This window comes from Gilliamella sp. B2838 (assembly GCF_026536185.1).
In the GTDB taxonomy this organism is placed as follows: domain Bacteria; phylum Pseudomonadota; class Gammaproteobacteria; order Enterobacterales; family Orbaceae; genus Gilliamella.
On the sequence record NZ_JAFNOO010000003.1, the window covers coordinates 173,015 to 230,685 of the forward strand.

Here is a 57,671-nt window from a genome sequence, read left to right on the forward strand (position 1 = left end):
CTGGTAAAAGTCAAATTGCCCCTATGTCTCAGTTAGATCAGGTTGGGAGTATGGTCATTGGTGCGCTTGTTGGTGGTGCTTTACTTAGTCCAACTGTCTCTGCTTTACAAGCTTCTGGACTTGTCGCCATTTGGGCTGGGTTATTAGTTTTAATTCGATTTATTAAATCAAAAAATTCACATTTAAGAGATGCGATTGATGGTACGCCTATTCGGTTAGTTAAAAATGGGAAGTTATTAACCGATAATTTTATCAAAGCCAATTTACCCGTTAGAGATTTTGAAACCTTAATCAATATACAGGGAATTTGTACTTTTACTGAATTAAAACATGTCTGGTACGAATTGAATGGATCATTAACTATTATCAAAAAAGGTGAAAAAGATATCGCCGTACTTGTGATTGAGGAAGGAAAAATAAGCCAAGAAAACTTGAAAGAATTAAATAAAAACGAAGATTGGGTTAAAGAGGAAATTAAGAAACAGGGTTATGAAAAATCAGAAGACATTTTCTGTGCTGAATGGTTTAATAATAAATTAATTATTTATCCTTACGATAAAGTAAATAAATAAGCATAATTTATTGATTTTATTTTATAAATAGGTGGATAAATAACTATCCACCTTAATAAATTCTAACGTAATTGGCTATCTTTACTACCACGTCGATTATATAAATTTGCCGTCTTAGCTAAAGTTTTATCTATATTTTGCTGGCAAACTAAGCAATATTGAACCCCCAGTAAAGCTAATTGCCGTGCTTCGGGTATAGGATCGCCACATTCAATACAAAAATGAGCACTTTCTAAACCTTGATTTAATTGACGCCTTGCGTTTTCTATTGCATCTGCAATAGTACCTTCAATTTGTTGATTAACTGCATCATCCGATGCCCAGCCACTTGCCATGATGGAATTCCCCCCTTACAACTCAATATGGTGATAATTTAATCATTTTCAAGTAAAAAAAAGTGATTAATAATAGAGATGTTTGTAGTAATGGTGGTATTATGTAACTGGCAACGCTTTTAATTAATATCGTTTAATTGGAGGTTTATATGCAACAATATGAACAAGCAACTTTTGCAGGTGGTTGTTTTTGGTGTATGGTAAAACCTTTTGATAAATATGAAGGTGTAATTGATGTGGTGTCAGGATACACGGGGGGGCATGTAGCTAATCCTACTTATCAACAAGTTTGTCAAGGTGATACAGGTCATACCGAAGCGGTTTTAATCACTTTTGATCCGAAAAAAATTAGCTATAAAACGTTGTTGAATATTTTTTGGCAACAAATTGATCCAACTGATGCAGGCGGTCAATTTGCTGACAGAGGCGATTCTTATCGTCCCGTTATTTTTTATCATAATGAATTTCAGCATAAACTCGCGCTAGAATCTAAACAGGCATTGGAAGAAAGTCACCGATTTTCTAGTCCTATTCAAGTGAAGATAGAACCTGCTGTCGTATTTTATCCAGCAGAAGAGTATCATCAAAACTACTATAAAAAACAATCACAACATTATGACCGTTATTATCAACTCTCTGGACGTTCTCACTTTATATCCAAACATTGGTTAGATAAAAACAGTCCAAAGGTGAATAAATAATGCAAAATTATCCTCAATATAGTGCTTGTCAAAAATGGAACCATTGGCTATCTGCGATATTGGTTTGTATGGTGGTATCACTGTTACTATTTAAAATCACTTTGTCGCAATTTTTAGGCGGAATGTTTTCTATTTATTTACTGCATAAATCTTTTGGCTTAGTGGTATTTTTATTGACGATTTGGCGCATTTATATCAACATCAAACAGGGCGTACCTAATGTTTTGCCCTATGATAAAAAATTACAACGAATTTTGTCAAAATCAATACAAGGATTTATCTATATTTTATTGCTTTTAATTCCATTGTCGGGGTATTTGATGAGTAGTCATGATCTTAATGTTTTTGGGGTCATCTCAATTCCTGCTATCGATATGCCAAACGCGGGGTATATGTTTTTTCATCGTGCTCATCTGTTAGGTTGCTATTTGTTAGCAATATTTTTGGTTTTACATATTGCAGGAGCCTTGTATCATTATTTCGGGATGAGAGATAAAGTATTACAATCGATGCTGTAAAGCCAATTTTTACCATTAATTGATGTTTAACTCTTTAAAATAGTTAGGTGCATTATGAATAAGTTAATGAAAGAAAAAGCAGTGTCAGCATTGAGTCCGATGCAATATTATGTTACTCAACAAAATGGTACTGAGCCGCCTTTTGAAAATGAATTCAATGCAAATCACCAAGATGGTTTATATGTCGATATAGTCTCGGGAGAGCCATTATTTACCTCCTTAGATAAATTTGATTCTGGTTGTGGTTGGCCAAGTTTTAGTAAACCGATTGATAACAAAAGCATTATTGAAAAACTAGATCAAAGTCATGGCATGCATCGTACTGAAGTGCGTTCACTAAAAGCCGATTCCCATCTTGGTCATGTTTTTGAGGATGGTCCTAAAGCATTAGGAGGATTACGCTATTGTATCAATTCTGCCGCTTTACGCTTTATACCGAAAGAACAACTTCAAGCAGCAGGTTATGGTCAATACTTACCGCTTTTTGAGTAATTTGAATAATTTTAATCCTATCATCGTATCGACGATTGGTAGGATTTTCAGCTTTTTTGTAATCAATTTTATTAGGTAGGTTTGTCAATACATTCGCTATCGAAAACCATTAAAGCAATTTAGATTATCAGTTAAATGCTTTTTTTTAAAATAACATCTCAAATACTAACAATGAAGATCAACATGATGGGTGTCTTAATAAAGATAAATTAGCATAAAAGTGATTATTACGATATCTCGTTGTCTATTTAACTTTACTAGCATCATTCTATTTTGATGACTAGATTTTAAATCTCACTAAATTTTCGGTTAATACTCATGTTTAATCCATAGCGAAAGCATTTCTGTTGCAATTGTTCTGTTTTTTAAACGTGCTCACTGGTTTCGACTATACTTTAATGACATATGTGAATAGGAAAGCTTAATTCTGAAATAGAATTATCCTGTTAACTTTTGGATTAAATATTGACTGATATCAAGATAAATATTTTTAGCGCAATGCTGATGAGTTTTTGGCTTAATAATTTTTTGTTTTTAGTAATTAGGTAGAAGCAAAGTTATGATATTTAATCTTTCTTTATGACAAACTACATTGAGATGATTAAAATAGAGATAAAAAGCTTAATTATTTTGCCTACGTGTTTACTGAATGATGCGCAAAAATAATTTTTAAAATACTTGTTATCTCTATCATTAAGGATGAACAATATAAAAATTGCTAGCTAATTCTTACGTTTAAATAAAACATAGCTGATAATTAAAAAAACTAAACTGGTTAACATTGATCCTATCACAGGATAGATACCCATAACGATACTTGCTTGTGCAAAAAGATTATCGGCAATATAGAAGATAAATCCAAAACTTATCCCAATGATGACACGTACTCCCATCGATACGCTACGTAAAGGCCCAAAAATAAACGAAAGTGCTAATAACATCATTACTGCAACAGAAATCGGTTTAATAAGTTTTTTCCAGAAAAGTAGATCATAATATTTTGTGTCTTGACCTGAACTTTTTAAATATTGGGCGTATTGGTAAAGTCCAGAAGCAGATAGTGAATCAGGATCGAAAGCGACAATATTAAGTTTGTCTGGAGTGATGTTTGTTTTCCATGGCATCGATACCATATCATTATCGATTATTTTGTTTGGTTGGGTTAGATCATTTCTTTCAATTTGTAATAAAGTCCATTTGTTATCTTTAAATACAGCACTTTCGGCATGAGTAATTGATAATAACTTATTATTATCTACTGAATAAATATCAATATTAGCAATAGAGTTATCATTATTAACGTGGCCGATAAATACATAATCGTTGCCATCTTTTGCCCATAAACCACCTTGTTGCGCCATTAATGAATTTCCATATAATTTTTCAGATCGCATATTCCGAGCAGTTTGTTCACTCACGGGAGCAACCCATTCACCAATCGCCATTGTTAAAATGACTAATGGTAATGCTGTTTTCATCACGGCTAATGCTATTTTAAAACGACTAAATCCAGACGTTTCCATGACAATTAGCTCACTACGAGACGCTAATATACCTAAACCTATTAATGCACCTAGTAATGCAGCCATAGGGAAAAAAATCTCTAAATCTTTTGGTACCATCAATAAAGAATAGATACCCACAGCAAAAGCATCATAGTCAACTTTTATTTTTCTTAATTGGTCGATAAAACGAATAATGCCCGATAAGCTAATTAATAAAAATAGGCAAATACCAATTGTGCTTAAAATAGTTTTACCAATATAGCGATCTAAAATCGAAAACATCCTTTTTCTCCTTTATGATGCAATATATTTTAAACGAAGTTTACGCATAAATAAGTTATCCCAACAGTTTAAAAACAAAGCTATTATAAAATAAATTAAATTAATGATATAAAACCATAAGGCGGGATCTAATCGACCTTTACCGGCATTTGCTTTAATAGAGCTTGCTAATAGAAAATAAATCAAATACAGCAATAGGGCGGGTAAAATTTGTGCCAAGCGACCTTGCCTAGGGTTAGAAACACTTAGCGGTATAACTAAAAATGCCATAAGTGGGACAGAAATAATAAGTGTTAGTCGCCAATAAAATTCAGCTTCTGCTTTCAGCGTTTTAGTTTGGATTAAATTTGTTAAACTCAATTGTTGGACATCGGTTTTTTCATCATCAATAGAATCCAGCTCTTTGGGCTTTATAATGCCTAAATAATTATGAAAATTTGATATCCGAAAATCTTTTAACTGCGCCGTACCTTCATAACGATTGGCATCTTCTAATGTAATAATTTGGTTACCCTCATCATCATGACCGGTTTTACCTTTATTAGCAATAATAATTGAAGGTCGTTGGTTGTTCTTAGGATTGATTTGTGCAATAAATACTTTATCTAAGGCATTATTATTGACGCTGTTGATATAAATGACTGAATTACCATCTGGTGTTTGTTGGAATTGACCCGCTAAAAGCCCCGCTAAACTAGGATTAATTTTAGCATTTTCAATTAATTGATCTTGTTTAAGACTCGACCAAGGCCCAAACCAAAGGCAGTTTATTGAGGTTAATGCACAAGTCAATATACATAGAAAAAATACAACTTGATAGGTTAAATTCTTTTTTACACCACAAGCTTGCATAGCAACCATTTCACTATCAGAATACAACCGGCCAAAGGTCACTAAAATGCCAAGAAAAAGACTCAAAGGTAAAATTAAATCGGCCATATTAGAAATACCTAAAACAAGTAAAGGCATAATCAAATCACGTGGAATATTGCCTTCAATAGCACTGGATAATATTCTAATTAATTTTTGTGAAAAGAAAATTAATAACAAAATAAACAGTATTGCCCCTTGTGTTTTTAATGTTTCTTTAACTAAATATCGACGAATTATCACATTTAACCTATCTAAACGTTTCTATAAATTTGCCTATTATAATCTGATTTGTTTTGTTTAGTTATCTTTTTGTTGCTATCCCCAAATGAACCGATAAAATATTAGTAATCACAACGAATATAATAAAAGAGAATCTTTATGGAAATTTTAATTAAAAATAGCCTTACTATCACAGATCAAAAATCAGAATGTTTAGTTATTGCCGTTAACGACGACAAAACTAAGTCTGCAATATTGAAAGAAGTTGATGATGCTACTAATGGTTTTATTCAGCAATTAATTAAATCAGAAGATATTAGTGGTGAACTGGGTAAAACGGCATTTTTATATTCTGGTTCAAATAATTTAAAACAAAAATTATTATTTGTTGGGTGTGGTAAATTAAAAGAGTTCGATTTAGCCCGAGCTAAAACTACAATTAAAGCCGTTATTACAACATTAATTGAAAAGAAAGTTAAAAATATTAGTTGGGACTTATTAACGATTTGCTCAACCATTAATCACGATATCGTTAAGCAATTACCCCAAATTATTAACGATATAACTTATAATTTTGATCAATTCAAATCAAAAAAATCCCCATTACCAAGTTTAAATAAAATAACATTAGTATCCAGTGATAAAAAACAGCTTAAATCTATTACAAATTATTTAGTGCAAGGTCAAATTATTGCAGAAGCGGTTAATGCAACTAAAACGATTGCCAATATGCCATCTAATGTATGCAATGCCCAATATTTAGCTGAACAAGGTAAAAAATTGGGTAAAAAGCACACATCTTTAAACGTGTCGTGCCTAGGCGAAAAAGAGTTAGCTAAATTAAATATGAATGCTTATTTAGCGGTAGGTCGCGGTTCAGAGAACGAATCAATTATGACCGTTATTGAATACAACGGTGCCAAAGACAAAAATGCTCAACCTTATGTTTTAGTTGGTAAAGGATTAACATTTGATTCAGGTGGCATTTCAATTAAACCCGCTGCCGGTATGGACGAAATGAAGTACGACATGTGTGGTGCAGCAACTGTTTATGGGGTGATGCAAGCCGTAGCTGAGCTAGCACTACCTATTAATGTAGTTGGTGTCATGGCGGGTTGTGAAAATATGCCAGATGGTAATGCTTACCGCCCTGGGGACATTTTAACCACTATGTCAGGTATCACGGTTGAAGTGATTAATACCGATGCAGAAGGTCGTTTGGTGTTATGTGATGTACTAACCTATGTTGAAAAATATCAACCTAAAGCTGTTATCGATATTGCAACATTAACTGGGGCTTGTATTATTGCTTTAGGCCATCATTATACTGGTGTGATGGGTAATAATGAACAATTAGTTGCTCAATTAGTTACTGCATCAAATAACGTTGATGATAAAGCTTGGGCGTTGCCAATTGATAATAATTTCCAAGATCAAATTAAATCAACGTGTGCTGATATTGTGAATGCTGCTGGTCGCGATGGTGGGACGATTACTGCTGCATGTTTTTTGTCTCGATTCACTGAAAAATATCAATGGGCGCATTTAGATATAGCAGGAACCGCTTGGAAATCTGGCGCGAGTAAAGGTGCGACTGGTCGACCGGTGGCGATGTTAGTTGAATATTTAATGGCTCAGTAAATTCATTTTATTATGAAAAAAGTCATTTTCTATCTTTTACAAAACCAGACACAAGCAGATCAATCAGGTATTTTATATCATGAAAAACTTGCTTGTGAAAAAATTGTTGAAGCATATCAAAACAATCAACGTATACTTGTAACTTGTCATGATCAGATGCAAGCAGAGAGAATTGATGAGTATCTTTGGCAATTAGATACAGATAATTTTGTACCTCATAATTTAGCAGGTGAAGGCATGAAAGGCGGATCACCTGTTGAAATTTGTTGGCCGCAAAAGCGCAGTAATGGTAATCGACAAATCTTAATTAACTTGCAAGAGCAATTTCCTGATTTTTCTGCTGTTTACCATAATATTATAGATTTTGTTCCGGTTGATGAGCGATTAAAATCGCTCGCCCGAGAAAGATACAAATCTTATAAAGATGCGGGGTTTAATTTGAAAACTATCCCTGTGTTATGTGAATAAAAAATACTGAGTTAACTCGTTAAACTATATAAAAAATTGGGTAATTAACATCACTAATTCGCGTTTTGTATTGATGAAAATTTAATACTTTTTTACTATCATCTATTTGTTATTCTGTCATTTTATATAAGAAAATGACAGATGTTTATTATCTTTTTATTTTGTTTACTCTCCGTTATTTTGGTGAAGATTGATAATGATTGAAGTTAACAAATCTTAACAAATATCTCAGATTTCTTGTTGCTCAGCCATCTGCAGTTATTTATACTTTAGCAGATTATTAATCTTAATTAAAAATTAATAAAAAAAAAGTAAATAAAATAGAAAAGGATATGCTAATATGTTAAAATATTAGGGATTAGAAGCCAGCCAGCCAGCCAGCCAGCCAGCCAGCCAGCCAGCCAGCCAGCCAGCCAGCCAGCCAGCCAATAATTCATCAATACTTGGCAACTTTTTAAAAAATAAAAATCTATTATTATTTTTAAGTCTATTTACTTTTATCAATCACACTTCGGCTTTGTCAGCACAATCGGTTAATGCAATTAAAGGTAATGCGCCTTACATATCATTCAACGGCTTAACCAAAGATACTCATATTACCCCTCTTTTAAGAATAATATTGCCCGATGGCACAAAAGTCGCGCCTGATAATGATGTTTCAACCTCATCAAATCCTATTCAGCTTGTTACAGGTAAAGCAAAGTTTTCTGATATTAAAACGTTTGTTTCACCTCCTAATGAAAACTCAAGTTATCCACAACAGTCATTAACACAGATTATTACTGCATCGAATTACTGGGGGGACAGAGATGGTGATGGTCAACCAGCGGTTACTGGGAATATAGCGTTAAATTGGTATGATTATGAGGGAAATAACATAACTGATTTTGTAAAAAGTAATTTCAATAGTGAATTAGAAGGCTGTAATGCACCTTACCAATTGACGCTATCTACACCCGTAGTTGGGTTTATATCAACACAATATGGCATACCAAATACTAGTATGTTTCAAGGTGGAAGTAAAAGTTATTATCTTTATCCGAACGTTGATTCACTTGCAAAATTTTGCTATGCAAAACCCAATTTAGCGAGCGAAGAAGATGTTGGAGATAATTGGAAGTATGGAAAAGGATTTTATTCTTATGATCCTAACAATCCACAAAATAACTTTCCAACAACGGGATCAAATAATTTATTTTTTGATTTGAAAGTTGCTGGATTATCTGCTGATGAACTAATAAATATCAATGGGAGTAGCGTTGGACAAGTGTCTGGTAGTGGTGTGAGTTTAAGTTTGAGTAATTATGGCGGTTTATTGCGTGTAACCCTAAAAGGTCCATCTTTATCGAGTAATGGTGGCGTATTTACACCTTCCACATTTAGATTATATGCGAATAGAGATAAATCTATCGTTTTTTATACCTTTACGATATCGCGCTGGTATATTGGTATTCCTGGTGCCTCAGGGGGTTATTTGAATTCAGAAAATAGATGTAACTCATTAAATGGAGGTTACCGATTACCAGGGGTTTTGGATTTGACCAATTCGAATCGAGTAACCGATGGAAGTGGTAATAATATTAATTGGAATAATGGCGTACCGGGTGTGAAAGAAGTAGATCGACGATTAATTAGTTACCGAAATAGTAGTGGACAGTGGATGGGTGGATTATTTTCTGAATGGGGAAGTGTAACGAATGATTATTATGTTGGTAGTGATTGGGATAATTATCATGATCCCTATTTTGGAGGTGCTTATTATTGGACATCGGATTTAAGAAGTGATCAAAATCATTATGTTGTGGATGCAAGAAATGGCGTTATAGGTAATCGAGGTGATGAAGAGCCTAATTATTTAACAGGATGCGTCACGCCGTAATTATTTTTTATTTAAATTGTATAATTAGCTTAAAATAAATGCTCTATTTATAAAGTTATAATGGCAAACCTAATATCGTTTTACGATATTAGGTTTGCCAATTTTTTTTAGCTTAAAAAATAACCTAAATTAGTGGTTTTATTTGACAAAATATCAAAGAATAACTAGCAACTCAATGCCATATCATTCAATTAGATAGTGATTGAAATTTTATTAGAGTCGATTATATCAATCGCATTGAATATTAAGGCGATTCAGTTATAATGCAGATCATTTTAAAATTGATGTATTTATATGATTATTGGTTTTATTGGAGCAGGTAAAGTTGGGTGCACACTAGCGAAATATTTTAGTTTATCTGGTTTGCAAGTTGCAGGCTTTTATAGCCGAACTTATGAACATGCCAAACAAGCAAGTGATTTTACTCAATCTTATGCCTATTCATCTTTAGCTGATTTAGTGAATGATTGCGATTGTTTATTGGTGACAGTAGCTGATGGTCAAATTGCTTCTGTTTGGCATGATTTATGTCAATTACCTATTACCAATAAATGGATTGGCCATTGTAGTGGCTTATTGACATCACACATATTTCAGCAAAATAAAGTTGTGCATCCATTTGCTTTTTCATTACACCCTTTATACGCTATTTATGATAAGTTCGATTGCTATAATGCTATGTCGGACGTCTCTTTTACACTCGAAGCAAATAAAGCTATTATCGACCAATTACAACGTTTTTTAGCGCTATTACCTAATCGCTTGGCAATTCTTTCAGCAAATAAAAAGCCACTATATCATGCTGCTTGTGTCATGCTAAGTAATCAAGTGCTAGCTCTGGTACAAATAGGTGTAGATTTACTTAATCAATGTGGATTAGATAAAGAGTTTAGTGAACAAGCTTGGCATCCTCTATTTCTTGGTAATGCTAACAACATTTGTAAAGCGGGTGTCATTGATGCATTAACTGGACCTGTAGAGCGTAACGATATTGAAACCATTAAGCAACATATGATGGCAATGCCAAATGAGCTCAAACCAATTTATCAACAATTATCGACTATTTTGCTTAATATTAGTCGACAAAAACATCCCAATAAGGACTATCGACAATTAGAATTGGAGTTGTTACCTTGAAAAATACTATCCTTACTTTACAAAAATATAAACAAAATAAACAAAAAATTACGATGTTGACAGCTTATGACTATACTACCGCAAAACTAATGGATGAAAGTGGTGTTGATTGTCTGTTAGTTGGAGACTCCTTAGGCATGGTTATGCTTGGATATGATAGCACTGTATCGGTCACCATGGAGGATATGATTCATCATTCAAAAGCTGTTGCTAGAGCGGCTAAAACGGCTTTAGTTGTAACCGATTTACCGTTTATGTCTTACCATGCTTCTGTTTATGATGCAGTGTATAATGCTGGTCGATTGATTCAAGAAGGCAATGCTCAAGCCGTTAAACTTGAAGGTGGGCAGGCTTTTTGCGAACATATCAAAATGATAGCGCAAGCTTCTATACCGGTTATTGCTCATATTGGCTTAATGCCACAATCAGTATTAGCATTGGGTGGTTACAAAGTACAAGGTAAAAATTACCAAGCAGCGAAAGCGATTATTTTAGATGCTTTAGCTGTTGAACAGGCAGGTGCTGCGGCAATTTTACTCGAATGTGTACCTGCCGATTTAGCTAAATTCATAACTGAACTTGTTAGCGTTCCTACTATTGGGATTGGTGCAGGTCATGGTTGTGATGGGCAAGTTTTAGTCTATCAAGATATGTTATCTATGTATGATGGTGTATCGTCCAAATTTGTTAAATCTTTTGCCCCAATGGGGGACCAAATGAAACAGGCATTTGCGGATTATTGCCAAGAAGTTAAACAGCAACAATTCCCTGCACCTATTCATGAGTTTGCTATTGATGATGAGATCATGACTAAACTCAAATCTGAATTTTCAAACTAGCTTGGAAGAATAATAAACATGAAAGTTATAACCACTATCGATGAAGTCCGCGATCAGGTTAAAGCTTGGCGTAACAATGGCGAAAGTATTGGTTTAGTGCCGACCATGGGATATCTGCATGAAGGTCATCAAAGCTTAATGGCTAGCGCTAAAAAAGATAATCAAAGAGTGATTGTTACAATATTCGTTAATCCAATGCAGTTTGGTCCTAAAGAGGACCTAGCTAGCTATCCGCGTGATTTAGAAAGAGATAAAAAAGCCTGTCAGCAAATGGGCGTTGATTTGATTTTTTGTCCGTCCGCCGATGAAATGTATGACGCGAATTTCAATAGCTATGTCAATGTTAATGGTTTAACTGATGCGCTTTGTGGAAAAAAGCGACCGGGACATTTTAAAGGTGTTTGTACGGTTGTCACCAAACTATTTAATATTACTCAACCTGATCGCGCCTATTTTGGACAAAAAGATGCGCAACAATTAGCCGTCATTCAACGAATGGTTCAAGATTTCAATATTCCCATCGAAATTATTGGTTGTCCGATTGTGCGTGAAAGTGATGGATTGGCTAAGAGTTCGCGCAATAGCTATTTGTCTGATAATGAGCGCAAAGCAGCCGTTTGTCTTTATCAATCGATAGAACTTGCTAATACTATGATCGCTCAAGGGGAAAGATCAGTAGCGACCATTCTTAGCGCGATGCAATTACTTATTGAACAACAGTCACTTGCTAAAATTGATTATATTGAATTTGTCGATCTTAGTTCATTAAAACCCGTATCGCAGTTAACACAAGATACACTATGCGCTTTAGCGGTTTATATTGGTAAAACTCGATTGATCGATAATTTTATTTATCATCATTAACAATCAATTTATTAATATAAAAGATCGCTTATCGACCGGCGATCTTTTTTTTAACATATTCTACCCGTCTCGGAAAATCGATTTAATCAACGACTTTATTCGTATAGCAATTTATTGTTATGTCTTTTTACTGTAGAATAATAGCCATTTTTATGCCTTGAATTAGGATTGATGCCTTTATTATGAAAAATACGACTTATAATCCACAAGAAATCGAACAACCTATCTATCAACATTGGGAAGAAAGTGGTTACTTTAAGCCTAATGGTGACAAATCTCAGCCTAGCTATTGCATTGCTATTCCACCACCAAACGTAACTGGTAGTTTGCATATGGGACATGCATTTCAACAGACCATTATGGATGCACTAATTCGCTATCACCGTATGCAAGGTAATAACACGCTTTGGCAATCAGGTACTGACCATGCAGGTATTGCTACCCAAATGGTGGTAGAACGTAAAATTGCCGCTGAAGAAAATAAAACTCGCCATGATTATGGTCGAGATGCCTTTATCGAAAAAATTTGGCAATGGAAAGCCGAATCAGGTGGTAGCATTACTAAACAGATGCGACGTTTAGGGGATTCGGTTGATTGGGATCGTGAACGTTTTACGATGGATGAAGGCCTTTCTAATGCTGTTAAAGAGGTTTTTGTAAGACTTTATCAAGAAGATTTGATTTATCGCGGTAAACGCTTAGTAAATTGGGACCCAAAATTACGCACGGCAATTTCAGATCTTGAAGTTGAAAATCGTGAAGTTAAAGGTTCAATGTGGCATTTGCGCTACCCATTAGCGGATGGTGCAAAAACGGCAGATGGTAAAGATTATCTTGTTGTCGCAACCACTCGTCCTGAAACACTATTTGGTGATACTGGGGTGGCGGTTAATCCTGAAGATCCTCGTTATAAAGATCTTATTGGTAAATTTGTTATATTACCTTTTGTCAATCGTCGTATTCCTATTGTTGGGGATGAACATGCGGATATGACAAAAGGTACGGGTTGTGTAAAAATTACGCCTGCTCATGACTTTAATGACTATGAAGTAGGGCGTCGTCATCAACTACCGATGATTAATATCTTTACCTTTGATGGTGAGATTCGTACGCAAGCAGAAGTATTTGATACTAATGGTGAGTCAAGCACCGCTTACTCAACTGATATTCCGACACAATTCCAAAATTTAGAACGCTTTGCCGCACGTAAATTAGTTGTTGCAGAGTGTGAAGTTCAAGGTATTTTAGAAAAAATTGAACCACATGATCTGACCATTCCTTACGGCGATCGTGGTGGCGTGGTCATTGAACCAATGTTAACCGATCAGTGGTATGTTCGCGCTAAAGTCTTAGCTGAACCAGCAATAGCTGCTGTAAAAAATGGCGATATTCAATTTGTACCTAAACAGTACGAAAACATGTATTTTTCATGGATGAATGACATCCAAGATTGGTGTATTTCGCGCCAATTATGGTGGGGACACCGAATTCCGGCTTGGTATGATAATCAAGGTAATGTCTATGTTGGTCGTGACGAAGCTGAAGTTCGCCGTGAAAACGGTCTATCTGCTGATATCGAGTTATCACAAGATGATGATGTACTTGATACTTGGTTCTCATCAGCGCTGTGGACATTCTCAACCTTAGGTTGGCCAGAAAAGACCGATGATTTAGCGACTTTCCATCCAACTAATGTTCTTGTAACTGGTTTTGATATTATCTTCTTCTGGGTCGCAAGAATGATTATGATGACGATGCATTTCATCAAAGATGAACATGGCAAACCTCAAGTACCTTTTAAAACAGTTTATGTAACTGGCTTGATTCGTGATGAAGAAGGGCAGAAAATGTCAAAATCTAAAGGGAATGTTATTGATCCTTTAGATATGATTGATGGAATATCACTTGCCGATTTATTAGAAAAACGTACTGGTAACATGATGCAACCACAGCTTGCTGAAAAAATTGCCAAACGTACTGAAAAACAGTTCCCTAATGGCATTGAAGCCCACGGTACCGATGCATTACGTTTTACTTTAGCGGCACTGGCGTCCACTGGTCGTGATATTAATTGGGATCTAAAACGTTTAGAAGGTTATCGTAATTTCTGTAATAAACTATGGAATGCTAGCCGTTATGTATTAATGAACACTCAAGATCACGATTGTGGATTTAAAGGTGGTGATTTAGAGTATTCATTAGCGGATAAATGGATCTTAGCGGAGTTTAATCAAACGGTGAAAACATACCGCGAAGCATTTGATACTTATCGTTTCGATTTAGCGGCTAATATCTTATATGAATTTACTTGGAATCAGTTCTGTGACTGGTATTTGGAGTTAACCAAATCAGTATTAGCTAATGGCGAGCAAGATCAACAACGAGCAGCTCGTCATACGTTAGTAACAGTCCTTGAAGCACTCTTGCGTTTGGCTCATCCAATCATTCCATTCATAACTGAAGCTATTTGGCAAAGTGTAAAACCATTAATGGCCATCAAAGCAGATACTATTATGTTACAACCAATGCCTGCCTTTGATAGCAAATTAGCTGATAATGAAGCAGTTGCTGATATCAATTGGATTAAAGATGCCGTTATCGCTGTTCGTAATATTCGTGCTGAAATGAATATTGCACCAAGCAAACCGTTACAATTATTGATCAGAAAAGCATCGCCGACTGTGCATCGCATTATTAGTGACAATGTCACATTTATTGAGTCTTTAGCAAGATTATCCGAAATTGTCTTGTTAGATGAAGGTGAGGCAGGGCCATTATCGGTAACCAAATTGGTTGATGGTGCAGAGTTACTTATTCCAATGGCTGGTTTGATCAATAAAGATGATGAGCTAGCTCGTCTTGAAAAAGAAATAGCTCGCATTGAAGGCGAAATTGCACGTATTGATAACAAGCTTTCCAATGCCAGCTTTGTTGATAAAGCACCAGCAGCTGTAGTGGCTAAAGAGAAAGAAAAACAACAAGGCTATGTGGCTGACAAAGCTAAATTACAAGAGCAGTATGAAGCAATAAAAAGTCTTTAGTTTGAAAAAAAACTCTCGTTGTTACGAGAGTTTTTTTAGACCTGATAATATTAGAATTTATAACCAACACCAATCATGGCAACCCATGGATCAAGTTTATACTTGGCCGTTACTTTGGTATCACCTAAATGAGTTTTAGCTTTAGTTTCAATATCGATATAACGTAATTGAGCATTGATAAGCCAATTTTCAGTAATGTTATAATCAGCACCAACTTGCGCAGCTAATCCCCAAGAGCTATCCAAATCTAAACCATGAAAACCTGCATTTTTAGCATCGCCACTCAGTTTTTCATCAAAGAAGAAAGTATAGTTAACGCCTAATCCCACATAAGGTTGGAACTCATAGCTACTATCAAGTGGGTAAAATACAGCACTTAATGTTGGTGGTAAATGCTTAATTTTACCAAGATGAGCACCCGCTAAACCAGTAGAGTTGCCCCCTCCAAGTTTTACACGATGACTAAATGGGGTTGCGGCGAGTAGTTCAATACCAAGATTATCAGTCACCATATACTGAAAGTTTAAACCAAGCTGTGTGTCCTTATCTGCCTTAGCCTTTAAATCACTTTTGGCTCCGCCTACTTTAACATGATCACTTGAATCTTTTGGGTGAACGTAAACAGGACCACCACGGACGATGATTTCATTTGCATGATGTGCATAAGCCATAGAACTTGCTAAACCCATTGACATGAGCATTGCAATAGAAGATATTTTCATTTTTGCCTCCTCGTTTTACTTCTAATCCATAATTTATAAATATGCAAAAAATGGAATTTTATTTAATGTTTTTCAGATTTTATGTCTAAAATTATTTTATTAGTATAACTCTTTTAATATTAAAAAAATATCATAATAAATTTGATAATTCTGCAATTTAGTTCACATTTTAAAAAAATGCCAATCATAATTTGCATTGTTTATTAAGTTTATATACAATAGCTCCAATTCTTTCGTGGGTTGTTAGCTCAGTCGGTAGAGCAGTTGACTCTTAATCAATTGGTCGCGGGTTCGATCCCCTCACAACCCACCATTAACAATTTGATTTTTAACGGTTTTAAGCGGTTTTTGATTCTCTACCGAAAAAGTCAATTGCGCTTTGTGACGTAAATGTGACATTGTTTGCAAACTCTAACACGCAGTCAACGTTTAAGTGGGCGTATTTATTTACCATTTCTAATGTTTCCCATCCGCCAAGATTTTTTAACGTATAGAGTGGGTGTACCCGCTTGAACATGCTAGCTGGCCCAAGTATTCCTCAAACCATGAAAATGAAAATCTTCAATACTTTATAATTCACATGCATCACTAAAGTCACGATGATCAATATCATAAACACGTTTTAGAGTTGATCTTGTAAAAACAAAATCGCAATTGTTTTTAAATCTCAATTTTCGTATTAATTCAATCGCATCGTGATTTAACAACAAAGCTCTCGCTTTACCCGATTTGGCATTGTCATTTGTTATAGTAGCTACACGATTAACTAGATCAACGTTATTCCATGTTAGCGTAAATATCTCATTCATTCGTGCACCTGTGGATAATGCAAAAAAACAAACATCTTTCATCCATTGCAAACGCAGGTTCTGAATTAGAAGAGCTGCCTTTTCTTTTGTTATCCATCTTACTCTAACTTTAGGCTCTTTAACTCTTGGAACAAACGGCACAGAATCGATCCAATCTAACTTATATGCTAAAGAGAACATCCGCATAATATCAGCTCGATATTTGTTTATTGTTGCGTTAGAAACTTTTTTACACGTTTTTTCAACTATAACTGGCAATGATTTTAGTATTTCCCTCTCCAGTTATAGATGATAGTTCACGACCTGCAAATTTTGATAAAAAGTATTCAGCTTGCACTTGTTTCACACTAAAACTTTCTTGTTCTTTACCTTCCTTCAAAAATAAAATAACCGCTTCTTCAATTAGTCGTTGCGGTTTTTTATTTAATTTTACAGTATCCCATAATTCAGCCTTCAACTGTTCATGGTATTCTAACGCTTGCCTTTTGTCTGTCGTGCCAGTAGATCGCCTAATTCTTCCTCCATCTGGTGTGACGATGTCAATGTGCCAGACTTCACCACGCTTTTTGATTGACATTTTTTTACCTCCTTAATTTCAGAGGTTAGCCGATTTGCATTATGATTTGCTTTGAACTTTTCTTCAAACTCTTTTTTATCAGCTAACCATTTCCCAACTTTCTTCTTTTCGGATTTAGATTGATATGAAAACCCGTATTCCAGCTTTCTCTCAAAGAGGTATGTATATAATAGTTTTGATATTTTAGACGCTTCTTTTAGTGTAATAATCTCTATAATAATTACCTACTCAATTATTTTTAGATGATATTGCGTCTTATTTAGCTTCATAATTATTATCCTTAGATAATAGTTTTAAATTAATTTTTTGGTATATAATTAGGTTTGATTACCTAAAATTAGATAAATAAAATGAGAGATATCGATTTACTTAAGCAAGAAAATAATTTAAAAACATTTACTTTCATCCTACTCTCTATTGTTACATTAGGGGTGTATGATTTGCTTTGGATATATAACACTAATAAATCAATAAATAGATTTACAGGAATGAAGGTAGTTAGTAATTTTTTCGTTGTGGTTTTATTATCTTTCACCGCCTGGTCCTGGTTATTTGCTTGTTACACTGATATCCCATATTTTCCTTTTCTGAACACAATCTTTTCGCTCATTTCTTTTATTATGACGATTGTTTGGTCAAATGCAGCAAAGAACGCATTAATTTATCATTGTATGGGAAAGTATAATTTAAAATTAAAAACCAATAATTTTTATATTGTTATATTTAATGTTCTTTATATTAATTACATAATAAACTCCTTAGATAATAGTAATCGCACACTAAATAATCAGCGTTAGAATTGAATTAAAATTAATAGAATAGGGTGGATATCAAACGAGTTATTAACAGAAGTTGGGGATAAAACCATTAAGCGGTTTTTGGTTTGTAAATTGGTTTATTACGCTTATGCCACTCAACGTGTCATTTCATGCATAACCATCTGACCACTAGAGGGTTGGTATTGTCGTTGTGATGTGCATGGAGAGTGCATATACAATTACAATTTTCGCAATGATTGGGGCGCATTAATTTCTTGTCTCTTATGTCATTATCGATCAAAATATGAGCCTGTCTTTTTTCAGGATATTTTTTATAAATTTTTGGTGACTACACTTTTTTTGCAGCTTTGCCTTGCTCTGTTTTTTGATAATCTTTTTTGCTTGTAATCGGTGAGGTAGGTTTGCTCTTTCTTTTTCATATTTAGCGTACTTATCTCTATTTTTAGAGTAGTTTTGTTTCGCATCTACTTTGCAACAATCTTTTTATTTAAAGCATTCTTTTTCCATTTTAACTTCTAGAATGGGATTTCTTTGACTTCAAAGTTCGTTGATGGTTCATTTTGCGAAGCAAAGCGATTAATTGGTTGCTGTAATTGTGGTTGTCTAGAATCATCACTGCGAGAGCCTAAAATTTGTAAAGTACTACAGATATTAACAACGACTTTAGTGGCATAACGATTTGTTCCCGATTGATCTTGCCATTTACGAATTAGTCATAATCACCTCGAAAAAAGCCCTCGTTAGGAGGGCAAATAGGATGTAGCGATGTACACGTCTTTCCGAGTTGTCAGTATTCATAAAATCACTTGTAAATAAGTTTGTGAATAATGTATTTGGTTGTATAGTGTTAGTTTATTTACACAAGAGAAATTTATATGAATATATTTAAGAGATTAGCTAAGGGAGAATTAAGCTTAGCTATAACTTTTTGGGGATTTCTTATTCTAGGTTGCGTATTACCATCAACGATTATTTCAGAAGTAATTAGCCAATATGGGATACAGTCATTAAGAGCAACAATAATTACTTTAGCCTCTGTTATTGTGATTAAATTTATAATTTCAGTTATGGTTACATCAGGTATTTTTTTCATTTTACGAAATAAAAAAATTACTTTTTGGGCTGTTATAGCATTTATTATTTCAATTTTAAATTTTATTGATTCAATTTTTGGGCTTTTGACAATTATTTATATAGTTAGTTATATATTTCTGTAACTCTAAAAAGCTAATACTGTATCAAACTATATAACTCTCATTGAAAGGTATTTAGTTTGATTGTTTACCGCTACAGTCTGGACGCGTTTTACTTATAAAAAATTAAGTGAGGCAGAATGTGAAAAAATGGTAGATGGTCAACTTATTGAATTTAAGAGAAAGCCTCAATTAAGAAGCTTTTTTGTTTTCAAGATAAAACTTAACAGCATCAATAATAAGTTGAGACTGTGGAATATTTAAGTCTGTACTCACTTGTTCAATTAATGCTATATCGTCAACATGGAGTTTGAAGCCTTTAACTTTAACTCATCGCTTCATATCGCTTTTTGCTTGAATTTCCGTTATTGATTTAGCCATAAATTACCTTGATTAATTAATTACCAATTGTTATATTTAAGGTCATTGGCGGGGCTTTCCCCCAACATTGATACTACTCAAAAAGCCGGAAAACTTAAAGGTAGTAGAAGAAAAATGATTAAATATTTCATTTTCTTCTCCTTAAGCCCTTATAGAAAGCTGAGGGGGGCTTTATCAAGTTCGTTGCTTGATGTTTGTTGTTATAGGTTAACCTATATTAAAGATCAACAATAATTATCTAAAAATATTAAATTTTTATTTAATTTATTACTGAAATTTTCGCATAATGAAAAAAGTAATCGTATTCTTTTTAATTATTTTTTGGTCAATAATTGCCGATGCCCGGATAAGAGGATATGTACCACATTATCACGGCTCATCAAAAAAAGGGCATCTTAATCCGACAGCTGAGAGGGTGTTTGATTTTGTTTTTTGGTTATTAGCTGCGTTTTTTGTTTTTTTTATTTTTATTAATATTATTGTTACTATAGATGAGTATAAAAAATTGAAAGCGGAACAAGAAAAAAAGAATAAAAAAGAAGTTCCTTTACTTGAAAATGAAAAATCTGCAAATAATGAAAATAAAAAAATTGAAGCATATAAACTAAAAAAATTCAGAAAGAAACGCAAAAATAAGAATTAATTTAAACCGACTGTAAATAGTCGGTTTTTTTATGCCTTTTTGCAATCAGCATTAACACACATCGCAACACTATATTTTCGCTGATTGTATTTTTTATTATCAACATTGAGTATTCACTCATCACCGAATCGGTAGCAATGCTAGACACACACGCGAGCGTTTACTCATAAGCTAGTACGTTACCTCTCATTTAATAAGAAGATCAAGCATATGCCAATAAAAGATCCAAACAACGTCAATTGGATCGTTGTTGTTTATTTATTTATAGTTACTTTACTTGGATCATTAGCTAGTTATTGTTATTAAGTGCTTAATGGCAACAAGTTCAAGGTTTGGATATTATTTGCGCAAATATTCATATCGATATTCGCAGGCACTCTTGTGGTGTTGGCTGCAAGTTATTTCGACTGGGATTTTGAATTAGCTGGAGCGATTGCTGGTTTTGTCGGTTGGTCTGGTGCTGCGCTCATAAAAGTACTTGAAGAGCAATTACTCAAGAAAGCTAAAGGACATTGTGATGACAAAACTCACTGAACACTTCACATTAGAAGAATTTACAAAATCAACAGTTGCAAGCAAATTAAAAATAGACAATAGCGTTCCTACAGAGCTAATGCTTAATATTAAATTAACACCTGCAAAGTTGGAATTAGTCAGGCAAGCTTTAGGAAAGCCCATTATTATCACTTCTTGTTATCGTTGACCTCGCTAAATGTGCGTGTTGGTGGAGTCGTAACCAGTGCCCACACGCAAGGATTAGCCGTCGATTTCAATTCATCATTTAGAACGCCTAAGCAAATCTGTCAACGTTTAATCGATGCGAATGTCCAGTTCGATAAATTAATTCAAGAGCACAATCAATGGGTACATATAGGATTTAGTCCTAACAATAGCCGTCAAATAGTACTAACAGCGGTTAAAAATGGCGGTAAAACGGTTTATTTGAGCGGGTTAAAGTAATATGTTTAACACTACTTGGGATTATGTGCTTTAAATTATTATTATTATGATTATATGTGCATGTGAGGAGAGCTGATGGATAAATTAAAGCTCATTTATAAGTTATTGCCAATACCGTTGGTTATTATTACCGTCTTTGCTATCTACTCCGCTTTCACCTGTTGGCAAGATAAAAAAACAGCTCAAAAAGAATCGCAAACATTATCTGATAAAATATCCCAATTAGAGCAAACTATCGACAAAAACAATCAAATCATAGCACAACGAGAGAAAGAGAAAACTCAAAGTGTTGTATCAATCAAACAACTTCATGAGCAGTTAAAAGATGTGCTTAAAAATAATCGATGTGCTAATGAGGATATGCCTAGCAATATTTCTGACTGGATGCGGAATGGTAAAAACTAAATACGTTTATAAATGCAATATCCCTGTATCGCTGACACAGCCAAACAATGAGCTTCATATTGATAAAAAAATTACGTGGATCAATGTCCTGTTTTGTATACTGAATTGTTAAATGAACTAAGGAAATGCAATATAGATAAAAGAGCAATAAGGGAGATAAGCAATGCAAATAAATAAATCTGAAATCCAAAATAACATCATATTGTTTCTTTTAAGAAAGAATAATTTACAGGTTAACATTTCTGATATTTCGGATATACTCGGGATTAGTTATTTTGCCGTAAAGAATGAAATAATTTATTCTGAAAACTTTCCTAGACCAATTATAGATGGAAACCTTCCTTTAGCAAAAAAGTGGCTTCTATATGACATTTTGGTATGGGTATTAAATGAAAAATAAGAGACCGAAATGTTTATATATGCTTTCAATTTAAAAACTAATATTACTAAACTAAAAACTAAAGTGTTAGAGATTGATGAAAAAAACATTATAGTATGTGAAGCACTTGATGAATTATATGGATTAGTTGAAAGATTAAATCAATTAAACACTGATGACCTGAGAAAACAAGAAGTTTTACTCGCACAAGGGTTTGCAAATAGGTTTATCACAAAACAAAATAAAAATAAGTTAAGTAGCGAAGAACTTATTAATAATAGTTTATTAAAAAATATTTTGATGGCGACTTATATCATTAAAGTTGCGTATCAAAATATGATAGAACCAGGATATAGAACGGAAGCCGAATTAGCAATTCTCTCAGAAAATATTAGTAACTTAAAAGAGCAAAAAATAGAATATGAAGATCTGTTAGAAAAAGCAGGGAAGTTATCCAAATTAGAAAGTAGTATTGATGATGCTGAGCAAACTTTACAGGGAATAACAGAAATAAGAACTGAGGTGTTGAATTACAAAGATATAATTTCTTCTAAAGCAGAAAACGCAGAGCTAACACTGGAAAAAATAACTAAAAACCATGAATTATCATCAAGGTATGTTGTTGAAATCGATGAGAATAATAAGCAAATCACTTACCAAATCAAACAACTTGAAGAAAATGAAAAATCTTACCAATCAGCTTTTACTGATTTAGAACAATTTATCGTGGACACTAAAAAAGAATTTAATAAACAAAAAGATGAAATACAAGAAATTATTGATGACGCTAATAGGGCTAGCATGGCAGGTTCCTTTCTAAAGCGAAAAAATGAAATAACAAATTCAATACGTCTTTTCGATATCTGCACTGTTGTATTTTTGTTATCGATTGTAGTTATTCTTTGGATTATATTTTTTAATAGTTATAATCAGGATGTATTCTCACTAACCCTATTTTTTTCAAAAATACCAATAACTTTACCATTATTTTGGTTGGCTTGGTTAGCAAGCAGGAAAAGTGCATATTTAACTAGAATAAGAGAAGATTATGCTTATAAATACTCTTCAGCAATGGCTTTTGAAGGTTATAAGAAACAAGTGCAAGAAATATCCCCTGAATTACAAGAAAGATTACTCGAAATTGCTGTGAAAAATTTAGGTGATAATCCGATAAGATTATATAAAGATAAAATAAAACATACCCCAATTGATTTGGATGCATTCTTTGATTTAATAAAATCTTTACCGGCAGAAAAAATAGAAGAATTATCGAAATTAATATCTAGCGTGAAAAAATAATTTTAAAAATGTATAGATTTGGTAGCAAAAAAATTATAGGAAACATAAAAGAAGCTACAATTGTTACAGATACCATTTATGGTATTAAAAAAACATCTTCAATTAAATTAAAAATATTAAAGGAGAAAAAATGAAAAAAGAAGTGTTAAAAAAATATTTTATGGATAATTTCGATTTTTTTAAATCTGTATTTTTAGGGTTCGTTTGCTTCTCAACGACTTTTTGGGCGTTGAAAGAGCTAATAAGTAAGAATATTTTAGTGTATATTTTTGGTTGTGGTATTTTATTCTTTTTTTCTATATTGTTTAATTTTAAAAAAGAACATATTTTTGTAGAACTAAACATTTCCAAGTTTATTTCTATAATTCTTCTAGCCATTGCTTGTATCTGCGTAACAGTTTCAAATTAGTGACAACTAAATATTAACTTTTAAACATAAACTATAAAAATTTACATGGTTTTAAACTTAAAAACTGCATATTTAATCAGTTGCACTTAAATAATGACCCTAACTTTAAGTTATAGTGAGTATTTTCCATGAGTAGTTTGAAATCCACTAATATTTTATTCCATAAAAGATAAATATTCAGAATGTGATACCAATCACTGCTCCTTTTGTAATAATCCTGACGTCAAATATCACATACATAGTGATTCAGTTTCCCATACAATAATTGTAGAAATCATTAGAGCATTGATTTTGATGACGTAGAGGGGCTAGAAAGAATATTTTAAGATGGAGCAATTAGTCTTCTATTTTAATTTGTAACAATGCTAACGCATTTAAACCGATTAACTGCTTTTTTTATATTTAAAGATTATTAAAAAATCTTCAATTAGTGCAAAATGCACTTTTACCTTACCTACAGTCAACGCATTCACATGGCAATTAATCAACAACAAGAGATTACTAAGGAATGAGTGTTCTATGGTGCCAGATGGTTGTCATGGTTACCTCTCTTAACTGGACTGCGTGGTTAAAACTCATTTCCAATGGAGAAAATCATGGATATTATTAAATTCGATACAAGGTAATCAGGTAATGACTATATCGTTAAAGGTTGCTAAGTATTTTGGCAAACGACATTCAGATCTTCTTAGAACAATAAGAAGATTAGTGTGTTCATGTGAATTTACAGAGCACAATTTGTGTTTTTTAGTTAAATCAATATATTAAAAAACAATAAACTTCAACAATTTTATAAAGTGACTAAAGACGTGTTCATATTTTGGGAATAAAAGAGTTTATATTATTGATATCATATCAAAATGGCGATAGCTGGTATCGCGTTTATTCGGATGGGTTTATTGAACACTCTAGCACCATCAAAGTGACAACTGATCAAACTAATACAATTTGCGGCATACAGGTCAACTTGATTAAACCAATGAGGACTAGAAATTATGGGGTTACATTAGATAACGTTTATTGGTGTGAACGGGGGGACAAATCGACTTCGCTTATGCTGAATTATTTGGAAGCTCATTTTGGCTCGCATCATTTTGTTCTTACACATGTCAATCATAGGTAAGATGGACTTTAATAACTTATTAACATGACATATACGAACGAAGAATACGCAGAAATAGCTATGAAAGCTAATAAAGAAGGCAAGGTATTAAAAAAGGTGAAAGGAAAACTAAAGCTAATCGAAGATAAATCTATTGTTTTAACTGATAAACAAATTGTCTCGCAAAATCAAGTTATGAAAAATTCACTAATAAATGAAGACAATGAAAAAATAGTGGTACTTCAGGATATTATTGATTTAGATATGCAAGAATCTAATCAAGAGAAACAACAAAAACAATGGAGAAAATATAGAATTTTATTAACTCGTGTTGATACATCAGATGTTAATGCGCTATTTCCAGATAAACCATAGCGTAAAATTTATCTTCATAAGATTTTTATTTTGTGTAATGATGAGTCATTATTAATCGTAATAAAGAAAAATAATGAGTAAATTATTACCGTCAATGAATAAAAATGACAATATCTTAAGCCCTAACATATTGCTTTTAAACGTATACAAAGACGAAATAACAGATGAAACCCCGTCGTTTATTATTCTTCTCGAAAAAAAAGAAGTTAAAACATTAGATAATTTTACATTAGATACATTAACAATTTCTTATCGTGTATTGAATATGAACGGTAGTGGATGGTTTGGAGCTAGTTACAACAAACGAACAGATCGGGTTTCTATTACTTCTGAATCCACGTATGCGGGAGCTATATTCTTAGATCCAGATAAAATACGAGGATATAGAATAGGAACATATATTATGAACCAGATAATATCATGGGCTAAACACAACTATTCTAGTGCAAAACTTGAAACTATATTTCTTTATCAAGTTCAAGCAACACCAGAAAACAAAGAACGTAGAAATCGTTTTTATGAGCAATTTGGAATTAAATTCAATTATAATAATGATAAAAAAGAAGAAGGCAAATCTTGCAATAATATTTTCATAAATCAACTTAACACAGTAGAAACATGGAAGAAAAATATTAGAGAAGAAATGATAATTGATTTTCTTGCTGATTCCATCAAAACAATTAATTTTAAAAAAAACGAAATTAGTCAATTGGTTAATGGCAACAAAATTTTGTTAAACGAGATTGATTCTTATATAAAAGAAAGCATATTCCAGTTTTTTCTACGCAAGATTAAATCTAATTTAAAAACAATAATTGAAATAGTAATAGTTTTGTTTGTTATCCTTATAATCTTAAAAAACTTTATCTAATTTATTCTATCAATCTGTAACTTCACATACTTAACCGCGTCTTGTTACGATTCAAAAATCCCAACTCTGTATAATCTTTTGTTCTGATAAAAACACCACCAGTCATTGTAAATGTCGAGAGATGGGAAAATCAGCTAGGAATCATTGTCGCAATCGTAAATTGAATCGGTGTCTGGATCAGTTAGTATGTAAATTGTTTTTGTGTAGTTTATTGTGATCATGTTAGGAAAGGTTAGTTAGTTTTATTCATCATAAACTAATATTTTTTAGAAGTGGGAATTGAGGTAAAAAGCTGGGAAGTGGATCGAAATGTTTATTTTTATATACATGCCTAATAATTTGATTAAAATATACTCACTAATACCTTTTAAAGAAGAATTTTGTGTCTATTTTTAAAAATTACTTTTCCAAGAAAACTAATGAACTACATGAAAAAAATGGTTTTTATTATGAAAAGGATTACGATAAGGTTATATTTTCCGAACCTAGGGAAATAACAGCTTCATTTTCTGAGAAAAAAAATTATATCGCATTGACGATTTCTATTTTTTCCAAAATGATATTCGCGTTAGCTATTTTGAGGATATACTAATTGATGAAGAAAGGACTATTATAACTTTAAATCACTTTGCAGTTGATACTGATTATTTATTTAAACTAAACAAGCGGGACGGAGGTGTTCTTTCTTTAAATGAATTTGCTAAAGAAATAAAAAAACAACTTCCATCTGTAAATCAAATACGGTTTAATTTGTTCAAAAATGGTACATCTAACAAAATTTGCAATTTTTGTTTATCAAAGAAAAGATGTGACCTATTCCGTAGAATTGGTGCAATTGATATTGAACTGAAAAACGAAGGTCGATGGGGTGATGGTTCCTTTCATTACTTTGCTGTGGCTACATGGCCGAAAAGTAGGTGGTAATAATTTTTTAAATTAACAACAAATATATTTCATAGTAAATTTTTATATTTTTCATCTTAATTGATGCCGTTTGAAGTGAAAAGTTGGTAAATTATTAATCGGCTTTATCATTGTTAGCATAATTTTTTCATTATTAAGTTTTTTGTGTTTGCTTAGTAGCTGAACCTTTTTTGAGATAATGCTGTAAGATGATAGTATTGAATGCTAATTGAAGTACAGGTATTTAATTGAACTATTTGTTCTATGTATGAGATTAAATAGACTACCGAAATCTTTTAGTTAGATGTCTGTAATTTAAAAAAATAATGAGCAATTGTCGTGCTGATATAACATATTAATTGGTTTAGCGTAATTTATAAAAAGTACTGAATCAACTGTATAAATCAATGAAAATTGATAATTACATTAAGCTACTCATCACTCGAAAAGTAATATACTAAAATGTAATCCGCTTTCTTTTAACTTTTTACTTTATTATTGAGGAGTGATATATTACATCAAGGTGTTGGGTGGATGATAAACATTGTATGTTTAATCGGTATTTTTTAAATAGCTCTTTTCTGATCCCCTTATACCACAGCATTTATTCTATTTTTTCCTGAATTGTGTGATTATTGAGTTTTTATTGATCATTTTTACACTAAGATTTGTGGTGAGTCTTCATTTTTTATTTCAACCAACTTATGAGTCATAATATGAATTCATATCTATTACTTTTTATTGCGATTATTTGTGAAGTGATTGCAACTTCTTCGTTAAAACTTTCTAACGGCTTTACGCATTTGTTGTATTCAATAATTACCATTATTGGTTATAGTGCGTCGTTTTATGTTCTTTCATTGGCCTTAAAAACTATTCCTGTCGGTATTGCTTATGCAATTTGGTCTGGAATTGGGATTGTGTTTATTAGTTTAATTGCCTGGATATTTATGAAACAAACATTAGATCTTGCCGCTTTAATTGGTATGGGATTTATTATGTTTGGTGTGGTCATTATTAATCTTTTTTCAAAAGTTGCAGCGCATTGATGGAAAAAAGTTGCTGGTTGACCACTGAGTCACCAGCAAAAATTCATTGATTAAATAGGGATAAAACGATGAAATAAGATTCGATGACAAGTTTTATTCTGGTTTAATGAGATCTTTGATAAACATCACGTGATATTCTATTTTGTTACCTTTGCTAAAAACACTGATTTTTCATTCTGAAAATAGTTATTTCAATGATTTTATACTTAACCGTCTTGTATCTAAATGGCTATTTAGTTGCAAGTTGTCATGATTCATAGCGTTAAGTGCCTTTTTAGATAAATTATCTTTGCCAATTCTTTTTCTTCTTTAAACGTTCTCGGGTTAAGCTAGCAAAGGCATAATGATTTTACCTAATTTCATTTTTTAGGCTGCATGTTTTGGGCGATGAACTGCTTTAATCGTCTGATTTCGTTAATTAACTTAGGTATATCTTGTCTTGCATGGGCGATAAAGTCTTGATCGTTATTTGTTGCACCAATTAGTTCAATATCCTCACCACGCTCGTGTTCATTCCCCGTCATAATAAAATTGCTACCACTGCTATGATCACGACCTTCCACGTACGATTGCCATGGACCAGGTGCTGCACTATCACATCGGTTTTGAATTAGGTTTAATTCATCGTCCGATAGGCGGTTAGATTGATTGATTATCTGTTTGGTAAAATCATTATAAATTTGAACAAATTCAGTTTTATTACTCGTTTTACAGCGATTCATTAACCGATTGGTTAAATCTGGAAAATCTAAAATAGCCAATAGCTGCACCATTTTGCGGTAGATAATTTGATCATGATCATCAATATAATCATTTAATAGATTGATTATTTGCTGATTAATATAGGGATTGCTTTTCAGCTTTATTAAAATGTCTTGTGCAAGAATACAGTTATCATTCTTATTATCTAATGCGATAGCAATAATGCTTGGTAGTAAATGGCTTAGCTGCTCATCCTTTAATTTACCCTCACCGATTAATCTTAATGCGACAACTTGTTGCGATGATAAATTCAGGGCGATTTGAAGCTGCATTAAAAAATCTGGACATTGCCAAAAATTATTATTTGCGGTTAACAGATCTTGTTCTGCCTGATTTAATGCAAACCACTCTTTAGCGTTAATAAAATATGTTTGTTGTAATTCTCTTATTTTTTGGGTTAAAGCAAAGCAATTATCTAAAGGTTGATTTGTTGCCGCCCAATAATGAATTAGCTGCCAATGTTGTTGATAATGGCTATAGAGTACCTTCAATAATTGATAAATTATAGGATTGTTTTGGTTAGGATTTTCAGATAATAAATCATTGCATATGTTAAGACACAAATTCATGAGTATCTGTTTTTGTACCGTTGAGTAATTATTATTAAGATAAGCGTATAAATATTTAGCTAACCACTCAGATGTCCGATATTTAATAGGGACTTCATATTTCCAGTCTTGACTAAAGGTATCAATAAAGGGTAAATCTAAGTCTTGGCATAATTTAGAGAATTCACTCATTTTTTATTCTTTTATAGAATGATTGTTATTTCATTATAATCAATTGTTTTACAATTGAAATACCATATATCCTGTTCATTTTATTGATAGATAATTGAGCACCTTTAGCTCAAATAAAGCTAATTTGTAATTTATTTTATTAATTTAAGATTGACCGGATTAGCCAATTCGATAATCAGTTGAAAATTGGCGCTTGATTCAACCATAATTGATTGGTTGGTTAATGGTAATACTTTGATAAAAGGATTCGATTTTTCAAAATATATCACCCAAATTAAATCCTGATTAGCCGATAGATAGGCAATAAAACCTTCTGAACCATAACTTCCTTCTCCTATAATGCATTGATCACCATTAGCAAGGAAGATTTTATCGAAAATATCAATATTGGTTAAATTATCGGCGTCGTTATTTAAAATAACATTAAGGTCAAATTGTTCACCTATCTGAATTGATAATTGCGGAAAAAATACCGCATTGAGCGCAATAGATTGACCACTGGCAAAATAAATACCGTCTTTAATTGGCAATTGTTGCTTGTGCCATAATTCCACTATTTTAGTCATAAAATCATCCTTTTCTATCTATCTAGCAGCTTGGCTTAGAGCGAGTTCAAAGACAAAATTGATAAGCTCTCGCCCATTTGTAGCGATTTTTAAGCAAGCCTATTTTTACTTAGTAAATATTATTGACCTTGATTCTCAAATGTTAAATAACCGCAACATACAAAGCGCTATAAAATATCTTCATTATCTATAATCATAAAAGATTAATGATATAAAGTGTTGGCAGATTATTGCAAATATTGATGACGATAGCTTTTAAGTAGAAGCTAAATCAAGTACTTGCGTATCAATGTGATAAATACTCAATCGAGTTAAAATTTGATTATCGCTATCCAGATAACCAATAGATAAAATATCGGTAATCTTTCGCACTAAATATTTTATTATATCGATCGCTAACAGCATTAAGTCCAGTTTTGATTAATTGTCTGAATTAGATAAATGATATTATTTTAGACTTGAATTTTAATCATCATAACGAGTTATTTTTGGAAATGATAATTTCATTCACTTTCCTTGTGTAATTACCGAAAAATATATCAAGTTATTAAAAACATAAAAGAGAGTAAAAAAGTTATTCATAATACCCCTACAAAAATAGGTGACTTAAGTATATACTCATAAAAATTTAAGTCGCTATTCTATCCGATGCCATTATTCCACATAATGAAAGTATCAGGTATTGTGCCAATTTCTCAGTTAAGGATCATTGAGTATGATTTTAGGTAATATTAATCATTTAGGGTTAGTCCCTTATTTGCCCGCCAAAATAAAACAATCCATTGAATATGTAAAAGACAATGTTAATAGCAATACCCCTGTTGGTCGTTATGATATTGACGGTGATAATATGTTTTTTATGGTGTCTGATAATTCATCAAGATATATTCATGAAGCAAAGCCTGAATACCATAAAAAATATATTGATGTGCAAATTGTTTTAGCGGGTCAAGAAGGGATGGCTATTTCTACTTTACCTCCTTATACTCAAATTTTAGATGATAAAATCGCTGAAAATGATATTGCTTTTATCGAGACGCCAAAAGAAGAAACCATGTTAATATTACAACCGAACGATTTTATTGTTTTTTTACCTAATGAAGTGCATAAACCGCTTTGTGCTGTCGATAATAAGATTGCATCGGTTCGAAAAGTTGTGGTAAAAATCGCATTGGATTATTTATAAATAGAAGTAAGGATTTTAGGTAGCACTATGACAACAAAAATCGCTGTTATTGGCGAATGTATGATTGAACTTTCGATAAAACAAGATTCAACAACCCGCAGCTTTGGAGGCGATACACTTAATACGTCGGTTTATTTATCTCGTTTATTAAAAAATAAAGATTTTTCGATTCACTATGTGACTGGATTAGGAACTGATCCTTTCAGTCAAGAAATGCTTGATAGCTGGCAAAAAGAGCAGATCCAAACCGATCTTGTGCAAAAAATGTCTGACAAAATGCCTGGGCTTTATTCGATTGTGACCGATGAACATGGCGAACGCTCATTTTATTATTGGCGTAATGATGCAGCGGCTAAGTTTTGGTTAAAGACGACTCAAACTGAAAGTATCACCCAGCAAATAGCTCACTATGAATATGTTTATTTGAGTGGCATTAGTATCGCCATATTAGATGCTGAAAGTATTTTGAAATTATTGGATTTATTAAAACGCGTTAAAGCCAATGGTGGTAAAGTGATTTTTGATAATAACTTCCGTCCGCGCTTATGGCGTAGTCTTGATTTAGCGCGTAGCGTATATGCCGATATTCTATCTTACACCGATATTGCATTTTTAACGCTAGATGACGAAGATCTATTATGGGACAAACTACCATATGAACAAGTCATTGACCGTACTAAAAACTTTGGTGTGACAGAAATTGTGATTAAACGTGGTAGCGATAGTTGTATTATCGAATCAGCCGAAGGACGTTTTGATGTACCTGCTAATAAAATAGCCAAAGAAAAAGTGATTGATACGACAGCTGCAGGCGACTCATTTAGTGCCGGTTACCTGGGTGCACGTTTAAGTGGGCAAAATCCTGCGCAATCAGCATTGCAAGGGCACCTTGTTGCCGGCACTGTTATTCAGTATCGTGGGGCTATTATTCCTTTGGATGCTACGCCGACATTAATTGAAAATTAGCCAATAAAACGGTCAATAATGACCGTTTTTTATACCACAATAACGTAAATTAATATATTAGTTATAAAATATTAAATGCTAATTTTTAGGGTTAAATAAATAGATTAGGGCAATATTGCAAAAGAACGTACCGGAAAACCTGAGGCATTATTGGGTTTGGCTACGATATTAAAAATAACTGCTCCTTTGGTTGGCAATTGATCTAAATTGGTCATTAACTCAACTTGATAAGTATCTTGCTCTAAAACATAGTATTCACCCTTTAACGCATTATTTTCTCGAAATGCTTTCGCAGAGTCAGTATCAAACGTTTCGTGACCAATAGCTTTAATTTTACGCTCTTCAAATAAAAATTTTAATGCATCAATTCCCCAGCCTGGAATTTGATTGTTTCCTTCTATATCTTTATTTTCCATTGCTGATTGTGAAGGCCATTTCTTACTCCAGTCTGTTCGCAGTGCGACAAAACTACCCGCTTCAATTTGTCCGTGTTGTTTTTCAAAAGCTAAAACATCATCTTTAGAAAAAGAAAAGTTGGGATCTTGTTCTGCGCGTTTAGATTGATCGATTACGATTAATGGTAATACTAATTCTTGTAATTCAAGTTCATGCAAATACCGAGTATTAGGAACAAAATGAATTGGTGCATCTAAGTGGGTACCATATTGACCAGCGAAACTAAAATTCTGTGCTAAAAAGCCGTCGCTATGATCGAATAGCGTTTTTATTTCAGCAGGTTTAAACATAAAAAAATGGGGAGAATTGTGATCGAATGCATGAGTTAAATCTACCCATTTTTTCGATTTTAATAAATTTAATGCTTGCAAGACTTCGTTATTCAAAATAGCTCCTTTTTTTAAAAAAACGTATGATTGGTTTATTGTAAGGTGAGTAAATTCTCTAAACTAATAATTTTCAGTTATAAAAATATAATTTTTAGTTCTAATTTATTTACCAAAAAGTTTGAATACGCACAGTAAGGGGCAAAAAATGCTTTATTCGTGCTAATTAATTAAGAATTATTGGCTAATATGATTGAAATTTTGCTAACCGACACTATTGATCTATATAGTAGTATATTTAATCAAATGTTACTGGTATAATATACAGTTAATTTTTTCCTAATTCGTCTAAAAACTCACTTTAAGAAGAGATCTATGTCAATCAAAGATATCGATATTCGTGGTGCGCGAACGCACAATCTGAAAAATATCAATGTAATCATTCCTAGAGATAAGCTGGTTGTGATTACCGGACTTTCTGGTTCAGGAAAGTCGTCGTTAGCATTTGATACTTTATATGCAGAAGGACAACGCCGTTATGTTGAATCGTTGTCGGCTTATGCTCGTCAGTTTTTATCGCTTATGGAAAAACCCGATGTGGATCATATTGAAGGATTATCACCAGCGATTTCGATTGAGCAAAAATCAACATCGCATAATCCGCGTTCAACAGTAGGGACAATCACTGAGATTTATGACTATTTACGACTTTTATTTGCTCGTATCGGTGAACCACGTTGCCCAAATCATAATTTACCTTTAGCTGCGCAAACAGTCTCGCAAATGGTTGATAGTATTATGGCGTTGCCATCTGAAAACCGTTATATGTTGCTTGCCCCCGTTGTTACTGAACGTAAGGGTGAATTTGTTAAACTGTTTGAGCAGCTCGCAGCCAGTGGTTATATCCGTGTTCGAGTTGATGGTGATGTGTATGATCTATCTGATCCCCCAATACTCGAACTTCAGAAAAAACATACGATTGAAGTCGTGGTGGATCGTTTTCGTATTCGCGATGATTTAAAATTACGTTTAGCTGAATCTATTGAAACCGCACTTTCAATAACAAATGGTATTGTAAAAGTTGCCAATTTAGATGATCCAAAAGCCGAAGAACAGCTATATTCAGCTAATTTTGCTTGTCCAATTTGTGGTTATAGCATCTCTGAACTTGAGCCTCGATTATTTTCGTTTAATAACCCAGCCGGTGCTTGTCCTGAATGTGATGGCTTAGGGGTACAGCAATATTTTGATCCAAAACGTATTGTGCAAATGCCCGAGGTTTCATTGGCTGCTGGCGCAATTAAGGGATGGGATCGTCGTAATTTTTATTACTTTCAGATGTTAACATCACTCGCCGAGCATTATAAGTTTGATATTGACACTCCTTATGAAAAATTATCGGCAAAAATAAAAGATATTTTATTAAATGGTTCTGGTAATACCGAAATTCAATTTGTTTACACTAATGATCGTGGTGATGTAGTTAAACGTAAACATGTTTTTGAAGGGATTATTAATAATCTTACTCGCCGCTATAAAGAAACCGAATCGCAAACTATTCGTGAAGAGCTGGCTAAATATATTAGTAATCGTCCTTGCCCAAGCTGTGGTGGTTCTCGATTATGTGCCACAGCACGGCATGTCTATGTTAATGATACTAATTTGCCAACGATTAGTGATTTAAGTACACAACAAGCCAAAGATTTTTTTGATAAGCTAACTTTAACTGGTCAACGTGCGCAAATCGCTGAAAAAATACTGAAAGAGATTAATGATCGTCTACAATTTTTAATTAATGTTGGATTAAATTATTTGACTTTGTCACGTTCGGCCGAAACTCTATCGGGAGGTGAGGCACAACGTATTCGACTCGCTAGTCAAATCGGTGCTGGATTAGTTGGCGTAATGTATGTTCTTGATGAACCGTCAATCGGTTTACATCAACGAGATAACACCCGTTTAATTGATACGTTGACCCATTTACGTGACCTAGGTAATACCGTTATTGTCGTTGAACATGACGAAGAAGCCATTATGGCGGCCGATTATGTGATAGATATTGGCCCCGGTGCAGGTGTGCATGGTGGTGAAGTTGTTGCACAAGGTACACCAAAACAGATTATGGACTGTAAAAATTCATTAACTGGTCAATATCTATCTGGTAAAGAAAAAATTGAAATTCCCAAAAATCGGACTAAAGTCGATAAAAAACGAATACTTTCACTTATTGGTGCAACCGGTAATAATCTTAAAGATGTTACCTTAAATATTCCTGTCGGCTTATTTACCTGTATTACTGGCGTGTCTGGCTCGGGTAAATCGACTTTGATTAATGATACTTTATATCCACTTGCACAAAATGAGTTAAATGGTGCAGAAAAGAGTGAAATTGCACCTTATAAAACAATAAAAGGGCTTAACTATTTTGATAAAGTGATTGCGATTGATCAAAGCCCAATTGGTCGCACACCCCGATCTAATCCTGCAACTTATACTGGATTTTTTACTTCTATTCGTGAACTCTATGCAGGCGTACCTGAAGCGCGTGCACGAGGATATAATCCAGGTCGATTTAGTTTCAATGTAAAAGGGGGACGCTGTGAAGCTTGTCAAGGTGATGGTCTAATAAAAGTTGAAATGCACTTTTTGCCCGATATCTATGTACCTTGTGATCAGTGTCATGGCGCACGATATAATCGAGAAACATTAGAAATCAAATACAAAGGTAAATCGATTAACGAAATCCTCAACATGACTGTTGAAGAAGGTCGAGAATTTTTTGATGCGGTACCGATGATTTCACGCAAATTACAGACTTTAATTGATGTTGGCCTTGCTTATATTACCATTGGCCAGTCAGCAACAACATTATCCGGCGGTGAAGCGCAACGAGTAAAACTTGCAAAAGAGTTATCTAAGCGAGATACTGGTAGCACACTTTATATTCTAGATGAACCAACTACTGGTTTACACTTTGCAGATGTAAAACAGTTACTTGCACAGTTACACTCGTTGAGGGATAAAGGCAATACCATTGTTGTTATTGAACATAATTTAGATGTTGTCAAAACTGCCGATTGGATTGTTGATTTGGGGCCTGAAGGTGGTAGTGGTGGCGGTCAAATAATTGCCGAAGGTACACCAGAAGATGTTGCTGAATCGAAAATATCTTATACTGGGCAATATTTAAAACCATTATTAGAAAAGCAAAAAAAGAGTTAAAGTTGTTTGTTAATAATGACATTAGGGATTAGTTCTTTACTTAAGTATAATTTGTATTATTAACAATTTAATGCCGCATAAAGCAGTTAATACCAATGCGGCATTACCTGTTTTTACTTGGATCATTAAAAATTATGAGGGATGGCATTTTGATAATACAAATTGTAACGATGATCATTATTGCCTATTTATGTGGATCACTATCCGGTGCGATGATTATTAGTCGTATTATGCAATTACAAAATCCCTCATTACATGGTTCTCATAATCCGGGGGCAACAAATGTACTGCGCATTAGTGGCAAATTGCCAGCAGTATTTGTGTTAGTTTTTGATATGCTAAAAGGTGCTATTCCTGTTTATATTGCTTATCGGCTTGGTATTTCCCCTTTCTTTTTAGGCATAATTGGTATTGCTGCTTGTTTGGGTCATATTTTTCCTTGTTTTTTTCATTTTCGCGGTGGAAAGGGCGTGGCGACAGCTTTGGGGATGATGGTCCCAATTGGGTTAGATTTTACCGGTTGTTTTATTTTAACTTGGCTTATTGTCTTACTTATCACCGGTTATTCTTCTGTCGCTGCAATTGTTGGTTTTCTTTTAGCGCCATTTTATGTTTGGTTATTTAAACCTGAACTCACCTTACCTGTTGCGATGCTTTCATGCCTAATTATTGTTCGGCATAGCAGTAACATTGCCAGACTATTCAAAGGTGTTGAGCCTAAAAGTTTTTATCGTAAACATTTAAAATAGTTGAAAAACAGTATTGAATGTTTGCTAATTTGTTTTGAATTTAACAACATTATGACTTATAAAATATAAATTATTAGAAAAATTGCTTACACATTTTTGAATAAATTTGATTAATCGTTAATTAAATCAATAGAACATATCTTGTTTAATCAATAATAGAAACAAGGTATGATGAATATAAATAATAAATTGTTGGTTACTAAATTATTTTATGCAAATTAGCCCATTACTAGAATCATTAATGGAATCCTTGCGTTGCTTGCCAGGCGTAGGACCAAAATCAGCACAACGAATGGCTTTTCATTTATTACAACGCAACCGACAAGGTGGTATAAATTTAGCGCATGTATTGCATGAAGCTATGATTAATATAAGCCATTGTAAGCAGTGTCGTACTTTTACTGAACAAGATATTTGTAATATTTGTGCTAATGTTCGCCGGCAAAGTAGTGGTCAACTTTGTGTGGTTGAAACACCCGCTGATATCATTGCTATTGAACAAACGGGACAATATAGTGGACGCTATTTTGTCTTATTGGGTCATTTGTCACCGCTTGATGGTATTGGACCAACGGATATTGGTCTTGATTTGCTTAAACAAAGATTATCAACAGAGCAAATAAATGAAGTTATTTTAGCTACTAATCCGACTGTTGAAGGTGATGCTACAGCTAATTATATTGCGCAAATGTGTCTTGAATTTAATGTTATCGCTACGCGCATTGCTCATGGTGTTCCGGTTGGTGGTGAACTTGAAATGGTAGATGGTACAACACTATCTCATTCATTTATTGGTCGTCAAAAGATAGAATTTTAATCTTATTTATTTAGTAAGATTGTTTATAGTATAAAATTAACGATTGGATATTTACTTTAAGGTTAAATGGTATAAACACAAGAGGATAGATATGAAGTATAAAGCGGTTGCGTTTGATATGGATGGCACACTACTGGCGAGTAATCGCCTAATTTTACCAGAAACAGTTGATGTACTAAAAAAAATCAGTGATAAAGGTATAAAAGTTATTTTAGTTTCTGGTCGCCATCATTCAGTTATTTATCCTTATTATTATCAACTTAACTTATCAACGCCGGCTATTTGTTGCAACGGATCGTATCTTTATGATTTCGAAAATCATAAAACTTTAGCGGCTAAACCAATGACCAAAGATCAAGCTAACATATTGTTAAATCTAGTTAACCATTATGGTATCCATACTTTGATTTACACTGATAAGATGATGACTTATGAAGTTTTAGATGATCATCTGGAAGGATTTTTTAAATGGGTTAATGCGCTACCAGCTTTTTTACAGCCTGAGATCAAAAAGGTCGATAGTTTTGCAAAGGTGATTGAAGAGTCTAAAGCAATATTTAAATTTGCAACAAGTAGTCATAATTTACCCGCATTACAGCAATTTTCGCAAGCAGTGGACAAACTTGATCAGTTTTCGTGTGAATGGTCTTGGTCGAATCGTGCTGATGTTGCGATCAAAGGCAATACTAAAGGTAATGGACTTACTCATTGGGCACAACATGAGCAAATCGATTTAAACGAAATTGTTGCTTTTGGTGACAGTTATAATGACATCAGTATGCTAACGATTGCAGGATTGGGCATCGCGATGGGAAATGCTGATGATGAAGTTAAATCACATGCCAATTATGCAATTGGTGATAATAACAGCCCAAGTATTGCAACTGAATTGAAAAAACTCTTTTTATAAGTAACGTGGTAAATATTGATTGTGTTCGACATTCTTTATCTAGATAATGATTTAATTGCGATTAATAAGCCTTCAGGATGGTTGGTACATCGTAGCTGGTTAGACAAACAACAAACCGTTGTTGTTATGCAAACACTAAGGGATCAAATTGGGCAGCATGTCTTTCCTATACATCGGTTAGATAGACCAACCTCTGGTGTATTATTATTTGCATTATCAAGTGACGTTGCGCGTCTAATGTCAGAACAATTTAACTCAAAACAAATAGAAAAAACTTATCATGCAGTAGTTCGTGGTTATGTCGATGGTGAAGCAGTGATTGATTATCCCTTGATTGAAGAGCTCGATAAAATTGCCGATAAGTTTGCGCAACGTAATAAACCTGCTCAAGATGCTGTAACTTTTTATCGAGCGATTAGCAAAATTGAGATACCTGTCAGTGTTGGAAAATTTAAAACAGCACGATATAGCTTTGTAGAGTTAAAACCTAAGACTGGTCGAAAACACCAATTACGTCGTCATATGAAACATATTTTTCATCCCATTTTAGGCGACAGCAAGCATGGTGATCTTCATCAAAATAGAGCTTTCACTGACTATTTTGGTATTAAACGATTAATGTTACATGCTAGCAGTTTAGCGTTAATTCACCCTATCACACAACAACAGATAGTGATTGAAGCTAAATTAGATCAAAGTTGGCAAAATATGCTTCTTAATTTCAAATAGCTGATATTGAGTATATTGTTTATTTTACCTTTGATTCATCTAGATAAATACGTTAGTATGTTTCGTAAGTATGAGCTATATTTATTATTGCAATATGGCTTAACAGTTTAATACATTTTAAATTATCCCTGTAAGGAAATGAAACAATGAAATTAGTAATGAAATTCTTTAGCGTCTTTTTACTTGCTCTTATAGTCTCTGCATGTTCTTCCGAAGAATCACCAGAAAGAACGGCCGAAAATTGTGTTAAAGCTGTTTATAGCGGTGATCTAGAGACTGTTATCAATCTAATGTATCTACCAGAAGACAAAACTAACAAAAATTTTGATATGAAAGACTTAGTTAAATCAAAAATGCAACAAGTCATAGATAAAGCACAAAAATTGGCTCAAGCACATGGTGGCGTTGATAAAGTTCAAGCTTCCCCTGCTGAATATATCAATGAAGATAAAACGATGGCAAAAGTTAAAACCACTGTCTTTTTCAAAGATAAAACGCAACAAGAGGGTGGGAGTGCAAGTTTAATAAAAATTGATGGTAAATGGTTGATGAATTTTAACTAGTCTATCAATGATTGAATAATCAATATTGTGATAATACAATAAAAAAGGGTAAAGCGTATTTACCCTTTTTTATTAGGAATTGGTTTTGATGAAATATGTTCGCTTTTTTCCTATAATTTTTATCATATTGACGAAGTTTGTTTTGACCAATGTACCGGTTGCTACTGCCGATGTAAATCGTCAATTAACAGCTTCAGTAAAAGTGGGCGATTGGATCTTTAGAAAAGGGATTCAAGTTGATAGTCTTATTGTTAATCAGGTTAGTGGTGGGGATTTTTCACATATTGGTATGATAATATCTATCGAGCCTGAAGTTAAAATTATTCACGCAACAACAAGTGATGATATTAACTATCCAAACCAAGTCATTATTTCTAGTTTAGCCGAATTTATCACTCCAGAGTTTGCCGAAAAATATGCGGTAGCCAGACCTAATTTTTTGTCAGATCGACAAAAGCAGCAAATTGTTGAGGATATTTTAACAAAAAAGGGTGAGGAATTTGTATTAGCATCGCGTGATCACCCCCATTTGTACTGCACTACACTGCTTTTTGATTCCATTGTTAAAGTTCAACCTGATTTTAATCCAGAATGGACGTATTCACATGTTCCGTTATTAACGGGCATTTACTTATTTCCAAATGCGTTTGCTAATTATCCTAATATTACTTGGATCTATAAGTACCCTGAAGTCAATTAAAGTTTCTAGTCATAACTAAATTAAATAATGAGCATTGTATAATAAATCAACATGCTTTGACGATATATTCAGCTTGAATTACACTGTGTAAAAAATCAATTGTTGATAGCAGATTTATTATGATTCCTCGATTATCCATCTCGCCTCAAATAAATGAGGTAACACTTAACTATCTAATAGCGCTTAAAAATTCTGCTTATACAGGTGATATTGAACACAGCTATGCATCACGCCTTAGCATGGCGACAGATAATAGTATCTATCAATTGATGCCTCAAGCTATTTTATTTCCTCGTTCAACTGATGATGTACAATTACTAGCAAGTATAGCTCAACGTGATGAGTTTAAAACGATAAAATTTACCCCAAGGGGTGGAGGAACAGGCACCAACGGGCAGTCATTAAACAGTGGTATTGTTGTCGATCTGTCACGTTATATGAACCGAATTTTAGCGCTCAATATTGAAGAAGGTTGGGTGAGGGTTGAAGCTGGTGTCGTTAAGGATCAATTAAATCAATACTTAAAACCTTATCGCTATTTTTTTGCACCCGAACTTTCAACCAGTAATCGGGCAACCATTGGCGGGATGATTAATACCGATGCTTCAGGACAAGGTTCGATGATATATGGTAAAACATCCAATCATGTTTTGGCACTCAAAGCGGTATTAATTACTGGTGAATTACTTGAAACAGGCAAAAAAAATCTAACCGAAATAGAAAAATTAGCGCATGATTCTTCTATTTATCGTTCTGTTTTTGATTATTGCAAAAATAACCGTCAATTGATTTTAGATAAATTTCCTCAATTAAATCGCTTTTTGACCGGTTATGATCTTAAACATGTTTTTAATGATAATTTGACTGAGTTTGATTTAACACGAATCATAACAGGTAGTGAAGGATCATTAGCGTTTGTCACCGAAGCTAAATTAAATATTATTCCATTACCAAAATATCGATTTTTAATTAATATCAAATATGATTCATTTCAATCCGCGCTAAGTAATGCTCCCTTTTTAGTCAAAGCAGACGCTTTATCTGTTGAAACAGTGGATTCAAAAGTTTTAGGTCTAGCCAAAGAAGATATTATTTGGCAATCGATTAAGGACCTAATTACAGAGGTCGATAATCATCAGATGCAAGGTATTAATATTGTTGAATTTGCTGGTAATGATTTTGATTCTGTCAAAGGGAAAATGGATAAGTTATGCCTGATTCTTGATCAACTTATGTTAGATCATTCAACAGGCATCATCGGCTATCAAACATGTCACGAACTTGGCGAAATTGAAAAAATTTATGCAATGCGTAAAAAAGCAGTAGGTTTGCTTGGTAATGCTAAAGGGACACGTAAGCCGATTCCTTTTGTTGAAGATACATGTGTTCCTCCTGAGCACTTAGCCGATTATATTCATGAATTTCGAGCATTACTTGATAGCCACAATTTAACATATGGTATGTTTGGGCATGTCGATTCTGGGGTATTACATGTTAGACCCGCCTTAGATATGTGTGATCCACAGCAAGAAAAGTTAGTAAAGCAAATTTCGGATCAAGTTGTGGTGCTGACGGCTAAGTATGGCGGTTTACTTTGGGGTGAGCATGGGAAAGGTTTTCGTAGCGAATATAGCCCAGCATTTTTTGGCGAAACGTTATATCATGGGCTTCGTATTATCAAAACAGCATTTGATCCTGATAATCGTCTCAATCCAGGTAAAATTTGTGCACCATTAAATAGTAATGACCCCATGATAAGTATTGAATCAGTCACGCGCGGTTTTTATGATCGACAAATTCCAGTTAATGTAAAACGCGTATTTCATGGTGCCACTGAATGCAATGGTAATGGTCTTTGCTTTAATTTCGATGTTAATAGTCCAATGTGCCCATCAATGAAATTGTCTCAAAACCGTATTTATTCACCGAAAGGGCGGGCAGCATTAGTGCGGGAATGGCTACGTTTGATGGTAGAATTGGGTGTTAAAGAAGATGAACTTAATACATTATTACCCAAGGAACAGAGTCGTTTAGTCAGTTTTGCTAAAAAGCTTGTTTATACTTTACAGGCCAAATTTGGCCAATATGATTTTTCTCACGAGGTAAAAGATTCGATGGCCCATTGTTTGTCATGCAAAGCATGCTCAACACAATGTCCGATTAAAATAGATGTACCTGATTTTAAGGCTAGGTTTTTACAACTTTACCACACCCGTTATTTAAGACCAATGCGTGATTATTTAGTTGGTAATATTGAATCCTATTTACCATTAATGGCTCGTGCCCCACGTTTTTTTAATTTTTTTATGAAAATGTCGGTGACAGAATACCTGACTAATAAAACAGTTGGAATGGCAAGTTTACCAATGTTGTCTTTTCCAACATTAAAAAAACAGTTAATTGGGCATCCTAGCGCAAATGTTAAATTAGAATATTTACAGAATTTATCGGCGACTGAAAAAGCGCAATATGTATTAGTGGTGCAAGATCCCTTTACAACCTATTACGATGCAAAAGTCGTATTTGATTTTGTGTGTTTGATTGAAAAATTAGGCTTCAAATCCGTTGTATTGCCTTTTGTCCCTAATGGTAAGGCTCAGCATATAAAAGGCTTTTTAAAACAATTTGCCAAAACTGCTCAAACTGCTTCTGATGTGTTATCGCAAATAGCGCAATTAAATATTCCAATGGTTGGCGTTGATCCTGCTTTAGTGCTTTGCTACCGTGATGAATATAAATTGATTTTACAAGATAAGTTAGGCGATTTTAGTGTTTTACTGTCACATGAGTGGCTGACGCATGTTTTAACTAAGATTTCAAAACCTAATATCACAATCAGTAATGGTGATAAACAATGGTTTTTACTTGGTCACTGTAGCGAAACGACACAATTACCAGCAAGTAATCAACAGTGGCAATATATTTTCAAGCAGTTTGGCGCACAATTACAACCTATTAGTGTTGGATGTTGTGGTATGGCAGGTACATATGGTCATGAAGTTAATAATTTGCACTCATCGAAACAGTTGTATCAATTATCTTGGCAAAAAGCACTTGAAAAATATCCTAAACAATTTTGTTTAACAACGGGTTATTCTTGTCGCAGCCAAGTTAAGCGCTTTGATAACTATAGTTTAAAACACCCTGTGCAGGCATTATTGGAATTGGTTTCGTTTAATTGTTTAACTTAATGTGTCATTGTCATGCTTTACCATAACTAACTTCATTGATGAATGGTAAATTTAAGTGAGTAGGGCAATGCAAAATAGCCCTTAAATTAATTGTAAGAAGCGCAATAAAATTGCGCTTTTCTATTGGTTATTTGTTAATGAATTATTCTAAGTAGATAGATTGCATTAATTTGAAGTGTTCATCAGTAAAACCAAGCTCTTGCTTGATATAATTACTTGGCGTTCCTGCTACTTTTTTCATGGTATTGAGGATTTCAATTACAAAACTTTCTCGAGTATCAATTAGACTTAACAGATAACCAAGCACATCTTCATTATCGGTAATCTTGCGATAAGCCGCCATTTTAATTTTATTTCTTTCTAAGCGATTATCGTGTGTCAACATGTAATCATAAATGATGTCATCTTCACTCACACCAAGCATGACTTGAATTAATAATACGCCATAACCTGTTCTGTCCTTTCCGCCACGACAATGCTGAATGCTAGGGCTATTATTGGCATCTAAAACAACGTTGAGCATTTGCCGATAAGCATTTTTAGATTTATCGCTTACTACAAAATTACGATATTGTTCTAGAACTTGTTTGCCTTCGCCATTGACCAACTCTTTTGGTATATCTCGAATAACACTTTCAACTAATGCACGATCTTCATCACTTGGATCGGCGGCAAACTGTGCGGCCAGTTCGGCTGTTTGTGCTGATGCATCTAAATGGAAGGTATGTTTTTCACCGACAAAAGTATTTGGGCTGGTTTTGATTTCGTTTATGCTTCGATAATCAATAATCGTTTTAATCCCTAATGCTCTGATATATTGTTCAGCATCCGGCTTTAAACCATATAAATGATTAGAACGATAAAGTTGTCCCCATTTTACACGTTTACCTAATGCACCTAGGTAGCCACCAAAATCACGAAAATTATTTAGTCCGGTTATAGGTAATGTTCTTTCAGCAAATATGAAGTTATCTTTTCCTGCAATGGCCAAAATTAAATAAATTCGTTTTTTACCCTGTAATGGGTCATCAAAAGTAAAAGGACTTTTTATGTTTTTACTCACTAATGTTTTATGTACAGAGTTGGCATTAGCTTCATCAGTCCAATATAAATCTACAGGTTGGTTTTGATCAATGTTAAACGAGACTTCTAATTGTCCAACTTTATTGCGGATAACTGATGCTATTTGTGTTTTTGTAATCATGATTCATCCTTACTTTAATATACCAAACATTGAAAATATCACGCCAATTACCATGACACCTAAAATCAAAGTAACGGTATATTTTCCTTGAAATTTTTTAACTAAAAAGAATGTAGCCAAGGCAAAAAGTAAGGTCAAACAGTTTGGCATGACTTTATCAAACATCTCTTGTACTTTTATGGATTGTTCACCGACATTAATCGATAGTGGCGTGGATATTTTTACCGTTGTTGCAATTAATGAACCTAAAACCATAACACCTACAACATTAGCTAGATTACTTATTCGTTGAATAATGTTAGAATTTTTAGATTGTTCTATGAGATCAACCCCTTTGTTATAACCATAATGAATAAAAAAGTATTTTGATAGTACATTCACCAAGTTATAAATCAAAAACATTAAAATCGGACCAATAATATTACCTTGTAAGGCAAAAGCTGCGCCAATACTGCCGCAAATTGGCATCCAAGTAAATTTTAGTAAGCTGTCACCCAGACCTGCAAAGGGTCCCATCAGGCCTGCTTTAACCGATACAACGGCTTCTTTTTCATCTTCGCTGGTTTTTTCTTCCATTGCAGCGGTTACACCTAATATTAATGCACCTGCATTAATTTGCGTGTTAAAAAACTCCAAGTGGCGTTTCATAGCCCGCACACGGGTTTCTTGATCAGCATCATGATAAAGCCGTTCTAATACCGGCGTCATACAGTGGGCGAATCCGATCATCTGCATTTTTTCATAGTTATAAGAAAAAGACATGGTTTGCAGATTCCAAAAGATACGATTAAGATCTTTTTTAGTGATTTTATGTTGAGTGCTCATAGATCATAGTCCTCTTCAGTATTATTTAATGCAGGTTTATTATCTGATTGTTCGGCGTTATTGTTATTACTGTTACCACTTGACGCCATGTCATAAAGCACAGCAAAGGCAAGGGCGATAAAGGTGATTGGAATAATAGGTAATTTTAAGTAAGTGGTTAACATAAAACCAAGTAAAAAGAAGAACCACATGCGTCCTTTTAACAACATTAATAATAAGATACAAATACCGACCGCTGGAATTAATTTTGATGCAACGCCCATGCCGTCAATAATACTTTTTGGAATAGCATCAAGAATGGTTTTAACTAAATCACTACCAAAATAAATCGCAATAAAGCACGGCACAGCTCGAATTAAGAACCAGACAGGCGTTGAAAAAAAGTGAACTCTAGCTAGGCCTTTATAACTTCCACTTAATACAGAACGTTCTGCCCATGGATTAAGGAAACAAGCAAACGAACGCCAAATAATGAGTAATTGTTGGCACAGTAAAGAGACCGGCACGCCAAGTGCAATTCCTGTTGCAATACCACCACCTGTTGTAATCCCTAAAGACACACCAATAATTGCGCCTGCAACAATGTCGGGCGCTGAATAAGCCCCTACATTGCCAATACCCATCCACATTAATTCTAGGGTAGCACTAATGGCAAGTCCCTGAACCATATCTCCCATAATAATTCCAGCTACCGTACCGGTTAATAATGGTCTTCGTAGCATTTGTGGTCCGACGTCATCCATCGAACAAATTCCCGCCCAAATGGCGACAAGAATAGCCTGTGTTAACATAAGTTAACCTCCAATTTGATTAGTCATAGCGATAAAAGCGAAAATCAGTTAAGTAAAGTTTTAAGATCAACTACTGGATCTTTTGGCACCATTTGGACTTCAACTTCAACATTATTCGCGATAATATTTCTAAAAGCCTGTTCTTCTTCAGGCGTAACAGATACCGCTCTTGATAATTGATGACGCCCGTCTTGCATGCGCATACCACCAACATTCAATTTTTCTAGCTCAAGTCCGCCCTCGATTAAGGCATTAACATCAATACTATTGGTAAATAAAAGCATAGTACGTTTTTTGATAGGGGTCTTTTTTAAGATATCAATGAATTGTTGAACACCGAAAACCAATACTTTTAATCCTGGCGGTGCTGACATGGTTAGTACTGATTGCTGTACTTTATCCGCAGCGACCTTGTCATTGATTATCAGCACTTGTTCAATATCGTAATTTTTTACCCAAGTAGTAATTACTTGTCCATGGATTAAGCGATCATCAATTCTAGCTACATTAATTGGCATGGTGTTCTCCTTACAGCTCATTAGATTGTTCACGATGAGAATTGAGTACTTGACTAACGTCAATACAACTTTGTGGGAAGGTTTCTTCAATAGCTTGTTTAACGTCTGTGAGTGTTTCTTCTCGATTGTTTAAAACTTCAAGTAATACAGGAATGTTAAAGCCACAAAACAACAATACATCATCATGAGTTAATAAAAGTTCACTAGCAAGATTGCATGGTGTTCCACCAAGAATATCGACTAAAATAATTACACCTTTACCATTATTTAATTTTTGATAACTTTCTTGCATTTGTTGGCGTAAATTATCAATATTGCTATCGATTAAAACCGAAATCACTTGCATGTTTGATTGTTTACCCATCAGCATTTCGGCACATTCAAGTGCACCTTGTGCAAACGGGCCATGACTGGCAAGAATGATTGGTATTTGTGTTTGCATCATCTATTTCCTTTAGCTTTTTAGTAATAATATTACTTTTATGTGTTTTATATTTAGTAATAAAATTACATCTATGTGCGATGTAAGTCATCTCTTTTTTTTAAATTTTTAAAAATTTGTGAACTCGATCATATTTATAAAAAAAAGTGTTTTGGGCTTGGTAAATTGCAATTTAGATGGCGGCATAGTTGAAGTGATAAAATTCACTATCAATATGATTAATAGTGATTAATTAGGTAGGCTAATCAAACATTAGTTTATTGTTTGATCATTGTTTTATTAATGTGGATATTTTCGTTCTTCACGGTGTAGGATTTGTTGTAACAAGCGTTCATCATATTTACGTATAAACAAATTCGTGACTAGCATGTTGATTACCGAAATTTGTGATATTTTGGAGCGAATAGGAATTAAGCGAGAAACATGTTCGGTTGATGTGGTATGTAAAATTACCTCAGCAAGCGATGATACCTGGCTTTGTCCCATTTTAGTTATTGCAATAGAACGTACATTGTTTTTTTGAGCTAACTTAAGTAAGTCTATGCATTCCGGTGTTTCACCTGAGTGCGATATAATAATAATTAAATCATTGCCGTCTAAATTATTAGCAATACTTTTTTGAATGTGGGAATCGAAATGGCAGCTGACATCTTTTTTTATTTTAATGAGTTGATATTCTAATTCCTTACCAACTAATCCACTGCTACTTGCGCCAAAAATAATAATTTTATTGCTATCTATGATTAGGTCGATAGCTTTATTTAATGATTCCAAATTAATCATCGAGTGGGTTTCATCTATTGATGATTTTTCCATTGATTGGACTTTATTATTCACATCTTGCAGGGAATCATTAAGATTGATGTCATCTTGTAACACATCGGTGTTGAGTTTTCGGGGGAGGGAAGAAATAAGATCGACTTTAAAATCACTAAAACCACTATATCCTAATTTATTGCACAAACGCAAAATGGTGCTGGTGCTAACTTGATTTAATTTAGCTAATGATTGAATGCTCATATTTTTTAATGCATCGGTGTTTGCTTGAATAAACGTTGCCACAGCAAGTTCTTTTGCGGACAGATCTTTTTTCACTTCCCTAAGTTTTAAATCAATCATTACCCACCTCAATGTTCAAATCTCATATTCTGAGTATACAAAATTAGTGTATAAATTTGAAAAATTTATAATTAAATCTTATCTATTCTAAATGTGATTTAATTATTTCACGTTGATGCACTCGATAAAATAAGTTTTATTGATGCTGTTGATGGGTAAAATACCACTTAATCATATTCATGCAAATTATTTTGATTTTATCTTATTGTTAACTGAAAGCGAAAATGAGATGAGCATTTGATAAAGCGCTTTAAAAATATTGCTACTAAGGTAACAATTAGCGGGATCTGCTAATGTATTTAATAATCAGTGTATTTTTTCAAATATTTTATATTCTTGCATTTTATAAAGTAACGTTCGTTTGCTAACACCTAACGAATTTGCGGTAGTTTCACGATGACCATTATGGCGTTTTAATGCGTTAATAATTAGCTCTTTTTCGTAATTTTTCACTTTGTCTTTTAAGGTGGTACTTGGTGAGTCAGAATCTTTAAAATTCACCGTTAAATCATGCATGTTTTTATTGGCATTTATTTGTGCAGGTAAATCGTTAGCATAGATAAATAATCCATTTGACATAATCACCGAATATTCAATGGCATTGGCTAATTCACGGATGTTACCCGGCCATGCGTATTGATTTAGTGCTTCTACCGCATCAATTGAAAAATCCAATAAGGCTTTATTTTGTTCGTGGCAAAATTGGTTAGCGAAATAGCGTGCTAATAACATGATATCATTTTGTCTTTCGCGTAATGGCGGTAAATCTAAGCTCATAACATTTAAACGATAAAACAGATCTTGTCGAAATTTTCCTGTTTCAACTAAATTTTGTAAGTTACGATTGGTTGCTGTAATTAGTCGAAAATCACTTTTAATTAATTTATTTCCACCCAGCGGTTCAAACTCTTTTTCTTGAATAACTCGTAGTAATTTTACTTGTAGATTAGTCGACATTTCGCCAACTTCGTCTAAAAATAGCGTGCCAAGGTGCGCACGTTCAAATAAACCAATTTGACGCTGATAAGCGCCAGTAAATGCCCCTTTTTCATGACCAAATAGGGTACTTTCAAGCAATGTTTCAGGTAAAGCACCACAATTGATTTTGATAAATGGACCTGTTGATCGGGTGCTGTAGTAATGAATTGTTTTCGCAACTAACTCTTTACCTGTGCCACTTTCTCCGGTAATCAGGACGGTGGTATTGGTTTGAGATACTTTTGCGATATTACGGCACAACTCCATCATATTTAAACTATTGGTTAATATATGCTCTTTATTATCAGAATTGGCTAATTCAATTTGTGGCACTAGCGAAATGCCATTTTTTTGCGCTTGACTAAATTCAAGTGTACGACAAATCAACGCTTTTAGTTCGTCTAAGTCAAATGGTTTAACAATATAATCATAAGCACCGAGTTTTAATGCCTCAACAGCAGTGTCGACACTGGCATAAGCTGTCATTAAAATAACATAGATATCAGGATTTATTGTTTTAATTATTTTTAATGCTTCAAGACCACTCATCTTTGGTAGACGATTATCCAACAAAATAAGATCAATGTGTTGTTGTTTGATGATAGCGATCGCTTCTTCACTATTGCTTGCTTCAACAACTTGATAATGTTGTTCTGATAACAAAAGACTTAATAACTTTCGTAAATTTAATTCATCTTCAACAATTAAAATTTTTTCTGACATAGGATCCTTAATTTTTAATTAATAGGTAGTGCGATCTCAACAGTAACACCTGTACTGTTCACATTATTTTTAATTGTGATTTTACCTTTATGAGAGGCAATAATCTTTTGTACTATGGGCAATCCTAAACCAGTACCGGATAGTTTTGTGGTGAAAAAAGGGTTAAATATTTTATTAAATAGTGCTTCGGGAATACCTTCACCATTATCTTTAATACAAATCAGTTGATACTTTTGATTATTCGATAATTTTGTCGAGATTTGTATAATGCCTTGCGCTGGTATTGCTTGAATGGCATTAATAATTAAGTTTAATAATGCTTGTTTAATTAACTCTTTATCCAAATATAAGGTAGATAACTGGTGGTCAAGCGAAAGCTCAATATCAATGTTATTTGAACGGTGTGAAGTGTTTATCAATATTAACACTTCTTCAATTAAGTGGTTGATATTGATTGAACTATAAAAGTTTTTTGATGGGGCTGCAAAGTCTAGTAATTGTTGTATCACGTGGTTAATTGAATCCACCTCGTTGAGAATAATTGTGATGTATTCAGACTTTTCGCTATTGCTGATATTGTTTTGCAAATATTGCACAAAACCGCGTATTGCCGCTAAAGGATTACGAATTTCATGGGCAACACCTGCCATTAATTCGCCTAATGACACAAGTCGTTCTGTTTGTTGTATTAATTTTTCAATCTCTTTTTGTTCGGTAATGTCTTTAAAAATGACTAAGGCGCCAATTATATTGCCTTGATGATCTTTTAAGTGACTGGTGCTAGACGAAATTTTGATAACCTGACCTGACACCGGAAAGTCGACTTCCACACTATTATGATCAATGCCGTTATATAAAGTATCAAGTAGTGGACTTTTAAACTCTTTATCATCTAATAATGTTGAGTAGGGCTTACCCAAAACTTGTTTTAATTGATATCCGGTCATTTTTTCAGCGGCAGGATTAAGCATGGTAATTGCACCGTTAATATCGATAGTAATGACTCCGTCTAAGCTGTTTTCTAAGATTAGTTCATTGATTGTTTTGGTTTTACTCAATGTTTCGGCAAGATTATTTATGCCAGTGACAATTTCATTTAATTCGCCACGTATCGCAGGCAGATGTAAGGTAAGATCAAAGGGTAATGCATGCAATCCATGTTTAATGACATCGATATCCGAATTGAGTTTTTGTGATAAAATCCAGGCAATTAAAATGCAACTTAACATGCACAAAATACTGATAATAATCACATTTTTATCAAAAACGAAAGTTTGTTTTTCAATGTCATCAATCGTTTCATTTGCCCAAATATAGCCTAAAATTTGATTATCACGCACAATGGGTATCATGGCATTCATGATATTGCCTCTGACTTGTTTACCAATATCAACCATACTATGACCGCTCTTCATTACTTCTCGACCTTTATGCGAAGCAGCTATTGATTTGCCTACATTGTTTCCATAAGCTGATTTAGGGGCATAGACAACAATTGCATCTAATTGTTTATGATAATAGCCAGCAGCAATTTTAGGCATATTGGCTAAGAGCGGTTCTATTTTAGGTGAAAGGTATTGATTTATTTGTTCGATTTGCTGTTGATGAGAAAGATTTGTGTCAATTTTATGGTAAGCATCATCCAATAATAGATCAAGCATTTGGCTAATAGCGTATAACTTTTGACTTTTTTCTTGGTTAAGAAGATTGCGACCTTCTTTGTCGATTAATACGGCAAAGATAATTATAGAAAAGCAAGAAAGTAACGTAACCAATAAAAAGATACGCGCGCTAATTTTATCGGGGTATAATTTTTTGAAAAAACTAGACGGCATAAATACTTTGATATCCTTAATCATCCATTATTTTTAATAGTTGTTATATATTTATCTTAAATTTAATTGTTATTCCTGTAAGTGATTATGCATTAAATCACTCGTGCTCACAAGGTCGGTGGAATAGGAATGATCGCCTAAACCACCAATTTTTATCTAATTATTAATTAGTTACATGTTAGATTGTCTTTATTTTCAATAACGTTCGATAATGACCGTAGTGCCTAATCCACCACCAATACATAGGGTTGCAAGACCTAATTGCTTATCATGATGAATCATTGAGTAAAGTAAAGTGACTAAAATGCGTGCACCACTTGCCCCTATAGGATGACCAAGTGCAATAGCTCCACCATGGATATTGGTTTTATCAAGAGCAAGATTGAGCTCTCGACCAACGCCTAAAAACTGAGCGGCAAAGGCTTCGTTAGCTTCGATTAAATCAATATCAGAAAGGTTTAGTCCAGCTTTTTGTAGCGCTAATTGAGTTGCAGGTACCGGTCCTAATCCCATAACACTAGGAGCAACTCCACCTGATGCGTAACTACGGATATATGCTAATGGTTTTAGCCCTAACTCCTTGGCTTTGCTTTCCGACATGATAACTAATGCGGCGGCACCATCATTGATACCTGAGGCGTTGCCAGCCGTCACTGTACCGTCTTTTTTAAAAGCAGGGCGGAGTTTAGTTAATGCCTCTAAACTGGCATCAAATTTAGGATGTTCATCTTGATTAAAGATAATATCCCCTTTACGGCTACTCACGGTTACTGGCACTATTTCATCAACAAACATTCCATTTTTAATTGCTTGAGAGGCTAACTGTTGAGAACGTAACGCAAGCTGATCTTGCTCTTGGCGAGTGATATTATATTGCTGAGCAACGTTTTCTGCTGTGATTCCCATATGGTAATGATGCGTTGCGCAAGTTAAACCGTCGTTAACTAAAGTGTCATAGAGTTCGGCATTTCCCATTTTTAATCCCCAACGAGCTTTGCTGTTGATTAAATAGGGCGCTTGTGACATATTTTCCATCCCACCGGCAACGACGATATCGTTGTCACCGGCCAAAATACTTTGTGCGGCTAATTCAACTGATTTTAACCCACTACCACACACTTTATTGACGGTGAAAGCAGGAACGCTATTAGCAATATTTGCCTTTAACGCTGCTTGCCTAGCAGGATTTTGTCCTAAACCGGCTTGTAATACATTCCCCATAATCACTTCATTAACTAAATTGGCGTCTAATTTTGCGCGTTTTAACGCTTCTTGTATGACAATTGCACCCAATTCAATAGTACCAACTGATACTAATGAACCATTAAAAGTGCCTATTGCTGTTCGGGTGGCGCTAACAATTACTGCTTTTTTCATAATTTACATCCTTTTATTGGTAATCAAAAAAAGTACAAACCGATGAGAAATATTGGAGTAGTAAAGATTAAGGCTGTCATGCAATAGCCCATGATGTCTCGTACCCCTAATCCCGCTATTGCAAGAGCAGGTAAAGCCCAGAATGGCTGTAACATATTCATCCACTGTTCACCATAGGCAATGGCCATGGTTGATTTACCTAAATCTGCACCTAACGCTTGAGCAGCAGGAATGACAAACGGTCCTTGAATAACCCAGTGCCCACCGCCAGAAGGCACAGCAAAGTTAATGATGCCTGAACTGAAAAAGGTCCAAATTGGGAAGGTATCTTTATTAGCAATATTGATAAAAAATTCCGTAATTAATCCACCTAAACCTGAGTGTTCCATCATTAACTGGATGCCTGCATAGAATGGAAATTGAATGATGATTCCTGCGGTACTTTTAGCTGCATTAGACACCGCGCGCATATATGCCATTGGTGTGCGGTGTAATAAGATCCCCGCAGTTAAGAAGATTAGATTGACCGTGTTGATGGTAATGTTAAAGCCATGATTGTAAAAATAGATGGCTAAATAGCTAATCCCTAGTACACCGATCAATAACGATAATATTTTGCTCTCTTCTAATTTTTCAGCTGCTGTTGCTGTTTTGCGGTCGATCTTTTTCTGAAAATCAGGTTCAGGAGCCAGTAATTCTGGATTAACAGTATGAATCGAATCATCTTTACGAATCATAAAACGTACTAAGATCGGTAAACAAATGACTAACATGACTGTAATAAAAATATTACTTGCCGAGAACATTGTGTGTGAAATAGGGATAATCCCTTGAGGATTACTTTCTGATACCATAAAGTGAGAAACAGGATTATTCGGCGTAGCAGCCATTAATGGCATCGAGCCTGATAAACCACCCCCCCAAGTCATAAAAGCAATATAGGCACATGCAATTAACAAACCATAATCAACATTTTTCACTTGTCTTGCCACTTCTTTGGCTAACATAGCGCCTACAACCAATCCAAATCCCCAATTTAAAATACAGGCTATACAACCAACAAAAGTAACAAGCATGGCTGCTTGTGTTGGGGTTTTTGCCAATGAAGCAATTGAGACTAAAATGGCTTTAACTGGGGGAGAGCTTGCCAAAGCATGGCCTGTCACAACAATCAGTGCCATTTGCATACCGAATGCTAGTAGGTTCCAAAAACCATCTCCCCACATTTTAACTAAGCCAAGAGGTTGTGAATCGGTTAATCCCCATGCCATAAAAAAGATAACAAAGGTAAGTAATAATGCAAAAATGAGTGGATCAGGTAGATATTTGCTAACTAAACTCGTGGTATATTTTGATAATCGAGAGATCATATTGCATTACTCCTCATGACCAATTGACATGGTTTTTAACTTTTCAGCAATTAAAAACTCAGCTTGTGTTTTACTTTTGATTGTGGCTAAATCGATTCCATTTGCCATTTCTATTAAGTAAAGCTGGCCATTGCGAAACTCAAATACCGCAAGTTCGGTAACAATCATGTTTACTTTTCCTTTGGCGGTGAGTGGTAAAGTACAATGGCGTAATATTTTTGCTTCGCCATTTTTAGTGCAGTGCTCCATGGCAATAATCACTTTTTTAGCGCCTGTGACTAAATCCATCGCTCCGCCCATTCCGGGTACCATTTTGCCGGGTACCATCCAATTGGCTAGATTGGCATCTTGGTCAACTTCTAAACCACCTAACACGCATGCATCAACATGACCACCTCGAATTAATACAAAAGAAAATGCACTATCAAATGTCGCACCACCTGCGATGATGCCACAAGGTTGTCCTCCGGCATTGACAATGTTTGGATGATCAACTGTTTTGGGTCCTAAGCCTAAAAAACCATTTTCCGATTGCAACGTGATATGAACATCTGTCGGCAAGTAATTCACTACTTGAGTTGGCAAACCAATTCCTAAATTAACGACATCGCCATCTTTCAGTTCTTGTGCGACACGTCTAGCTATTAACTCTTTATTATCCATTATGATTCTCCTTAATTATCAGAACTGACTATGTAATCAACAAGTGCTGCTGGCGTCATAACGGCATCTGGGTCGATTTGACCAATTTCGAGTAAATTATCCACCTGAGCAATTACGGTATTTGCGGCTGTTGCGATTAAAGGATTGAAATTGCGAGCTGAGTATTGATAAACAAGATTACCGCTATAATCGCCTTGATAAGCTTGAATAATTGCCAAATCGGCATGGATAGGGAGTTCTAACAAATATTTAACCCCATTAATGGTCAAAATTTGCTTACCTTCTTCAACGATTGTTCCAACACCAGTTGGGGTTAATACGCCACCTAAACCAGCACCGGCAGAACGAATTCTTTCAGCAAGCGTACCTTGTGGAACTAATTCAACGTCGATTTCACCTGCAATCATTTTTTTTCCGGTTTCAGGGTTCGTACCAATATGAGAGGCGATTAATCTTTTTACGCGATTATTGGTGATTAACGGACCAACGCCAGTATCGACAAAGGCGGTGTCATTACCAATTAAAGTCAAATTTTTCACGCCTGAATCTAAAATGACTTGGACGATTTTTTCAGGTGTGCCACATCCCATAAATCCTCCAAACATAATTGACATGCCATCTTTCAAATGCGTTTTAATTTGTTCTGAGTTTATTAATTTTTTTTTCATCCATTTCCTCCATGGTATAAAACCAAAATAGTTGTTATTACAATTTCAATTGCAAATGCCATACCACATCAGATAAGAGGATAGGAATTTAATTTATTTATTTGATTTAAAAGTATTTAATCTGATTTTTATATTGAAAATAAAAGTGACTTCACGAAATAATTTGCATATAAGTGCAAAATTTATTGCGTGAGTAAAGAATGGAAAAATGACCAAGAACTGCATCGGTATGGGCTAGCCACTATTTTTTAAGACATATGTTATTGCGTATCTTTTTTCACAGATAAATTCTATTTTTAAAAATTTAACCCCAAAACACATGACTGCTGTAATTATAGTCTATTTAAACTTGACGTCTAAACAAGGCAATGCTAATATTTGCCACCTATTCAGATAGACCCCTACGGCGCGTTGGCAGAGTGGCCATGCTGCGGATTGCAAATCCGTCTACCTCGGTTCGACTCCGGGACGCGCCTCCATTAAAACATCCAGAAAATCAATAAATTAAATAATTAATCACTCAAAAAATTAAAACACTTGGAATATACTTAGAATATACAGTTAGAATAAATCTTCTTTATGAGTGGATTTAACATCGGTGTAACTTTGACATTTCTGTCATAGGTATTAACTTGTTTTGGTGATTGATTGAGTTTAATTTTAGGTCTTGTTTTATGTTGTGAGTATGCTTGTTATTTTTATTGATGGCATCACACAATTCATGTTTTTTCTGTAACGTTGATTCAAGTTTGAATTATAATTACTAAAAAACCACTTAGTATTGACCACAGAAAGGAAAATAACTTATGGCATATTTCAATTATCATGCAAAAGCAAAAAAATTAATTCAAGATGGTATGCTTATTCATTATGAATTTGTCGATAATTGGAATGGCATTAAACCCGCTTTAGTTCTCTATTTCAAAGATGCTAAACCGATGCCAATTAGAGAATATCGTTGGCAAGAATATTTACCTTTAATTGGTCCAAATCATTAATCATTTTTTATTAAATTTGAACCTATAGCATCTATTTATTTAGTTGCAGGGCAAT

At 34.0% G+C, this 57,671-nt stretch carries 56 protein-coding genes, 2 tRNA genes and 1 pseudogene (2 of these 59 running past the window's edge); 37 read left to right on the forward strand and 22 right to left on the reverse strand.

Going from position 1 to position 57,671, the window contains the following annotated elements:
- A protein-coding gene (locus J3U63_RS04525) for a DUF421 domain-containing protein (RefSeq protein ID WP_267344323.1) crosses the window boundary here: on the forward strand, positions 1–572 show its 3' portion. Its footprint begins 70 nt before the window's first position; only the last 572 of its 642 coding nucleotides appear in the window; the start codon falls outside the window, past its left edge; it ends in the stop codon at positions 570–572.
- A gap of 62 nt (positions 573–634) precedes the next feature.
- Here the strand turns inward: J3U63_RS04525 and J3U63_RS04530 are convergent, their stop codons facing one another.
- On the reverse strand, positions 635–907 hold the full coding sequence (locus tag J3U63_RS04530; protein ID WP_267344322.1) for a DksA/TraR family C4-type zinc finger protein: 273 nt from the start codon (positions 905–907) through the stop codon (positions 635–637).
- A 149-nt stretch (positions 908–1,056) separates the two neighbouring features.
- Here J3U63_RS04530 and msrA point away from each other — a divergent pair, with 149 nt between their 5' ends.
- Genes msrA through msrB form a run of 3 tightly spaced genes read left to right on the forward strand, consistent with a single transcriptional unit; the run spans position 1,057 to position 2,618 of the window.
- Complete coding sequence (gene msrA / locus J3U63_RS04535) at positions 1,057–1,608, forward strand: peptide-methionine (S)-S-oxide reductase MsrA (protein WP_267344321.1); 552 nt, start codon at positions 1,057–1,059, stop codon at positions 1,606–1,608.
- Complete coding sequence (locus tag J3U63_RS04540; RefSeq protein WP_267370644.1) at positions 1,608–2,126, forward strand: cytochrome b; 519 nt, start codon at positions 1,608–1,610, stop codon at positions 2,124–2,126. The genes msrA and J3U63_RS04540 overlap by 1 nt, the downstream gene beginning before the upstream one ends.
- A gap of 54 nt (positions 2,127–2,180) precedes the next feature.
- Positions 2,181–2,618: a peptide-methionine (R)-S-oxide reductase MsrB gene (gene msrB, locus J3U63_RS04545; protein ID WP_323849479.1), complete on the forward strand. Its 438-nt coding sequence runs from the start codon at positions 2,181–2,183 to the stop codon at positions 2,616–2,618.
- A 722-nt stretch (positions 2,619–3,340) separates the two neighbouring features.
- On the opposite strand, the gene lptG is transcribed toward msrB, so the two are convergent.
- Both lptG and lptF read right to left on the reverse strand, forming a co-directional pair.
- A complete protein-coding gene (gene lptG, locus J3U63_RS04550; RefSeq protein WP_267370646.1) occupies positions 3,341–4,405 on the reverse strand; it encodes an LPS export ABC transporter permease LptG in 1,065 nt (354 codons plus the stop codon).
- A 12-nt stretch (positions 4,406–4,417) separates the two neighbouring features.
- Complete coding sequence (gene lptF / locus J3U63_RS04555; RefSeq protein WP_267370648.1) at positions 4,418–5,518, reverse strand: LPS export ABC transporter permease LptF; 1,101 nt, start codon at positions 5,516–5,518, stop codon at positions 4,418–4,420.
- Between the two features lie 138 nt (positions 5,519–5,656).
- Between lptF and J3U63_RS04560 the strand changes: the two genes are divergently transcribed.
- A complete protein-coding gene (locus tag J3U63_RS04560; RefSeq protein WP_267366961.1) occupies positions 5,657–7,138 on the forward strand; it encodes a leucyl aminopeptidase in 1,482 nt (493 codons plus the stop codon).
- A gap of 12 nt (positions 7,139–7,150) precedes the next feature.
- On the forward strand, positions 7,151–7,606 hold the full coding sequence (locus J3U63_RS04565; RefSeq protein WP_065799149.1) for a DNA polymerase III subunit chi: 456 nt from the start codon (positions 7,151–7,153) through the stop codon (positions 7,604–7,606).
- A gap of 351 nt (positions 7,607–7,957) precedes the next feature.
- Here J3U63_RS04565 and J3U63_RS04570 read toward each other — a convergent pair whose 3' ends face one another.
- On the reverse strand, positions 7,958–8,110 hold the full coding sequence (locus J3U63_RS04570) for a hypothetical protein (RefSeq protein ID WP_267370650.1): 153 nt from the start codon (positions 8,108–8,110) through the stop codon (positions 7,958–7,960).
- 13 nt (positions 8,111–8,123) lie between these two features.
- Between J3U63_RS04570 and J3U63_RS04575 the strand changes: the two genes are divergently transcribed.
- The 5 genes from J3U63_RS04575 to J3U63_RS04595 all read left to right on the forward strand — a co-directional run bounded on the left by J3U63_RS04575 (position 8,124) and on the right by J3U63_RS04595 (position 15,366).
- Positions 8,124–9,485 carry a hypothetical protein gene (locus J3U63_RS04575; RefSeq protein WP_267370653.1) on the forward strand — a complete coding sequence of 454 codons (1,362 nt, stop codon included), beginning with the start codon at positions 8,124–8,126 and terminating at the stop codon, positions 9,483–9,485.
- Between the two features lie 294 nt (positions 9,486–9,779).
- Entirely contained in the window at positions 9,780–10,622 is an 843-nt protein-coding gene (locus J3U63_RS04580; RefSeq protein ID WP_267332611.1) for a Rossmann-like and DUF2520 domain-containing protein, read from the forward strand.
- Positions 10,619–11,461 (forward strand): 3-methyl-2-oxobutanoate hydroxymethyltransferase, encoded by an 843-nt coding sequence (gene panB, locus J3U63_RS04585; RefSeq protein ID WP_267332612.1) that lies wholly within the window; start codon positions 10,619–10,621, stop codon positions 11,459–11,461. The genes J3U63_RS04580 and panB overlap by 4 nt, the downstream gene beginning before the upstream one ends.
- A gap of 18 nt (positions 11,462–11,479) precedes the next feature.
- Positions 11,480–12,325 carry a pantoate--beta-alanine ligase gene (gene panC, locus J3U63_RS04590; RefSeq protein ID WP_267344314.1) on the forward strand — a complete coding sequence of 282 codons (846 nt, stop codon included), beginning with the start codon at positions 11,480–11,482 and terminating at the stop codon, positions 12,323–12,325.
- Positions 12,326–12,507: 182 nt separating this feature from the next.
- Positions 12,508–15,366: a valine--tRNA ligase gene (locus J3U63_RS04595; RefSeq protein WP_267370656.1), complete on the forward strand. Its 2,859-nt coding sequence runs from the start codon at positions 12,508–12,510 to the stop codon at positions 15,364–15,366.
- A 50-nt stretch (positions 15,367–15,416) separates the two neighbouring features.
- On the opposite strand, the gene J3U63_RS04600 is transcribed toward J3U63_RS04595, so the two are convergent.
- Positions 15,417–16,088, reverse strand: a complete 672-nt coding sequence (locus J3U63_RS04600; protein ID WP_267344312.1) for an OmpW/AlkL family protein — start codon at positions 16,086–16,088, stop codon at positions 15,417–15,419.
- Positions 16,089–16,325: 237 nt separating this feature from the next.
- On the opposite strand from J3U63_RS04600, the gene J3U63_RS04605 reads away from it, so the two are divergent.
- Positions 16,326–16,401: transfer RNA gene (locus J3U63_RS04605), tRNA-Lys, on the forward strand.
- Positions 16,402–16,425: 24 nt separating this feature from the next.
- Here J3U63_RS04605 and J3U63_RS13335 read toward each other — a convergent pair.
- Positions 16,426–17,474, reverse strand: a pseudogene (locus J3U63_RS13335) (tyrosine-type recombinase/integrase).
- A 350-nt stretch (positions 17,475–17,824) separates the two neighbouring features.
- On the opposite strand from J3U63_RS13335, the gene J3U63_RS13340 reads away from it, so the two are divergent.
- The 13 genes from J3U63_RS13340 to J3U63_RS04675 all read left to right on the forward strand — a co-directional run bounded on the left by J3U63_RS13340 (position 17,825) and on the right by J3U63_RS04675 (position 28,222).
- A complete protein-coding gene (locus tag J3U63_RS13340) occupies positions 17,825–18,271 on the forward strand; it encodes a DUF4234 domain-containing protein (RefSeq protein WP_416381287.1) in 447 nt (148 codons plus the stop codon).
- 857 nt (positions 18,272–19,128) lie between these two features.
- Positions 19,129–19,470 (forward strand): hypothetical protein, encoded by a 342-nt coding sequence (locus J3U63_RS04620; protein ID WP_065799162.1) that lies wholly within the window; start codon positions 19,129–19,131, stop codon positions 19,468–19,470.
- Positions 19,471–20,113: 643 nt separating this feature from the next.
- Complete coding sequence (locus J3U63_RS04625) at positions 20,114–20,470, forward strand: hypothetical protein (protein WP_267370666.1); 357 nt, start codon at positions 20,114–20,116, stop codon at positions 20,468–20,470.
- Between the two features lie 306 nt (positions 20,471–20,776).
- A complete protein-coding gene (locus tag J3U63_RS04630) occupies positions 20,777–21,004 on the forward strand; it encodes a phage holin family protein (protein ID WP_267370668.1) in 228 nt (75 codons plus the stop codon).
- A complete protein-coding gene (locus J3U63_RS04635) occupies positions 20,988–21,173 on the forward strand; it encodes a D-Ala-D-Ala carboxypeptidase family metallohydrolase (protein ID WP_267370670.1) in 186 nt (61 codons plus the stop codon). Before J3U63_RS04630 ends, J3U63_RS04635 begins: the two co-directional genes overlap by 17 nt.
- Positions 21,161–21,430: a D-Ala-D-Ala carboxypeptidase family metallohydrolase gene (locus tag J3U63_RS04640; RefSeq protein WP_267370672.1), complete on the forward strand. Its 270-nt coding sequence runs from the start codon at positions 21,161–21,163 to the stop codon at positions 21,428–21,430. The genes J3U63_RS04635 and J3U63_RS04640 overlap by 13 nt, the downstream gene beginning before the upstream one ends.
- A gap of 75 nt (positions 21,431–21,505) precedes the next feature.
- The gene (locus J3U63_RS04645) at positions 21,506–21,835 is read left to right on the forward strand and encodes a hypothetical protein (RefSeq protein WP_267370674.1); all 330 of its coding nucleotides are present in this window, start codon (positions 21,506–21,508) and stop codon (positions 21,833–21,835) included.
- 163 nt (positions 21,836–21,998) lie between these two features.
- Positions 21,999–22,235, forward strand: a complete 237-nt coding sequence (locus J3U63_RS04650) for a hypothetical protein (RefSeq protein WP_267370675.1) — start codon at positions 21,999–22,001, stop codon at positions 22,233–22,235.
- Between the two features lie 9 nt (positions 22,236–22,244).
- A complete protein-coding gene (locus J3U63_RS04655; RefSeq protein ID WP_267370677.1) occupies positions 22,245–23,513 on the forward strand; it encodes a hypothetical protein in 1,269 nt (422 codons plus the stop codon).
- A gap of 130 nt (positions 23,514–23,643) precedes the next feature.
- Positions 23,644–23,922, forward strand: a complete 279-nt coding sequence (locus J3U63_RS04660) for a hypothetical protein (protein ID WP_267370680.1) — start codon at positions 23,644–23,646, stop codon at positions 23,920–23,922.
- A gap of 1,183 nt (positions 23,923–25,105) precedes the next feature.
- Complete coding sequence (locus J3U63_RS04665) at positions 25,106–25,399, forward strand: tail fiber assembly protein (RefSeq protein WP_416381288.1); 294 nt, start codon at positions 25,106–25,108, stop codon at positions 25,397–25,399.
- A 73-nt stretch (positions 25,400–25,472) separates the two neighbouring features.
- Positions 25,473–26,270 carry a hypothetical protein gene (locus J3U63_RS04670; protein ID WP_267370685.1) on the forward strand — a complete coding sequence of 266 codons (798 nt, stop codon included), beginning with the start codon at positions 25,473–25,475 and terminating at the stop codon, positions 26,268–26,270.
- A gap of 1,619 nt (positions 26,271–27,889) precedes the next feature.
- Positions 27,890–28,222, forward strand: coding sequence for a DMT family transporter (locus J3U63_RS04675; protein ID WP_065634991.1), 333 nt, complete (start codon positions 27,890–27,892; stop codon positions 28,220–28,222).
- Positions 28,223–28,581: 359 nt separating this feature from the next.
- Here J3U63_RS04675 and J3U63_RS13345 read toward each other — a convergent pair whose 3' ends face one another.
- Positions 28,582–28,878, reverse strand: coding sequence for a hypothetical protein (locus J3U63_RS13345; protein ID WP_416381294.1), 297 nt, complete (start codon positions 28,876–28,878; stop codon positions 28,582–28,584).
- 977 nt (positions 28,879–29,855) lie between these two features.
- A complete protein-coding gene (locus tag J3U63_RS04685) occupies positions 29,856–30,290 on the reverse strand; it encodes a hypothetical protein (RefSeq protein WP_267370690.1) in 435 nt (144 codons plus the stop codon).
- 715 nt (positions 30,291–31,005) lie between these two features.
- On the opposite strand from J3U63_RS04685, the gene J3U63_RS04690 reads away from it, so the two are divergent.
- Positions 31,006–31,476, forward strand: coding sequence for a YhcH/YjgK/YiaL family protein (locus J3U63_RS04690; RefSeq protein WP_267370692.1), 471 nt, complete (start codon positions 31,006–31,008; stop codon positions 31,474–31,476).
- A gap of 27 nt (positions 31,477–31,503) precedes the next feature.
- Entirely contained in the window at positions 31,504–32,442 is a 939-nt protein-coding gene (locus tag J3U63_RS04695) for a sugar kinase (RefSeq protein ID WP_267370694.1), read from the forward strand.
- A 104-nt stretch (positions 32,443–32,546) separates the two neighbouring features.
- Here J3U63_RS04695 and J3U63_RS04700 read toward each other — a convergent pair whose 3' ends face one another.
- Positions 32,547–33,284, reverse strand: a complete 738-nt coding sequence (locus J3U63_RS04700) for a cyclase family protein (RefSeq protein ID WP_267344305.1) — start codon at positions 33,282–33,284, stop codon at positions 32,547–32,549.
- Between the two features lie 321 nt (positions 33,285–33,605).
- Here J3U63_RS04700 and uvrA point away from each other — a divergent pair, with 321 nt between their 5' ends.
- The 8 genes from uvrA to J3U63_RS04740 all read left to right on the forward strand — a co-directional run bounded on the left by uvrA (position 33,606) and on the right by J3U63_RS04740 (position 44,105).
- Entirely contained in the window at positions 33,606–36,446 is a 2,841-nt protein-coding gene (gene uvrA, locus J3U63_RS04705; RefSeq protein ID WP_416381295.1) for an excinuclease ABC subunit UvrA, read from the forward strand.
- A gap of 149 nt (positions 36,447–36,595) precedes the next feature.
- Positions 36,596–37,195, forward strand: coding sequence for a glycerol-3-phosphate 1-O-acyltransferase PlsY (gene plsY, locus J3U63_RS04710; RefSeq protein WP_267347925.1), 600 nt, complete (start codon positions 36,596–36,598; stop codon positions 37,193–37,195).
- Between the two features lie 211 nt (positions 37,196–37,406).
- Positions 37,407–38,012, forward strand: coding sequence for a recombination mediator RecR (gene recR, locus J3U63_RS04715; protein WP_267332631.1), 606 nt, complete (start codon positions 37,407–37,409; stop codon positions 38,010–38,012).
- Positions 38,013–38,103: 91 nt separating this feature from the next.
- A complete protein-coding gene (locus J3U63_RS04720) occupies positions 38,104–38,922 on the forward strand; it encodes a pyridoxal phosphatase (RefSeq protein ID WP_267332632.1) in 819 nt (272 codons plus the stop codon).
- Positions 38,923–38,943: 21 nt separating this feature from the next.
- Complete coding sequence (gene truC / locus J3U63_RS04725; RefSeq protein ID WP_267370699.1) at positions 38,944–39,651, forward strand: tRNA pseudouridine(65) synthase TruC; 708 nt, start codon at positions 38,944–38,946, stop codon at positions 39,649–39,651.
- Positions 39,652–39,797: 146 nt separating this feature from the next.
- Positions 39,798–40,214 (forward strand): DUF4878 domain-containing protein, encoded by a 417-nt coding sequence (locus J3U63_RS04730; protein WP_267332634.1) that lies wholly within the window; start codon positions 39,798–39,800, stop codon positions 40,212–40,214.
- An 88-nt stretch (positions 40,215–40,302) separates the two neighbouring features.
- Entirely contained in the window at positions 40,303–40,914 is a 612-nt protein-coding gene (locus J3U63_RS04735; protein WP_267370701.1) for a YiiX/YebB-like N1pC/P60 family cysteine hydrolase, read from the forward strand.
- Between the two features lie 119 nt (positions 40,915–41,033).
- Positions 41,034–44,105 carry an FAD-binding and (Fe-S)-binding domain-containing protein gene (locus J3U63_RS04740; RefSeq protein WP_267370703.1) on the forward strand — a complete coding sequence of 1,024 codons (3,072 nt, stop codon included), beginning with the start codon at positions 41,034–41,036 and terminating at the stop codon, positions 44,103–44,105.
- A 142-nt stretch (positions 44,106–44,247) separates the two neighbouring features.
- Here J3U63_RS04740 and J3U63_RS04745 read toward each other — a convergent pair whose 3' ends face one another.
- From J3U63_RS04745 to atoD, 12 genes are all read right to left on the reverse strand, one after another.
- Entirely contained in the window at positions 44,248–45,309 is a 1,062-nt protein-coding gene (locus J3U63_RS04745; protein WP_267370705.1) for a tyrosine-protein phosphatase, read from the reverse strand.
- A 9-nt stretch (positions 45,310–45,318) separates the two neighbouring features.
- On the reverse strand, positions 45,319–46,134 hold the full coding sequence (locus tag J3U63_RS04750; protein ID WP_065635003.1) for a PTS system mannose/fructose/sorbose family transporter subunit IID: 816 nt from the start codon (positions 46,132–46,134) through the stop codon (positions 45,319–45,321).
- Positions 46,131–46,925 (reverse strand): PTS mannose/fructose/sorbose/N-acetylgalactosamine transporter subunit IIC, encoded by a 795-nt coding sequence (locus J3U63_RS04755; RefSeq protein ID WP_267332638.1) that lies wholly within the window; start codon positions 46,923–46,925, stop codon positions 46,131–46,133. The genes J3U63_RS04750 and J3U63_RS04755 overlap by 4 nt, the downstream gene beginning before the upstream one ends.
- 44 nt (positions 46,926–46,969) lie before the next feature.
- Entirely contained in the window at positions 46,970–47,443 is a 474-nt protein-coding gene (locus J3U63_RS04760; RefSeq protein WP_267332639.1) for a PTS system mannose/fructose/N-acetylgalactosamine-transporter subunit IIB, read from the reverse strand.
- A gap of 10 nt (positions 47,444–47,453) precedes the next feature.
- Positions 47,454–47,888 (reverse strand): PTS sugar transporter subunit IIA, encoded by a 435-nt coding sequence (locus J3U63_RS04765; RefSeq protein WP_267332640.1) that lies wholly within the window; start codon positions 47,886–47,888, stop codon positions 47,454–47,456.
- A 276-nt stretch (positions 47,889–48,164) separates the two neighbouring features.
- Positions 48,165–49,004, reverse strand: a complete 840-nt coding sequence (locus J3U63_RS04770; RefSeq protein WP_267332641.1) for a MurR/RpiR family transcriptional regulator — start codon at positions 49,002–49,004, stop codon at positions 48,165–48,167.
- A 306-nt stretch (positions 49,005–49,310) separates the two neighbouring features.
- A complete protein-coding gene (locus J3U63_RS04775) occupies positions 49,311–50,705 on the reverse strand; it encodes a sigma-54-dependent transcriptional regulator (protein WP_267366987.1) in 1,395 nt (464 codons plus the stop codon).
- A gap of 14 nt (positions 50,706–50,719) precedes the next feature.
- Positions 50,720–52,564 carry a two-component system sensor histidine kinase AtoS gene (atoS, locus tag J3U63_RS04780; protein WP_267347916.1) on the reverse strand — a complete coding sequence of 615 codons (1,845 nt, stop codon included), beginning with the start codon at positions 52,562–52,564 and terminating at the stop codon, positions 50,720–50,722.
- Positions 52,565–52,735: 171 nt separating this feature from the next.
- Positions 52,736–53,917: an acetyl-CoA C-acetyltransferase gene (locus J3U63_RS04785; protein ID WP_267370708.1), complete on the reverse strand. Its 1,182-nt coding sequence runs from the start codon at positions 53,915–53,917 to the stop codon at positions 52,736–52,738.
- Positions 53,918–53,940: 23 nt separating this feature from the next.
- Positions 53,941–55,287: a TIGR00366 family protein gene (locus tag J3U63_RS04790; RefSeq protein WP_267344231.1), complete on the reverse strand. Its 1,347-nt coding sequence runs from the start codon at positions 55,285–55,287 to the stop codon at positions 53,941–53,943.
- Positions 55,288–55,293: 6 nt separating this feature from the next.
- Positions 55,294–55,950 (reverse strand): 3-oxoacid CoA-transferase subunit B, encoded by a 657-nt coding sequence (locus J3U63_RS04795; RefSeq protein WP_267370710.1) that lies wholly within the window; start codon positions 55,948–55,950, stop codon positions 55,294–55,296.
- 11 nt (positions 55,951–55,961) lie between these two features.
- Positions 55,962–56,618: an acetate CoA-transferase subunit alpha gene (gene atoD / locus J3U63_RS04800; RefSeq protein WP_267366994.1), complete on the reverse strand. Its 657-nt coding sequence runs from the start codon at positions 56,616–56,618 to the stop codon at positions 55,962–55,964.
- A gap of 405 nt (positions 56,619–57,023) precedes the next feature.
- Here atoD and J3U63_RS04805 point away from each other — a divergent pair.
- A tRNA-Cys gene (locus tag J3U63_RS04805) sits at positions 57,024–57,097 on the forward strand.
- Positions 57,098–57,424: 327 nt separating this feature from the next.
- Positions 57,425–57,616 carry a hypothetical protein gene (locus J3U63_RS04810; RefSeq protein WP_267344228.1) on the forward strand — a complete coding sequence of 64 codons (192 nt, stop codon included), beginning with the start codon at positions 57,425–57,427 and terminating at the stop codon, positions 57,614–57,616.
- Positions 57,617–57,647: 31 nt separating this feature from the next.
- On the opposite strand, the gene J3U63_RS04815 is transcribed toward J3U63_RS04810, so the two are convergent.
- Positions 57,648–57,671 carry the final stretch of a sugar diacid recognition domain-containing protein gene (locus tag J3U63_RS04815; protein WP_267344227.1) on the reverse strand. It continues 1,131 nt past the right edge of the window, so 24 of the gene's 1,155 nt are visible here — the last part of the coding sequence; its start codon lies off the right edge, out of view; it ends in the stop codon at positions 57,648–57,650.

Excerpts from the sequence above, each read along its gene's own strand:
- J3U63_RS04530 (WP_267344322.1), bottom strand. The coding sequence starts at position 907 with ATGGCAAGTGGCTGGGCATCGGATGATGCAGTTAATCAACAAATTGAA.
- msrA (WP_267344321.1), top strand. The coding sequence starts at position 1,057 with ATGCAACAATATGAACAAGCAACTTTTGCAGGTGGTTGTTTTTGGTGT.
- J3U63_RS04540 (WP_267370644.1), top strand. The coding sequence starts at position 1,608 with ATGCAAAATTATCCTCAATATAGTGCTTGTCAAAAATGGAACCATTGG.
- msrB (WP_323849479.1), top strand. The coding sequence starts at position 2,181 with ATGAATAAGTTAATGAAAGAAAAAGCAGTGTCAGCATTGAGTCCGATG.
- lptG (WP_267370646.1), bottom strand. The coding sequence starts at position 4,405 with ATGTTTTCGATTTTAGATCGCTATATTGGTAAAACTATTTTAAGCACA.
- J3U63_RS04560 (WP_267366961.1), top strand. The coding sequence starts at position 5,657 with ATGGAAATTTTAATTAAAAATAGCCTTACTATCACAGATCAAAAATCA.
- J3U63_RS04565 (WP_065799149.1), top strand. The coding sequence starts at position 7,151 with ATGAAAAAAGTCATTTTCTATCTTTTACAAAACCAGACACAAGCAGAT.
- J3U63_RS04580 (WP_267332611.1), top strand. The coding sequence starts at position 9,780 with ATGATTATTGGTTTTATTGGAGCAGGTAAAGTTGGGTGCACACTAGCG.
- panC (WP_267344314.1), top strand. The coding sequence starts at position 11,480 with ATGAAAGTTATAACCACTATCGATGAAGTCCGCGATCAGGTTAAAGCT.
- J3U63_RS04595 (WP_267370656.1), top strand. The coding sequence starts at position 12,508 with ATGAAAAATACGACTTATAATCCACAAGAAATCGAACAACCTATCTAT.
- J3U63_RS04600 (WP_267344312.1), bottom strand. The coding sequence starts at position 16,088 with ATGAAAATATCTTCTATTGCAATGCTCATGTCAATGGGTTTAGCAAGT.
- J3U63_RS13340 (WP_416381287.1), top strand. The coding sequence starts at position 17,825 with ATGAGAGATATCGATTTACTTAAGCAAGAAAATAATTTAAAAACATTT.
- J3U63_RS04620 (WP_065799162.1), top strand. The coding sequence starts at position 19,129 with ATGAATATATTTAAGAGATTAGCTAAGGGAGAATTAAGCTTAGCTATA.
- J3U63_RS04625 (WP_267370666.1), top strand. The coding sequence starts at position 20,114 with ATGAAAAAAGTAATCGTATTCTTTTTAATTATTTTTTGGTCAATAATT.
- J3U63_RS04635 (WP_267370670.1), top strand. The coding sequence starts at position 20,988 with ATGACAAAACTCACTGAACACTTCACATTAGAAGAATTTACAAAATCA.
- J3U63_RS04645 (WP_267370674.1), top strand. The coding sequence starts at position 21,506 with ATGGATAAATTAAAGCTCATTTATAAGTTATTGCCAATACCGTTGGTT.
- J3U63_RS04650 (WP_267370675.1), top strand. The coding sequence starts at position 21,999 with ATGCAAATAAATAAATCTGAAATCCAAAATAACATCATATTGTTTCTT.
- J3U63_RS04655 (WP_267370677.1), top strand. The coding sequence starts at position 22,245 with ATGTTTATATATGCTTTCAATTTAAAAACTAATATTACTAAACTAAAA.
- J3U63_RS04660 (WP_267370680.1), top strand. The coding sequence starts at position 23,644 with ATGAAAAAAGAAGTGTTAAAAAAATATTTTATGGATAATTTCGATTTT.
- J3U63_RS04665 (WP_416381288.1), top strand. The coding sequence starts at position 25,106 with ATGAAAGCTAATAAAGAAGGCAAGGTATTAAAAAAGGTGAAAGGAAAA.
- J3U63_RS04670 (WP_267370685.1), top strand. The coding sequence starts at position 25,473 with ATGAGTAAATTATTACCGTCAATGAATAAAAATGACAATATCTTAAGC.
- J3U63_RS04675 (WP_065634991.1), top strand. The coding sequence starts at position 27,890 with ATGAATTCATATCTATTACTTTTTATTGCGATTATTTGTGAAGTGATT.
- J3U63_RS04685 (WP_267370690.1), bottom strand. The coding sequence starts at position 30,290 with ATGACTAAAATAGTGGAATTATGGCACAAGCAACAATTGCCAATTAAA.
- J3U63_RS04690 (WP_267370692.1), top strand. The coding sequence starts at position 31,006 with ATGATTTTAGGTAATATTAATCATTTAGGGTTAGTCCCTTATTTGCCC.
- J3U63_RS04695 (WP_267370694.1), top strand. The coding sequence starts at position 31,504 with ATGACAACAAAAATCGCTGTTATTGGCGAATGTATGATTGAACTTTCG.
- recR (WP_267332631.1), top strand. The coding sequence starts at position 37,407 with ATGCAAATTAGCCCATTACTAGAATCATTAATGGAATCCTTGCGTTGC.
- J3U63_RS04720 (WP_267332632.1), top strand. The coding sequence starts at position 38,104 with ATGAAGTATAAAGCGGTTGCGTTTGATATGGATGGCACACTACTGGCG.
- J3U63_RS04730 (WP_267332634.1), top strand. The coding sequence starts at position 39,798 with ATGAAATTAGTAATGAAATTCTTTAGCGTCTTTTTACTTGCTCTTATA.
- J3U63_RS04735 (WP_267370701.1), top strand. The coding sequence starts at position 40,303 with ATGAAATATGTTCGCTTTTTTCCTATAATTTTTATCATATTGACGAAG.
- J3U63_RS04740 (WP_267370703.1), top strand. The coding sequence starts at position 41,034 with ATGATTCCTCGATTATCCATCTCGCCTCAAATAAATGAGGTAACACTT.
- J3U63_RS04745 (WP_267370705.1), bottom strand. The coding sequence starts at position 45,309 with ATGATTACAAAAACACAAATAGCATCAGTTATCCGCAATAAAGTTGGA.
- J3U63_RS04750 (WP_065635003.1), bottom strand. The coding sequence starts at position 46,134 with ATGAGCACTCAACATAAAATCACTAAAAAAGATCTTAATCGTATCTTT.
- J3U63_RS04755 (WP_267332638.1), bottom strand. The coding sequence starts at position 46,925 with ATGTTAACACAGGCTATTCTTGTCGCCATTTGGGCGGGAATTTGTTCG.
- J3U63_RS04760 (WP_267332639.1), bottom strand. The coding sequence starts at position 47,443 with ATGCCAATTAATGTAGCTAGAATTGATGATCGCTTAATCCATGGACAA.
- J3U63_RS04765 (WP_267332640.1), bottom strand. The coding sequence starts at position 47,888 with ATGATGCAAACACAAATACCAATCATTCTTGCCAGTCATGGCCCGTTT.
- J3U63_RS04770 (WP_267332641.1), bottom strand. The coding sequence starts at position 49,004 with ATGATTGATTTAAAACTTAGGGAAGTGAAAAAAGATCTGTCCGCAAAA.
- J3U63_RS04775 (WP_267366987.1), bottom strand. The coding sequence starts at position 50,705 with ATGTCAGAAAAAATTTTAATTGTTGAAGATGAATTAAATTTACGAAAG.
- atoS (WP_267347916.1), bottom strand. The coding sequence starts at position 52,564 with ATGATTAAGGATATCAAAGTATTTATGCCGTCTAGTTTTTTCAAAAAA.
- J3U63_RS04785 (WP_267370708.1), bottom strand. The coding sequence starts at position 53,917 with ATGAAAAAAGCAGTAATTGTTAGCGCCACCCGAACAGCAATAGGCACT.
- J3U63_RS04790 (WP_267344231.1), bottom strand. The coding sequence starts at position 55,287 with ATGATCTCTCGATTATCAAAATATACCACGAGTTTAGTTAGCAAATAT.
- J3U63_RS04795 (WP_267370710.1), bottom strand. The coding sequence starts at position 55,950 with ATGGATAATAAAGAGTTAATAGCTAGACGTGTCGCACAAGAACTGAAA.
- atoD (WP_267366994.1), bottom strand. The coding sequence starts at position 56,618 with ATGAAAAAAAAATTAATAAACTCAGAACAAATTAAAACGCATTTGAAA.
- J3U63_RS04810 (WP_267344228.1), top strand. The coding sequence starts at position 57,425 with ATGGCATATTTCAATTATCATGCAAAAGCAAAAAAATTAATTCAAGAT.